Source organism: Streptococcus hillyeri, from assembly GCF_003686955.1.
In the GTDB taxonomy this organism is placed as follows: Bacteria; Bacillota; Bacilli; order Lactobacillales; family Streptococcaceae; genus Streptococcus; species Streptococcus hillyeri.
On the sequence record NZ_RCVM01000017.1, the window covers coordinates 1 to 41,190 of the forward strand.

58 protein-coding genes, 13 tRNA genes and 2 pseudogenes are annotated in these 41,190 nt (G+C 39.9%); 62 read left to right on the top strand and 11 right to left on the bottom strand.

Annotated elements, in window-relative coordinates; genetic code table 11:
- Positions 1 to 2 precede the first annotated feature (2 nt).
- The 12 genes from EAF07_RS07915 to EAF07_RS07970 all read left to right on the top strand — a co-directional run bounded on the left by EAF07_RS07915 (position 3) and on the right by EAF07_RS07970 (position 1,060).
- Positions 3 to 74 (top strand) — tRNA-Gly (locus tag EAF07_RS07915).
- A 6-nt stretch (positions 75 to 80) separates the two neighbouring features.
- Positions 81 to 166, top strand: a tRNA-Leu gene (locus tag EAF07_RS07920).
- A gap of 15 nt (positions 167 to 181) precedes the next feature.
- A tRNA-Arg gene (locus EAF07_RS07925) sits at positions 182 to 255 on the top strand.
- Between the two features lie 3 nt (positions 256 to 258).
- Positions 259 to 332, top strand: a tRNA-Pro gene (locus tag EAF07_RS07930).
- A 9-nt stretch (positions 333 to 341) separates the two neighbouring features.
- A tRNA-Met gene (locus tag EAF07_RS07935) sits at positions 342 to 415 on the top strand.
- Positions 416 to 441: 26 nt separating this feature from the next.
- A tRNA-Ile gene (locus tag EAF07_RS07940) sits at positions 442 to 515 on the top strand.
- A 15-nt stretch (positions 516 to 530) separates the two neighbouring features.
- A tRNA-Ser gene (locus tag EAF07_RS07945) sits at positions 531 to 620 on the top strand.
- Between the two features lie 12 nt (positions 621 to 632).
- Positions 633 to 706 (top strand) — tRNA-Met (locus EAF07_RS07950).
- A gap of 13 nt (positions 707 to 719) precedes the next feature.
- A tRNA-Phe gene (locus EAF07_RS07955) sits at positions 720 to 792 on the top strand.
- A gap of 4 nt (positions 793 to 796) precedes the next feature.
- A tRNA-Gly gene (locus EAF07_RS07960) sits at positions 797 to 867 on the top strand.
- A gap of 33 nt (positions 868 to 900) precedes the next feature.
- Positions 901 to 974 (top strand) — tRNA-Ile (locus tag EAF07_RS07965).
- A gap of 14 nt (positions 975 to 988) precedes the next feature.
- Positions 989 to 1,060, top strand: a tRNA-Glu gene (locus EAF07_RS07970).
- An 833-nt stretch (positions 1,061 to 1,893) separates the two neighbouring features.
- Here the strand turns inward: EAF07_RS07970 and EAF07_RS07975 are convergent.
- On the bottom strand, positions 1,894 to 2,193 hold the full coding sequence (locus EAF07_RS07975; protein WP_121836041.1) for a hypothetical protein: 300 nt from the start codon (positions 2,191 to 2,193) through the stop codon (positions 1,894 to 1,896).
- On the bottom strand, positions 2,190 to 2,609 hold the full coding sequence (locus EAF07_RS07980; protein ID WP_121836042.1) for an HIT family protein: 420 nt from the start codon (positions 2,607 to 2,609) through the stop codon (positions 2,190 to 2,192). Before EAF07_RS07980 ends, EAF07_RS07975 begins: the two co-directional genes overlap by 4 nt.
- Before the next feature lie 65 nt (positions 2,610 to 2,674).
- Between EAF07_RS07980 and EAF07_RS07985 the strand changes: the two genes are divergently transcribed.
- From EAF07_RS07985 to EAF07_RS08005, 5 genes are all read left to right on the top strand, one after another.
- Positions 2,675 to 3,400 (top strand): ABC transporter ATP-binding protein, encoded by a 726-nt coding sequence (locus EAF07_RS07985; protein WP_121836043.1) that lies wholly within the window; start codon positions 2,675 to 2,677, stop codon positions 3,398 to 3,400.
- 1 nt (position 3,401) lies between these two features.
- Positions 3,402 to 4,439 (top strand): ABC transporter permease, encoded by a 1,038-nt coding sequence (locus EAF07_RS07990; protein ID WP_121836044.1) that lies wholly within the window; start codon positions 3,402 to 3,404, stop codon positions 4,437 to 4,439.
- Between the two features lie 54 nt (positions 4,440 to 4,493).
- Positions 4,494 to 5,276 carry a cell cycle regulator CcrZ gene (gene ccrZ / locus EAF07_RS07995; RefSeq protein WP_121836045.1) on the top strand — a complete coding sequence of 261 codons (783 nt, stop codon included), beginning with the start codon at positions 4,494 to 4,496 and terminating at the stop codon, positions 5,274 to 5,276.
- 9 nt (positions 5,277 to 5,285) lie between these two features.
- Positions 5,286 to 5,924: a tRNA (guanosine(46)-N7)-methyltransferase TrmB gene (gene trmB, locus EAF07_RS08000; protein WP_121836046.1), complete on the top strand. Its 639-nt coding sequence runs from the start codon at positions 5,286 to 5,288 to the stop codon at positions 5,922 to 5,924.
- 86 nt (positions 5,925 to 6,010) lie between these two features.
- A tRNA-Ser gene (locus EAF07_RS08005) sits at positions 6,011 to 6,097 on the top strand.
- 46 nt (positions 6,098 to 6,143) lie between these two features.
- Here EAF07_RS08005 and EAF07_RS08010 read toward each other — a convergent pair.
- The 4 genes from EAF07_RS08010 to EAF07_RS08025 all read right to left on the bottom strand — a co-directional run bounded on the left by EAF07_RS08010 (position 6,144) and on the right by EAF07_RS08025 (position 8,914).
- Positions 6,144 to 7,223: a tyrosine-type recombinase/integrase gene (locus EAF07_RS08010; RefSeq protein ID WP_121836047.1), complete on the bottom strand. Its 1,080-nt coding sequence runs from the start codon at positions 7,221 to 7,223 to the stop codon at positions 6,144 to 6,146.
- Positions 7,224 to 7,598: 375 nt separating this feature from the next.
- Positions 7,599 to 8,132 carry a hypothetical protein gene (locus tag EAF07_RS08015; RefSeq protein ID WP_121836048.1) on the bottom strand — a complete coding sequence of 178 codons (534 nt, stop codon included), beginning with the start codon at positions 8,130 to 8,132 and terminating at the stop codon, positions 7,599 to 7,601.
- A gap of 10 nt (positions 8,133 to 8,142) precedes the next feature.
- Positions 8,143 to 8,532, bottom strand: coding sequence for an ImmA/IrrE family metallo-endopeptidase (locus tag EAF07_RS08020; RefSeq protein WP_121836049.1), 390 nt, complete (start codon positions 8,530 to 8,532; stop codon positions 8,143 to 8,145).
- Between the two features lie 22 nt (positions 8,533 to 8,554).
- Positions 8,555 to 8,914, bottom strand: a complete 360-nt coding sequence (locus EAF07_RS08025; protein WP_121836093.1) for a helix-turn-helix domain-containing protein — start codon at positions 8,912 to 8,914, stop codon at positions 8,555 to 8,557.
- 285 nt (positions 8,915 to 9,199) lie between these two features.
- Here EAF07_RS08025 and EAF07_RS08030 point away from each other — a divergent pair, with 285 nt between their 5' ends.
- Positions 9,200 to 9,382, top strand: a complete 183-nt coding sequence (locus tag EAF07_RS08030; protein WP_121836050.1) for a hypothetical protein — start codon at positions 9,200 to 9,202, stop codon at positions 9,380 to 9,382.
- Here EAF07_RS08030 and EAF07_RS08035 read toward each other — a convergent pair.
- Positions 9,357 to 9,545: a hypothetical protein gene (locus tag EAF07_RS08035; RefSeq protein ID WP_121836051.1), complete on the bottom strand. Its 189-nt coding sequence runs from the start codon at positions 9,543 to 9,545 to the stop codon at positions 9,357 to 9,359. The two genes, EAF07_RS08030 and EAF07_RS08035, sit on opposite strands and share 26 nt — an antisense overlap.
- Positions 9,546 to 9,627: 82 nt before the next feature.
- On the opposite strand from EAF07_RS08035, the gene EAF07_RS08040 reads away from it, so the two are divergent.
- A complete protein-coding gene (locus tag EAF07_RS08040) occupies positions 9,628 to 9,837 on the top strand; it encodes a helix-turn-helix domain-containing protein (protein WP_121836052.1) in 210 nt (69 codons plus the stop codon).
- A 2-nt stretch (positions 9,838 to 9,839) separates the two neighbouring features.
- On the top strand, positions 9,840 to 9,977 hold the full coding sequence (locus EAF07_RS10640) for a hypothetical protein (protein WP_183121678.1): 138 nt from the start codon (positions 9,840 to 9,842) through the stop codon (positions 9,975 to 9,977).
- A gap of 110 nt (positions 9,978 to 10,087) precedes the next feature.
- On the opposite strand, the gene EAF07_RS08045 is transcribed toward EAF07_RS10640, so the two are convergent.
- From EAF07_RS08045 to EAF07_RS08055, 3 genes are all read right to left on the bottom strand, one after another.
- Complete coding sequence (locus EAF07_RS08045; protein WP_121836053.1) at positions 10,088 to 10,399, bottom strand: hypothetical protein; 312 nt, start codon at positions 10,397 to 10,399, stop codon at positions 10,088 to 10,090.
- On the bottom strand, positions 10,396 to 10,836 hold the full coding sequence (locus EAF07_RS08050; protein WP_121836054.1) for a hypothetical protein: 441 nt from the start codon (positions 10,834 to 10,836) through the stop codon (positions 10,396 to 10,398). Before EAF07_RS08050 ends, EAF07_RS08045 begins: the two co-directional genes overlap by 4 nt.
- A 92-nt stretch (positions 10,837 to 10,928) precedes the next feature.
- On the bottom strand, positions 10,929 to 11,456 hold the full coding sequence (locus tag EAF07_RS08055) for a hypothetical protein (protein WP_121836055.1): 528 nt from the start codon (positions 11,454 to 11,456) through the stop codon (positions 10,929 to 10,931).
- Positions 11,457 to 11,506: 50 nt separating this feature from the next.
- Here EAF07_RS08055 and EAF07_RS08060 point away from each other — a divergent pair, with 50 nt between their 5' ends.
- Positions 11,507 to 12,226 (top strand): phage antirepressor KilAC domain-containing protein, encoded by a 720-nt coding sequence (locus tag EAF07_RS08060; protein WP_121836056.1) that lies wholly within the window; start codon positions 11,507 to 11,509, stop codon positions 12,224 to 12,226.
- Between the two features lie 183 nt (positions 12,227 to 12,409).
- Here EAF07_RS08060 and EAF07_RS08065 read toward each other — a convergent pair whose 3' ends face one another.
- A complete protein-coding gene (locus EAF07_RS08065) occupies positions 12,410 to 12,607 on the bottom strand; it encodes a hypothetical protein (protein WP_238386323.1) in 198 nt (65 codons plus the stop codon).
- A gap of 100 nt (positions 12,608 to 12,707) precedes the next feature.
- Between EAF07_RS08065 and EAF07_RS08070 the strand changes: the two genes are divergently transcribed.
- The 41 genes and pseudogenes from EAF07_RS08070 to EAF07_RS08280 all read left to right on the top strand — a co-directional run.
- Positions 12,708 to 12,986 (top strand): DNA-binding protein, encoded by a 279-nt coding sequence (locus EAF07_RS08070; protein WP_121836057.1) that lies wholly within the window; start codon positions 12,708 to 12,710, stop codon positions 12,984 to 12,986.
- Positions 12,987 to 13,002: 16 nt separating this feature from the next.
- Complete coding sequence (locus EAF07_RS08075) at positions 13,003 to 13,218, top strand: hypothetical protein (RefSeq protein WP_121836058.1); 216 nt, start codon at positions 13,003 to 13,005, stop codon at positions 13,216 to 13,218.
- A gap of 223 nt (positions 13,219 to 13,441) precedes the next feature.
- Positions 13,442 to 13,663: a hypothetical protein gene (locus EAF07_RS08080; protein ID WP_121836059.1), complete on the top strand. Its 222-nt coding sequence runs from the start codon at positions 13,442 to 13,444 to the stop codon at positions 13,661 to 13,663.
- Positions 13,641 to 14,570, top strand: a complete 930-nt coding sequence (locus tag EAF07_RS08085) for a phage replisome organizer N-terminal domain-containing protein (RefSeq protein WP_121836060.1) — start codon at positions 13,641 to 13,643, stop codon at positions 14,568 to 14,570. The genes EAF07_RS08080 and EAF07_RS08085 overlap by 23 nt, the downstream gene beginning before the upstream one ends.
- Positions 14,571 to 14,773: 203 nt before the next feature.
- Positions 14,774 to 15,448 carry a DNA methyltransferase gene (locus EAF07_RS08095; protein WP_121836062.1) on the top strand — a complete coding sequence of 225 codons (675 nt, stop codon included), beginning with the start codon at positions 14,774 to 14,776 and terminating at the stop codon, positions 15,446 to 15,448.
- Positions 15,449 to 15,457: 9 nt separating this feature from the next.
- On the top strand, positions 15,458 to 15,607 hold the full coding sequence (locus tag EAF07_RS10645) for a hypothetical protein (RefSeq protein WP_183121679.1): 150 nt from the start codon (positions 15,458 to 15,460) through the stop codon (positions 15,605 to 15,607).
- 212 nt (positions 15,608 to 15,819) lie between these two features.
- Entirely contained in the window at positions 15,820 to 16,065 is a 246-nt protein-coding gene (locus tag EAF07_RS08105) for a hypothetical protein (protein ID WP_121836063.1), read from the top strand.
- A complete protein-coding gene (locus EAF07_RS10650; RefSeq protein ID WP_183121680.1) occupies positions 16,031 to 16,183 on the top strand; it encodes a hypothetical protein in 153 nt (50 codons plus the stop codon). The genes EAF07_RS08105 and EAF07_RS10650 overlap by 35 nt, the downstream gene beginning before the upstream one ends.
- A gap of 1 nt (position 16,184) precedes the next feature.
- Complete coding sequence (locus tag EAF07_RS08110) at positions 16,185 to 16,544, top strand: DUF1372 family protein (RefSeq protein ID WP_281272444.1); 360 nt, start codon at positions 16,185 to 16,187, stop codon at positions 16,542 to 16,544.
- Positions 16,537 to 17,073 (top strand): DUF1642 domain-containing protein, encoded by a 537-nt coding sequence (locus tag EAF07_RS08115; RefSeq protein ID WP_245962714.1) that lies wholly within the window; start codon positions 16,537 to 16,539, stop codon positions 17,071 to 17,073. Before EAF07_RS08110 ends, EAF07_RS08115 begins: the two co-directional genes overlap by 8 nt.
- 192 nt (positions 17,074 to 17,265) lie before the next feature.
- The gene (locus EAF07_RS08125; protein ID WP_121836066.1) at positions 17,266 to 17,682 is read left to right on the top strand and encodes a YopX family protein; all 417 of its coding nucleotides are present in this window, start codon (positions 17,266 to 17,268) and stop codon (positions 17,680 to 17,682) included.
- Positions 17,675 to 18,025, top strand: a complete 351-nt coding sequence (locus tag EAF07_RS08130) for a YopX family protein (RefSeq protein ID WP_121836067.1) — start codon at positions 17,675 to 17,677, stop codon at positions 18,023 to 18,025. Before EAF07_RS08125 ends, EAF07_RS08130 begins: the two co-directional genes overlap by 8 nt.
- A 192-nt stretch (positions 18,026 to 18,217) precedes the next feature.
- Positions 18,218 to 18,583, top strand: a pseudogene (gene ssb / locus EAF07_RS08140) (single-stranded DNA-binding protein); the annotation flags it as partial.
- A gap of 74 nt (positions 18,584 to 18,657) precedes the next feature.
- A complete protein-coding gene (locus EAF07_RS08145; RefSeq protein WP_121836069.1) occupies positions 18,658 to 19,044 on the top strand; it encodes a hypothetical protein in 387 nt (128 codons plus the stop codon).
- Positions 19,037 to 19,504: a hypothetical protein gene (locus EAF07_RS08150; protein ID WP_121836070.1), complete on the top strand. Its 468-nt coding sequence runs from the start codon at positions 19,037 to 19,039 to the stop codon at positions 19,502 to 19,504. The genes EAF07_RS08145 and EAF07_RS08150 overlap by 8 nt, the downstream gene beginning before the upstream one ends.
- Positions 19,501 to 19,653, top strand: a complete 153-nt coding sequence (locus tag EAF07_RS10655) for a hypothetical protein (RefSeq protein ID WP_183121682.1) — start codon at positions 19,501 to 19,503, stop codon at positions 19,651 to 19,653. Before EAF07_RS08150 ends, EAF07_RS10655 begins: the two co-directional genes overlap by 4 nt.
- Before the next feature lie 173 nt (positions 19,654 to 19,826).
- On the top strand, positions 19,827 to 20,228 hold the full coding sequence (locus tag EAF07_RS08155) for a transcriptional regulator (protein WP_121836071.1): 402 nt from the start codon (positions 19,827 to 19,829) through the stop codon (positions 20,226 to 20,228).
- Between the two features lie 193 nt (positions 20,229 to 20,421).
- Positions 20,422 to 20,964 (top strand): tyrosine-type recombinase/integrase, encoded by a 543-nt coding sequence (locus tag EAF07_RS08160; protein WP_121836072.1) that lies wholly within the window; start codon positions 20,422 to 20,424, stop codon positions 20,962 to 20,964.
- Positions 20,965 to 21,138: 174 nt separating this feature from the next.
- A complete protein-coding gene (locus EAF07_RS08165; protein WP_121836073.1) occupies positions 21,139 to 21,318 on the top strand; it encodes a hypothetical protein in 180 nt (59 codons plus the stop codon).
- A gap of 126 nt (positions 21,319 to 21,444) precedes the next feature.
- Positions 21,445 to 21,777, top strand: coding sequence for an HNH endonuclease (locus EAF07_RS08170; RefSeq protein WP_121836074.1), 333 nt, complete (start codon positions 21,445 to 21,447; stop codon positions 21,775 to 21,777).
- A gap of 110 nt (positions 21,778 to 21,887) precedes the next feature.
- Entirely contained in the window at positions 21,888 to 22,277 is a 390-nt protein-coding gene (locus tag EAF07_RS08175; RefSeq protein ID WP_121836075.1) for a P27 family phage terminase small subunit, read from the top strand.
- Positions 22,278 to 22,314: 37 nt separating this feature from the next.
- Positions 22,315 to 24,045: a terminase large subunit gene (locus EAF07_RS08180; RefSeq protein WP_121836096.1), complete on the top strand. Its 1,731-nt coding sequence runs from the start codon at positions 22,315 to 22,317 to the stop codon at positions 24,043 to 24,045.
- 21 nt (positions 24,046 to 24,066) lie between these two features.
- Positions 24,067 to 25,269 carry a phage portal protein gene (locus tag EAF07_RS08185; RefSeq protein WP_121836076.1) on the top strand — a complete coding sequence of 401 codons (1,203 nt, stop codon included), beginning with the start codon at positions 24,067 to 24,069 and terminating at the stop codon, positions 25,267 to 25,269.
- Positions 25,256 to 25,834: an HK97 family phage prohead protease gene (locus tag EAF07_RS08190; protein ID WP_121836077.1), complete on the top strand. Its 579-nt coding sequence runs from the start codon at positions 25,256 to 25,258 to the stop codon at positions 25,832 to 25,834. The genes EAF07_RS08185 and EAF07_RS08190 overlap by 14 nt, the downstream gene beginning before the upstream one ends.
- Entirely contained in the window at positions 25,831 to 26,988 is a 1,158-nt protein-coding gene (locus EAF07_RS08195) for a phage major capsid protein (RefSeq protein ID WP_121836078.1), read from the top strand. Before EAF07_RS08190 ends, EAF07_RS08195 begins: the two co-directional genes overlap by 4 nt.
- Positions 26,989 to 26,999: 11 nt before the next feature.
- Entirely contained in the window at positions 27,000 to 27,308 is a 309-nt protein-coding gene (locus EAF07_RS08200; protein ID WP_121836079.1) for a hypothetical protein, read from the top strand.
- Positions 27,309 to 27,310: 2 nt separating this feature from the next.
- On the top strand, positions 27,311 to 27,592 hold the full coding sequence (locus EAF07_RS08205; RefSeq protein WP_121836080.1) for a phage head-tail connector protein: 282 nt from the start codon (positions 27,311 to 27,313) through the stop codon (positions 27,590 to 27,592).
- Complete coding sequence (locus EAF07_RS08210; protein ID WP_121836081.1) at positions 27,579 to 27,878, top strand: phage head closure protein; 300 nt, start codon at positions 27,579 to 27,581, stop codon at positions 27,876 to 27,878. The genes EAF07_RS08205 and EAF07_RS08210 overlap by 14 nt, the downstream gene beginning before the upstream one ends.
- Positions 27,875 to 28,222, top strand: coding sequence for an HK97 gp10 family phage protein (locus EAF07_RS08215; RefSeq protein WP_121836082.1), 348 nt, complete (start codon positions 27,875 to 27,877; stop codon positions 28,220 to 28,222). The genes EAF07_RS08210 and EAF07_RS08215 overlap by 4 nt, the downstream gene beginning before the upstream one ends.
- The gene (locus EAF07_RS08220) at positions 28,219 to 28,542 is read left to right on the top strand and encodes a hypothetical protein (protein ID WP_121836083.1); all 324 of its coding nucleotides are present in this window, start codon (positions 28,219 to 28,221) and stop codon (positions 28,540 to 28,542) included. Before EAF07_RS08215 ends, EAF07_RS08220 begins: the two co-directional genes overlap by 4 nt.
- Positions 28,543 to 28,553: 11 nt before the next feature.
- A complete protein-coding gene (locus EAF07_RS08225; RefSeq protein ID WP_121836084.1) occupies positions 28,554 to 29,138 on the top strand; it encodes a major tail protein in 585 nt (194 codons plus the stop codon).
- An 11-nt stretch (positions 29,139 to 29,149) separates the two neighbouring features.
- The gene (locus tag EAF07_RS08230) at positions 29,150 to 29,569 is read left to right on the top strand and encodes a hypothetical protein (RefSeq protein WP_121836085.1); all 420 of its coding nucleotides are present in this window, start codon (positions 29,150 to 29,152) and stop codon (positions 29,567 to 29,569) included.
- Positions 29,570 to 29,874: 305 nt separating this feature from the next.
- Positions 29,875 to 32,895 (top strand): phage tail tape measure protein, encoded by a 3,021-nt coding sequence (locus tag EAF07_RS08235; protein ID WP_121836086.1) that lies wholly within the window; start codon positions 29,875 to 29,877, stop codon positions 32,893 to 32,895.
- On the top strand, positions 32,892 to 33,614 hold the full coding sequence (locus tag EAF07_RS08240; protein WP_121836087.1) for a phage tail protein: 723 nt from the start codon (positions 32,892 to 32,894) through the stop codon (positions 33,612 to 33,614). Before EAF07_RS08235 ends, EAF07_RS08240 begins: the two co-directional genes overlap by 4 nt.
- Positions 33,615 to 37,739: a phage tail spike protein gene (locus EAF07_RS10805; protein WP_245962715.1), complete on the top strand. Its 4,125-nt coding sequence runs from the start codon at positions 33,615 to 33,617 to the stop codon at positions 37,737 to 37,739.
- Between the two features lie 9 nt (positions 37,740 to 37,748).
- Positions 37,749 to 37,961: a hypothetical protein gene (locus EAF07_RS08255; protein WP_121836088.1), complete on the top strand. Its 213-nt coding sequence runs from the start codon at positions 37,749 to 37,751 to the stop codon at positions 37,959 to 37,961.
- Between the two features lie 2 nt (positions 37,962 to 37,963).
- Positions 37,964 to 38,308, top strand: coding sequence for a hypothetical protein (locus tag EAF07_RS08260; protein ID WP_121836089.1), 345 nt, complete (start codon positions 37,964 to 37,966; stop codon positions 38,306 to 38,308).
- A gap of 13 nt (positions 38,309 to 38,321) precedes the next feature.
- On the top strand, positions 38,322 to 38,744 hold the full coding sequence (locus EAF07_RS08265; protein WP_121836090.1) for a hypothetical protein: 423 nt from the start codon (positions 38,322 to 38,324) through the stop codon (positions 38,742 to 38,744).
- 1 nt (position 38,745) lies between these two features.
- A complete protein-coding gene (locus EAF07_RS08270) occupies positions 38,746 to 39,078 on the top strand; it encodes a phage holin (RefSeq protein ID WP_121836091.1) in 333 nt (110 codons plus the stop codon).
- Positions 39,079 to 39,080: 2 nt separating this feature from the next.
- Positions 39,081 to 39,971 (top strand): GBS Bsp-like repeat-containing protein, encoded by an 891-nt coding sequence (locus EAF07_RS10660; RefSeq protein WP_183121683.1) that lies wholly within the window; start codon positions 39,081 to 39,083, stop codon positions 39,969 to 39,971.
- A 12-nt stretch (positions 39,972 to 39,983) separates the two neighbouring features.
- Positions 39,984 to 40,343, top strand: a pseudogene (locus tag EAF07_RS08280) (GBS Bsp-like repeat-containing protein); the annotation flags it as partial.
- Positions 40,344 to 41,190 lie beyond the last annotated feature (847 nt).

The following is a 41,190-nucleotide window of genomic DNA, read 5'->3' on the forward strand; positions in this document are numbered from 1 at the left end:
ATGCGAATGTAGTTCAGTGGTAGAACACCACCTTGCCAAGGTGGGGGTCGCGGGTTCGAATCCCGTCATTCGCTTGAGGCGCCGGGGTGGCGGAACTGGCAGACGCACAGGACTTAAAATCCTGCGAAGGGTAACCTTCGTACCGGTTCGATTCCGGTCCTCGGCATCAAAATTTAATAGAGCACCCTTAGCTCAATTGGATAGAGTACCTGACTACGAATCAGGCGGTTAGAGGTTCGACTCCTCTAGGGTGCATTTCGGGAAGTAGCTCAGCTTGGTAGAGTACTTGGTTTGGGACCAAGGGGTCGCAGGTTCGAATCCTGTCTTCCCGATGAAAATATGGCGGTGTAGCTCAGCTGGCTAGAGCGTCCGGTTCATACCCGGGAGGTCGGGGGTTCGATCCCCTTCGCCGCTATTTTTAATTTTAATATGGATGACTTTGGACCTTTAGCTCAACTGGTTAGAGCACTCGGCTCATAACCGAGCGGTCGTAGGTTCGAGTCCTACAAGGTCCATATATATGTTATTTTGGAGGATTACCCAAGTCCGGCTGAAGGGAACGGTCTTGAAAACCGTCAGGCGTGTAAAAGCGTGCGTGGGTTCGAATCCCACATCCTCCTTTTTATTGTTAACGCGGGATGGAGCAGCTAGGTAGCTCGTCGGGCTCATAACCCGAAGGTCGTAGGTTCAAATCCTGCTCCCGCAATATAGATTAATTAGGCTCGGTAGCTCAGTTGGTAGAGCAATGGATTGAAGCTCCATGTGTCGGCGGTTCGATTCCGTCTCGCGCCATTTAGCGGGTGTAGTTTAGTGGTAAAACTACAGCCTTCCAAGCTGTTGTCGCGAGTTCGATTCTCGTCACCCGCTTTATTTAGAAATAAATAAACCAAGCATTAGCTTGGGCGCGTAGCTCAGGTGGTTAGAGCGCACGCCTGATAAGCGTGAGGTCGGTGGTTCGAGTCCACTCGTGCCCATTGTCTTTAAATATGGTCCGTTGGTCAAGGGGTTAAGACACCGCCTTTTCACGGCGGTAACACGGGTTCGAATCCCGTACGGACTATCTTAATAAAAAGCTAAGGTTATTTATAACTTTAGTTTTTTTTTTTATTTTTAAAGGGGAAGGTTCTTTGTGGCTCTTTGTCAACTGTAGAGGGTGACCGTGATTATAATACCCTAAAGGAGACGAAATTCTTTGTAGGGGAAGTTTGGAGCTGCATGAAAAACGATAACCGAATGGTGTTGTGAAGAGAAAATTGTTACCTTATAAATTAGCTTATTTTCAAGTTATTTTTGGCAAGGTTTTCTGTTTGCATTTCAGTATGAGCGAGGAAATATTCTTAGCTTTTTGACTTATACTTAACAAAAATCAAAAGTTACTTTTTTTGCTTCTTTCTAAAAAGGTGCGGACGCTCCAAAGGTCTGGGAGACCTTTGGAGGTGGGAAATAGAGTTGACAAAGTCAACATCAAAACCTCCTACGGAGTTTCATTGCTACTTTTTGAGCCTCTTTTTCGCAGTAGATGATTGGCTGTACTTGTCGACTACTAGACAGCGTCCAACCTAATCATCCTTGCGGGGGAACTACTACGAAATTGACTTTCAATTTCTGTAGTTCTCCCAAAAATCCGTTCTTATCAAGCCAATTCCCCTCGCTCTTTTATTTCTGAGCTTGGGCTAAAACTGTCCACTGGACAGTTTCACTAATAAGAATACCACCATGGCGAGAGGAGCTCTGGTAAATCAAGCCATTTATTGCTTCTTTATTTTACTTAAACTGCTAATTTTGATTTTGGATGAGTATTAAAAATGTTTTGTGCAATAAAAAAAGCAAGCCCTTTAATCATTCTTTAAAAGGAGTGATCAAAGGGCTTTTTATGGTTGAACGGATTAAAAGTTATTCGCTATCTGTTTTTTGATATTTGTTTGCGATAGTTTGTATTTCATTGAGGTGGGCTTGCAGGTCATTGTTAAAGACTTGGAATTTATAATTTAGGTCTTTTGTGATATCTTTGAGGACAAGCTTTTGGTCTTGAATGGTGGACAGACTTTGTTTGATTTTTGTCAGGCTATCTTTTGATTGGTTTAGGTTTTCGTTAGTGTTGTTTAATTCGGTGAGAATTTGTTCTTTTTTTGAGAAGAGTAGAACAGTGCCTGCTGCTAATAGGCTTGAGATAATAAAAGGTTTTGCTTTCATGCTCGGACCTCTTGGGCTATTTGCTCTGCCATTTTTCCTAAAATATTAAAATCTGGTTCATGAACGCTGTATGTGATGTTAATGCCATCGTTTTCGCTGTAGCGTGGGACAAGGTGAACATGGGCATGGAAAACGGTTTGTCCTGCAATAGGTTCATTGTTATTGATAATGTTCATGGCTGGCGCATCCATAGCTTTTTGGACGGCACGGGCAATTTTTGGAACACGTGAAAATAGGACACTTGCAGTAGATTCTGACATATCAAGGATATTTCTAACATGTTCTTTAGGAATGACGAGAGTGTGGCCTGGAGTTGTTTGAGAAATATCTAGAAATGCTAGAACTTCTTGGTCTTCGTATACTTTACATGAAGGAATTTCTCCAGCAATAATGTTACAAAAAATGCAATCTGTCATTTGTTTTCCCCTTATGTCTCTATTTTTGGTATAATCAATTATATCAAAAAAGATGAGAGAAATGAATGTTAAAACTTGAAAACGTGACAGGGGGCTACGTTAATCTTCCTGTATTGAAAAAATTAAACTTTGAAGTTAAAGATGGTGAATTGGTTGGACTTATTGGTCTTAATGGTGCTGGTAAGTCAACGACAATTAATGAGATTATTGGTCTGTTAACGCCATATGAGGGGCGTATTTCGATTGATGGTGTGACCTTGGCAGATAATTTGGTTGAGTATCGAAAAAAACTTGGTTTTATTCCCGAGACGCCAAGTCTTTATGAGGAGTTGACACTGCGTGAGCATATTGAAACGATTGCTATGGCTTATGATATTGCTGTAGATGTTGCTTTAAAACGAGCAGAGCCTCTGCTTGAAACGTTTCGTTTAACGGATAAACTGGATTGGTTTCCAACGCAGTTTTCTAAGGGGATGAAACAAAAGGTTATGATTATCTGTGCTCTTATTGTAGAGCCCGCTTTATTGATTGTTGATGAGCCATTCTTGGGACTTGATCCACTGGCAATCAATGATTTGATAGCCCTTTTGGATGAGGAAAAGAAAAAGGGAACGTCAATTTTGATGTCAACTCATGTTTTGGATTCGGCTGAAAAGATGTGTGACCGTTTTGTGATTTTGCACAAGGGCGAGGTTAGGGCTCAAGGAGCTTTATCTGATTTGCGAGAGACTTTTGGCGATGATAGTGCTTCGCTCAATGATATTTATATGGCGCTGACTAAAGAGGTTTGAGATGAAAGAAATGTTTGTGAAACGTAGACAGGCTTTTCATAGTCGATGTCTCAAATACCTTAAATATGTTCTCAATGATCATTTTGTTATTGTTTTACTTTTTTTAGTTGGCTTTCTGCTATTTCAATATAGCCAGTTGTTGAAACATTTTCCAACTCAACCTCTAGGACTTATTTTGGTTCTGTCCGTCTTGATTGTAGGTGGGTTACCATTAGGAACTATCGCTACTTTTTTAGAGCCGGCTGACCAAGTGTTTGTATTGGCAAAAGAGGGTGAAATCGTTGACTGGATTAAAGAAGCAGCTCAACGCTCTTTTATCCTATGGGGGGCTTTGCAAGTTGTTTTCTTGCTAGTTTTGTATCCTATTTTTGTGGCCTTGCATTTTCCACTTTGGGGATTTGTTGTTCTGGTAGCTGTTTTAGTTACACTTAAGTTTTTCATCTTTCAGTATAAGCTAAATCACTTTGTTAGCGGGACTGGTAGGCTTAATTGGAAACTTACTATTGTAGCTGAGCAGAAGCGGCAACAGTCTATTTTGAAATTTTTTGCTCTGTTTACGACGGTTAAAGGTATTTCAAGTGCAGTGAAGCGAAGAGCTTATTTGGATAAATTAACTGTCGTTGTGGCTAAACAGTCAGCGCAGACATGGCATAATCTTTACTTGAGGGCTTTTTTGCGGTCAGGTGATTATCTGGGTTTGACAATTAGACTCGTCGTTTTAGCTGTTTTAAGTTTGCTTTTTGTGAAGGTGAATTGGTTAGCGGTAGGTCTAGCTTTTCTTTTCACGTATCTCTTAGCCTTTCAGCTTTTAGCTTTATATAAGCATTATGATTATCAGTATATGACAGCATTTTTCCCACTTGCAGGGAACCTTAAAAAGCGAAACTTATTGTTGTTTTTAAGACGCCTCATCTATGGGATAACTGTAGTGGAAATGGCTTGTGCTGGTAATCCAAAGTATGCTGCCCTGCTATTATGTTTAAATATTACCCTTGTCGAGGGATATTTGCGCTATAAAGTGAAGAAGATGATTGACTAGAGGCTTGAAAACAAGTAAAATAATAAGGAATGACTAGTAAAAAGGAGGGTTAAGGTGATTACTACAGATAAAGACTTAACCTTAAAACCATTGATGGGGAAAAGTGGGCAGGCTTTCATGGGAGAGTATCCTAATGGGGAGCGTGTTTTTGTCAAATTAAATACGACACCAATTTTGGCTGCTTTGGCTAAGGAACAAATCACACCACAATTGCTATGGGCAAAACGTACGGCGGGTGGTGACATGATGAGTGCTCAGGAATGGTTAAATGGGCGTCTTTTAAATAAAGCAGATATGAATAGTAAGCAGATTGCCCAAATTCTTTTACAGTTGCATCGTTCAAAAGCCCTAGTTAATCAATTGTTACAGTTGAATTATAGTATTGAAAATCCATTTGAGCTGTTACAAGATTGGGATAGGAATGCTCCAATGCAGTTGCGTCAAAATACGTATTTGCAGTCAATCGTAACGGAGTTAAAGAAGAATCTTCCTGATTTTAATCCTGAATTGGCGACAATTGTTCATGGTGATGTTCGTCATAGCAACTGGGTTATTACGACAAGTGGGCTTGTTTATTTGGTCGACTGGGATTCGGTACGGTTGACAGATCGTATGTATGATGTCGCTCATATTTTAAGTCATTATATTCCTTATAGTCGTTGGGCAGAATGGCTGAGCTACTATGGTTATAAAAATAATGACCTGGTTAAAAAGAAGATTTATTGGTACGGGCAGCTGTCTTACTTATCACAGATTTTAAAATTCTACGAAGGTTATGATATGGAGCATGTCAACCGCGAAATCTATGAATTACGTCAGTTTAGGAATTTATTTTAGAAAGAGATTATGAGAGTTAGAAAACGTAAGGGTGCAGAAGAGCATTTACAAAATCATTCTCAGTATGTGATTTTAACGCCAGAGGCTTCTAAGGGACGCTGGCATGAAGTTTTTGGAAATGATAATCCGATTCATATCGAAGTTGGTTCTGGTAAGGGTGGGTTTATCACAGGAATGGCGCTTCAAAATCCAGATATTAACTATATTGGTATTGATATTCAGCTATCCGTATTGAGCTATGCTTTGGATAAGGTGCTGGAAAGCGGTGCTCAAAACGTTAAGTTGCTTCGCGTTGATGGTTCGAGTTTGACGAATTATTTTGAAGATGGTGAAGTGAGTTTGATGTATTTAAACTTTTCTGATCCATGGCCTAAGACCAAGCATGAAAAACGTCGTTTGACTTACAAAACATTCTTGGACACTTATAAGCAGATTCTTCCTGAAAATGGAGAAATTCATTTCAAAACGGATAATAGAGGGTTGTTTGAATACAGTTTAGCAAGTTTCTCTCAGTATGGTATGGTTTTGAATAAGGTCTGGTTGGACTTGCATGCTGATGAGTCTTTTGAGGGAAATGTTATGACAGAATATGAGAAAAAATTCTCGGATAAAGGTCAGGTTATTTACCGCGTGGAGGCTAGATTTTAAGCATCAAATGCAGTGTTTGGGAAATAAATCATTCAGATCATACTGTTGAATATGTTATAATAAGGGAGAGCTTAGCTCTCCAAGGTGGAGAGGTCGCATAGTGGCCGAGTGCGCACGCTTGGAAAGCGTGTAGTCCTTAACGGGGCTCGGGGGTTCGAATCCCCTCCTCTCCTTTTATCCCCTTGGTTTTATGGGCTTTAACGGGGTTTCACCCGCTTTTCACCCGTCAAAATTCAAGTTTTGAAAAATTTCTTTTACCCTATCATCGTTTTTATTCTTCAGTGTTTCAATCTGGTGAGCATAAACTTTGAGGGTGATGTTAAGATTTTCATGACCTAGCAATTTAGACACCGAGATTAAATCCACGCCCTGGGCGATTAAATAAGAGGCGTAGGAGTGCCTTAGAGAGTGATTGGTTAGATTTCTACCAGTCACTCTTTTTATGACCTTATTAGTGGCATTATTGGACGCTCCGTAGCAGACACGATTAAGGTCATTAGGTTGATAATGGTTATTCAAATAGTAGCGGACTATATCCATTGTTTTTTGAGAGACTGGAAGTTGTCTTTTTGATTGTTCATTCTTCGTTGGTCCGAAGTCTTGAGAGATAGAATAGTCAAAAGTTTTATTGACATCAATGTAGTTGTCCTGGAAATCGAAGTCATCGGGTGTCAGTCCCTCAGCTTCAGCGTAACGCATACCAGTAACGGCAATGAGATAAGTTGTAAAATAGGATACGTACTTAATTTTGTTCGAAGATACTTTGATATAGTTAAGGTATTCATCTTCTTCCATAAACTTATCAGATTCTTGCTTACCAGTCTTTTGTGCTTTTATTATTGCACCTTCAGCAAAGTTATCACGTATAATCCCATCACGTATCGCCATCTTGCAAGCACCTTTAATCTGGTAATGGAATTTCTCTAAAGTCGATTGGGCAACTTTTTCCCCGAAGCTGTTGATAATCTGTTGATAAAAGGTATGGGTGATACTTTTTAGCTTGCGATCACCAAACAATTTTTCTATGTGTTTAAAATTCTTTTTGTAAGTTTGCCATGTTTTGGGCGTCACATGAGGGCGTTTGTAGATATCAGCCCAGCGTTTATTGTAATCTAAGACTGTAATATCCAGTAAATCAGCAGTAAGTGTATTCAATTCTAACTCTGCTTGCTGAGCTGCAGCTTTAGCTAGATTCTTAGTTTTAAAACCACGTTTGGACTTCTCACGTTTCTTTCCGTGGATATCTCGGTAAGTAATACGATATTCCCAACCAGAGTCTAGTTTTCGATAAAATGCCATTGTAAAATACCTCATTTCTTGGTAAAATGGGTATAGTAAAGAGACCTACTGAAATGGCAGGTTTATTACTATATCCGAATTAGTCCTACACTCAAACTTTGGTCGGGGAGAGTGTGGGGCTTTTATTTTGTAGTTAGACACAAAAAACGGCAACTAAGTGAATAGTTACCGTTCTTACGTGGCAGCTTGTGCCAACGAGTTATTTGCACTAGGAATGTTCTTCCTAGGTTAGTAACTATATATTATTAAAATTAGACTACTTTGTCAAATAAGATAGTGCTACTTGATTTCGTTACTTAAATTTTTCATCAGCTTTGATACTAATGTTTCTCAGGCTTAAACTTTGTTCGGTTCGAAGTGTGAGGCTTTTTTGTTTTACTCCATCACAATATCAGTGACTGAAATGATATCTTTAATTTTTGATGATTTTGCGATAATTCTATTTTGGTCTGCTGATATTTCATATCCTAAATCAATAGTTGTGGTATCGTCTGGTAATTCTTTTGCCATTTGAGAGACAACCATTTGGAGCATCGCAATGGTATTTTTTTGCTCAGCGTTTGCAGTATTCGAATCAATAGCGTTGACAACTTCTTCCATTGATTTTTTAGCTTCGCCTTTTAGTAAAATCTGGATAACATTGTGACCCTCTGGAAAATCACTATCCACAACGTTGTTGACAATTTTAGCTTCAAAATCTGAAGAACCGTCAGGGTTCAATTCGGTATTGAGCTTATTTACGATAGCGTCATACTTGCTGTTGTCAACCTGAGGTTTTGCTGTTGTAGTTGTTTCAGTTTGAGCAGATTGAGTTCCACTAGACTTGTTTGTCTCGTTTTTTGATGATGAGCATGCTGCAAGTGTGATAACGGATAAGAGGGTGATAGTAGTTAAAAGTGATTTTTTCATAAAGACTCCTTTAAATTATTTCAGCTAAACTATAAAACTCTTCTTTGACCATCGTTTCATCTGCGATGGTTTTGAGTTTGTATTTTTCCATAAATGCGATGTAGTTAAAGCACTCGCTTCCGTACTCATCTAGCTCTGCTTTGAGTAGGTGGTGGATCATGTTGCGGTTTGCTTGTAACTCGTGTTTTTCTCTGAAGATTTGATAGAGATGTGGTAGGTGTCCTTCATGTCCTAGCTCGTGCAGGATGACTTTTACTCTGTCTTGCTCCGCTATTTTGCTACTGACGAACATTGTCCGTAATTCGGAAATGTAGAAGGCTTCATCCTCATCTTCAAATTCGTGTTCTTCAAAGATATGTATGTTAATCTCGAACTTTTGAGAAAGTTCTTTTATTGTCATCGACAATCATTCCTTTACTTTATTATAAGCTACGCAAATAGCCTTCAATAATGCCTTGGATGGCTTTCTTATCTTTGTCAGTTAATGGCTTACCGTTGAATCGCATGGCAGTACCAGCTAATCGCTCAACATCCACTTCTTTACCTTCAAAGTAGAATTTTTCTTTATCATCGGCAATTCTAGGATTTTCAGTCCTACCGAGTAGGTAGTCCGTGCTGACATTGAAATAGTCTGCGATTTCTGCAATCCTTTCAGCGTTAGGTTTTTGATTTTTCAACTTATAAAGTGTATTTCGACTGTATCCTAGTTTTTCCTCTAGTTGAACAAGTGTAATTCCTTGCTTTTTTGCAAGTTCTTTGATTTTTTCAAATGTCGGAAACATTGATTTATCAACCTTTCTAAGGCATGACAAAAATATTTCAACTTTTTGGGTGAAAATCATTGACATTCTATCCAATAAGGTGTATTATATTTTTGTAAGCTAAAGAGTTAGCGAACAAGACAAGTAAAAAATAAAGCCTAAACAACTGATTGGCGTCGGTTTTAAGGATTAAGCCTTAGCTTTTTAGCAGGTCTTTTCTCTATGCTTTGATTTTAACTTATTGGGTGTTAATTGTCAAGAAGTTCGCTAACTTTTTAGTTAATAATTTTAAAAAGGAGAAAAAAGATGGATGAAATTACCGAATTCCATTGCAATCTTAACAAGATGTTTCTGGACATAGAGCAAGCCTACGAGAATGAAAAAGACCCTCTAGCAAGGTGTGAACTTGCCAAAGGGTACTTGGAAATAGGAAAGTATTTGGTCAATATTGATTTCCTTATTTCTAATAAGAGTTTAGAAAAGCCTTAACAGAGTCTGCTTTCTTCTTATTCTTAGCATCAACAATGGGTTGATTTCGAGTTACAGCTGCTTGATAAGCTTCTTCAAATAAACCGAGCTTATCAGCAACTGTCAAAGATGAGTCTGAAGATTGAACAACTGCTAATGCAAATTTTTCTGGATCTACGATCATTGATTCTACTCCTTTCTGCATTGATAGACATATTTTATCACAGAAAGGCAATTAAAACATTACTTGAAATAGAAAGGAAACTATGAGTCAACAAAATCAAAAATGGATTCAGCTCGTAAAGGATAAGCTGAACGAAGAACAGATGACACAAACGCATCTAGCTCGTGCTTGTGGCGTTGCCAAGGCAACCATCTCAGAGTTGCTAAAGTACGGTAAAGGTAGCGATAAGCTCAAAAATAAAATCTGCGATGTTCTGCATATTGATGAGAGCTGGACGAGTTTGGAGGACTAATAATGGCAGCTAAACTAATAGCTAACTGGCAAAAGAAAAACCACCAGCTGAGTCAACTGATGATTGATAGTCTTGAGGGGCTGGATGTGTGGGAGACAGTGCTGGCGTTAGGAAAATTGAGGAGGATGGAAAATGATTAATTTTATTTTAAGCATTATTGTAATTGTATTGAATTTGCCTATTTTATTTGAACTTTTGCAAAAAAATAATTGTCTTAATCATGAGATTAGACGATGGAAAAAACCTTATTCTAGGTAATCGTAATTATTGTATGGAGTTTGATGACTTCAGATTCAGGAGCTTTAAGGCGTTGGATCTCATCACCCACTAATTCTTGAAAGAAATAGCGCCTAACTGTTTCTGAACGAATAAAATCTCTAACTTCTCCATATAGCACAATAAGTGTGCGCCCATCATAGTTTGTAAAGAATGATTTATCTGGGAGTATATGCTGGAATTGTTGCGAATAGGGCTCGCCGTGGACATTGAGATGATGTATGGTTTCCCATGTTATCTGTTTTTTAACAGTTAATTGACAGAGATTATCTATAAATTCTTTCATTTTGGAAATTCCTTTCTTGTCCAGAAGAGTGCAACAAGTTCATTGTAGGGGTCTAAAAACTCTATGAGAGTAACAGTCTGTTTTTTCTGAAGTTTCTTTATTTTTTTGAGCGGCCCTCTGATTTCACGTCTCCAGAATGATAATGTCGGGTAACGTTTCTTTGCTTCGGACGCTATTCTAGAAACTTCTAAAATAACTTTTTCAGGAACCATCTGATACCTATCTTCCATGCTACTGATAACGACATTAACTCCTTCAAGTCTTGCTAGATATTCTTCGATATCATTGTTAAACAAAGTGATTTCTTTAGTTTCTTCGATTTTTCGTCTTGTATTAAACGCTAATACAAACGTAAATATAGTGAGAAATAAGGCAATTGGACTTGTCCAAGTGTTGAACTTCTCAACTAAAGGATAGATTTTTTCAAAGAAATCCATAAATTCTCCAATCGTTTTATTTTTATTATACCAAATTAGAAAGGAATTTTATGAACGAAATTGTTGATCTTATCTACTCTTGGTTTATTTCTCTACCTAAGCCTGTGGTAAGTGCGATTATAGTGTTTTTGATTCTTAGAGGGCTTTACATCTCTCGCATCCTCATCATGAGGGAGAGCGGAAGAGACTTTTGGTGTAAAAGACAGAAAGATACGTTTGAATAATAGTGGCAATATTGTGATGAGTGGAAAACCGAGTAATGTAACAATGAGTTCAAATTGAGTGTTATTCAGCATCACCATGAGATTCCTCATAAAAAGAATAACAAAAAATAGGATAGCTGTAATTGTGCTGAACCTAAAATCTCCTTTTTTCTCGACAGCAAATAATTTATAAAACTCATGAATCAAGAACATGAAAGTGTAGCTAATAAAGAATACAAGAAGGGACATCATTCCAATTTGTTTCCATTCTACCGTTAGCAACGGTAAAATCGCAGATTCTTCTCTTTCAACAATTATACCAAAATTTAATGAAAGTAGTGCTAGAGCTATAAAAGCGACAAGTAATTTCTGATAGAAATCATTGTAAAAATCTTTGATTCTTTCGTAAAGAGACATACGTACCTCTGTGTTTTTTATCCATTATACCAAAATTAGAAAGGAATTTTATGAACGAAATTATTACAGTAAATTTAAACGACAACCAAGAGCCTGTGGTATCAGGAAGACAACTACATGAGGCGCTTGGAGTAAAAACAGAATACAAGAAGTGGTTTAGTCGTATGACTGAGTATGGTTTTACCGAAAATGAAGACTACCAAAGGGTGACCCAAAAATGTCGCACCCTTGGAGGGTTACAAGATATGACAGACCACATTCTTAAGCTAGATATGGCAAAAGAGATTGCAATGATCCAACGAACGGATAGAGGCAAAGAAGTCCGTCAGTATTTTATCCAAGTTGAAAAGGACTATAACAGTCCAGAAAAAATCATGGCTAGAGCTCTGCTTATTGCCGATAAGAAAATTGTCAGTCTTGAAGCGAAGATTGAGGAGCAAAAGCCTAAGGTCATTTTTGCTGATGCGGTGTCAGCTAGCCACACATCCATTTTAGTTGGTGACTTTGCTAAGCTCATGCGTCAAAACGGCTTGGACTTTGGACAAAATCGAATGTTTGCCTGGTTGCGTGCAAATGGCTATCTGATTGGTCGTAAAGGTAACAGCTGGAACATGCCGACACAGAAAGCGATGGATTTGGGGTTGTTTGAGATTAAAGAGACAACAATCAATCACGCTGATGGACATATCAGTATAAGTAAAACTCCTAAAATCACTGGAAAAGGTCAATTATACTTTGCTGAGAAGCTATTGGGAGAGGAGACAGCATAGAAAGGAGAAATATGAGACCTAAACGATATCCGTATAAAAAAACACCTTCATTGGATATAACGAAGGTATTACATGTGATTCACTTATTGAAACTGGTGTTGCTGGATTTGGGAGATTTTAGAGGATTATCTGAAAGAGTGAGAAGTTCAGCAAAAGAAGTTACTAAACAGCATGTAAGCGAACTTAAAAATGTTCGTTTTGAGAATGTTCCAACTTCGCTAAAACTTCAGCTTCGTGATGTCTTAGAATGTTGTGAATATGTTCTTGAACTTCACGAACACGGACAGGTTCAAATTTATGACGGTCACGAACCAATTCTATAATGCAATCAATCTGGTCGTCGATATACCTACCGTAATCAGGTTTGCGTATGTTTGACACAAAACCACCTCCTTTCCGCTTATATTATAGCACAGGAAAGGATACAAAAAAGCACATGCGGGAACATGCGCTTAACAAATATACCTAAGGAGATTTTACCATGGATGAACTTATGAATCAACTATTAGATCAATTTCAGGCTGGATTGATGGATAGAATGCTTTTAGTTGTCCAACATGTTAGCGACGAAAAAGCAAGGTATTCATTAGAGCTTAATAAAAAGGAATGTGCCGAAATGTTTGGGATTGCTCCTGAGACATTAGAGAACAGATTTCTAGTACATAAAGATTTTCCACGAATTGCAAATGCTCGCGAGAAATACCCTCGTGACGCTGTAATTGAATGGTATCACCAAAATTGGCAAAGAACAGCTATTTAGGAGGAACAAAGATATTATGAACAATTTACAAATTATTATACTTGCAACGATTGTATCAGTAACGCTGATTGAGTCGCTACTGATGAATGTCAGATTGACAAAGGCTTTGAAAGATAAGCAGTCAGAGCCAGCAAAAAAGCAACCTAAAGCTAAAACTGGATTTATTGATTTTGAAACAGGTAGACGTGTTGATATTGACCCTGTGACTGGTAAAGAAAGATTTATTGATTGAGGGAGAACATGGAACACAACACAGAATTGAATTACATGATCAACTTGCTCTTTCGCATCGAAAAGTGGCATCTGAATCATTTTAGAGAGCATAATCCTGAAAAAATTTGAGCAGTTGGTTAGGTATCATCTGCGCAAAAATCATTTTGAGGAAAGTGAAGAAAATATTGAGTATGTGCGTAAGAAATTAGGGTCTAAAAGTAATTATGGAATGAGGAAGAAAAATGGCTAATATTGCAGAGAAAGTGGTTCGAGTTGAACCGGATGTTTATGAATTTGTTGTTGATTTTGCTAATGAGAATGATTTAAAGATTAGCGAGGCTGCTAGTATCTTGCTTAGATTTTGTAAGGAAAAGGATTTTGAAGTGGTACAGCGTGAATGCACAATCATCGAGAAGCGTCCTTTTGCTGAAGAGGTGAATCATGGCAGAAATCAAATGGATTAAGATTACAACGGATATTTTTGATGATGACAAGATTATGCTGATTGAGTCTATGCCAGAAGGCGAGTCATTACTTGTTATTTGGTTGAAAATTTTAACGCTTGCTGGCAAGACGAACTCTAACGGATTTTTGATGATGAGCGATAGAATCGCTTATACTGATGAGATGTTAGCTACAATTTTTAGACGAGATTTAAAAATCGTAAGGCTAGCGCTTAATGTTTTTGAACAATTTGAAATGATTGAAATCATTGACAATAAGATTTTGATAACGAATTGGGAGAAGCATCAAAACGCTGACGCTCTTGAAAAAATCAGAGAGCAGACACGGAAACGAGTGGCAAAACATCGTCAAAAATTGATAGAAACTAACGCTACTGTAACGGAAACTAACGTTACATGTAACGTTACAGCTAACGCAGATGTAACGCATGGTAACGCAACAGATATAGATATAGATACAGAAGAAGATAAAGATAATAATATAGTAGTAGAAGAAGAAAGTCAAAAATCTGAAAGATTTATTGATGTCGTTGAAGCAAATCTTGGACGTGGTCTTGTTTATTTTGAATTTGAAATGATGAAAGACTATCTTGATAACAAATCTGTATCCAATGATCTTTTTTTAGAAGCTGTCAAGATTGCAGTTGCTAACAACGTGCGCAAGTTTAATTATATTGCACGTATTTTAGACAATTGGATTGACCAAGGCATCAAGACTCCTGAACAAGCCATACAGGCACAGAGGGATTTTAAAGCTAAAAAAGCAAATCAATCCTTGACGAAATCACCGCAAAGCACACCAGAATGGTCAAACCCAGATTACAAAAACGAGACGACCGAGGAAGAGAAACAAAGACTCGAGAAAATGAAGCAAGACATGTTGTCTCGTTTGGGAGGCGATGACTGATGTTTGTGCTTAAGCATGGCTCAAGAGAGCAACTGGTTTTTGTTAGATCTATAAAAATTGATGTTACAGGTTTAGATGTCTCGTTTTCTAACGACGTCAGCAAAGCGATGCAGTTCGTTTCTCGTGCGGCTGCGATACAGGTCGCTAAGGCGCTGAGGCATTCGTATGGGAATTATTATCTGGTTGAGGTATAGGAGGTATTTATGAGGGAATTTATCAATGCAGATTGTCTTGATGTAATGAGTCAATATCCAGATGATTATTTCGACCTTGCAATTGTAGACCCACCGTATTTTTCAGGCCCTGAGAAAAGAAAATACTATGGTCGGAAAGTTAGCCCAATCGGTGTCAAAAGATTGTACGGTGAAACATCTGAGTGGGAAGTACCAAACAAAGAATACTTTGATGAACTTTTTAGAGTTTCAAAAAATCAAATTATTTGGGGCGTTAATTACTTTGATTACTCATTTGGTTCTGGCCGCATCGTTTGGGATAAAGTCAATGGCCAGTCAAGCTTTTCGGATTGTGAGATTGCATACTGCAGTTTTCATGATAGCGTGAGAATGTTTCGTTATATGTGGAATGGCATGATGCAAGGTAGGTCAATTTCCGAAGGTCATATTCAACAAGGAAACAAATCTCTGAATGAAGTTAGAATACACCCAACACAAAAACCTGTGAATCTGTATTTGTGGTTATTACAGACTTATGCTCAACAAGGAGATAAAATTTTAGATACTCATGTGGGTTCAGCTAGTAGTTTGATCGCTTGTGAGGAATTAGGATTTGACTATGTCGGTTGTGAGTGGGATAAAGATATTTTCAATCTAGCTCAGCAGAGATTGGAACAGTATCAAAGACAAATAAAATTGTTTTAGGAGGTAATCATGATTATCGGAGTCGCAAGCGCACAAATCAAGCTAGCTAAAGAGTATCTAGCTAGTAAAAATGATAATGCTGATTATCAACAAGAGCTAGATGATTTATCTGGGATTTTACTCGCTCAGATAGAGGAGAACATGGAGAACTTACTATGATTGAGCTTTACTTTGTTTACAACGGCTACCGCAAAATAATCTAGGTAGTTTTGAGCAGGTGCAGAGTGCTGTTACAGCACTAAAGACACATCAAGCAAGTAGCTCTGCTATCACAAATCCGACTTTTGTCAAAAGCATGAGCGGAGAGAACATCAGGATTGATTATGGTGCTAGGGATTGTTATTACTTGATGACGAAAGGAGGACAGCAAAATGAAAGAACATGATATACCAGATAACATTCTTTCAACAGTTCAATGTAATAGCTGTAACTTTAAATTTGATGTATATGGATTAGAGTTTGGAAAAACAGAATGTCCAAGTTGTTTTAGTAAAAAACTGACATTACTTGACCAAAAGAAACCGAGTGATTATTTTACAGCTGCAATCAGAGTTTTATTAGGAGAAAATATGGAGGAGAATAATGTCTTGGACAGTGACAGCGTACAGTCAGATTGACGGTAGCGTCAGGGAGACGCACTATTTTGACTACGAGGTGGAAGCTAAAGTTGCTAAGGTTAAGCTAGATGACAAGTATCGTGATGATCTTTGTGACGTGAAGATTGAGGAGGTGTAGGGTGGAAAGGAAGTTAAAGAAATATTCCCGTTTAAAAAGTTGGGAAATATACTTAGACATGCTGTTTTTTATTTCTATCTTGACTATTCCCCTGATTGTATTATGGAAAATGGACCAGATAGAAGCTAAGATTACCCAGCCTATCGTTTACCAAGCGGACAACGCAGGCGGTGCGATGTTTGGCAAAATTACTGATAAAGAAATCATTGAGGGAAGGTACACGGTCGAAGCTGGGGCTTACGGCAAGTTCTTGGTTACGAAGGAGCAGTACGAGAGTTTACATGTCGGCGACCCAATCCCTGATTATCTCAAAAAGAGAGGGATGGAGAGTAATGAAATTCCAGGAGGAGAAAATGAATAACAAAAATTTCAAAACAGGACAATATGTTATTGTTGAAGGCAAGTGTGAAGGTGTCAAACATGATGGAAGATTGCTAATTAACTTTTTTGGAGAAAATCCAGAATTGACTGCTGTATATCCAAAAAATGTTTTGCCAAAACCGCAAAAAGTCGTAATTCCAAAAATTGTGGCGGAGTGGATTAAGGATAATAAAAGCGATATTGATACATTATATACTGCATATTTCTTGCTCGGCCAAAGAAAAAACGATGTGTCTTTGTGGGTAGACAGCAATCAAAATACCTTTGCTAGAGCTTGGCTTGACGGCTACGAGGTCGAGGAAGAGAAGTTGTATACAGTGGAGGTACCAAATCCTAATATTGTGTATCCTATGGTTTTGTACAAAACCGATGATGGTGGAGTCATTCTTGGAACTTGCTATAGTCCAGATAATTGGAAAAAGTTAGAAAGGAACCAACTCACAGAATCAGAAATCAAGAAAGATTTTGACTGGGCTTGGCGGTGGGCTAAGCCTGTGGAGGAAGAGTGATGGTAAAAATAACGTTATGGACTGATACGCACAGAGTTGAGATTGTAGTTAATACTGACAGCGAAGCACTCGAATTACAAAGAAAAATTAGGTCACAGATGAGCAATGGGCATACAGTCCTCTTTGGAGACAATTTGGTAAATCCAAAGTACATCCGTTTAGTTGGATTTGAGAGAGTTCAGGAGGTAAACAATGACTCCAAGATATAGAGCGTGGGATAAAGAGCAACACAGATGGGGAGAAATTTTCTTTATTTGTTCAGAAGGAGGGCTATATACACCAGAATCACCTTTTAAAGAAGATAGGGAGAAAACTTGGGGATACCCAATCGCTAGACAAGAACGTTTCGTCATTATGCAATCAACAGGTCTAAAGGATAAAAATGGCGTGGAGATTTTTGAGGGGGATGTGGTTTTATGGAATGGTTGGAAAAAGATTGAGGTTTCTTTTGGTTCTCAGACTGTCGAAGAAAATTTTGGAGATATCCGAATTTTCCAAGGATTCAACTTGTACTTAGATGGTGTCTATCCCGAACCTGTTATGAGCACCTTTGAAGTCATCGGCAACATCTACGAGAATCCGGAGCTTTTGGAGGGGGAAAATGACTAAACTAAGAGCATTCCATAACGGAGAAATCACTGATATTTATAAGATTAATTACTCAACAGATGAAATTGTATATACCAACGAGTTAGGCATATACTACCCCGTTGAGAGAAAAAAGCTTATGCATTTTAGCGGTGTAAAAGACAAGCGAGGCCAAGAAATCTTTGAAGGTGATATTGTCAAGATGTATTCTGGCGAGCTTTTACCTGTCGTACTTAACCACGGCATGTTTGAGCCTGTCTGTTTTTACCTCAGCAAAGTTTTTGAAAAAGTTGGGAATATCTTTGAAAATCCAGAATTGTTAGAGCACCCAGATTTTAGAGGTCATAAATGCGAAGAAGAATAGCACAATATATTTTAAGGCAGTATCAAGACACTAAAACCATCAAGTTACTTAACATGGCAGCAACCCCTTTTGAATGGATTAGCTTTGTCTTATTAACAATCTTAGGATGGATTGAGAGATGTTTTAAGTATGGCTTGATTTATTTGCTATTACCAGTAGCAATATTGGAAAAGAGATTGAAAGGAGAAAATAATGATCAATAATGTTGTACTTGTGGGGCGCATGGTCCGAGATGCAGAACTGCGTTACACACCCAGCAATGTTGCCGTTGCGACTTTTACGCTTGCTGTTAATCGTAATCGTAAAAACCAAAACGGTGAGCGAGAAGCAGATTTTATCAATTGTGTGATTTGGAATCAGCCAGCTGAGAACTTAGCAAACTGGGCAAAGAAAGGTGCTTTGATTGGCATTACTGGACGAATCCAGACAAGGAACTATGAGAACCAGCAAGGTCAGCGTGTTTATGTGACTGAGGTAGTTGCTGACAGCTTCCAAATGTTGGAAAGCAAAGGTAGTCGCGAAGCGAATGATAATAGCTTGTATGGACAAAATCCATACCCAGAACACGACTTGCCAGATGAGCCGGAGTTGCCGTTTTAGGAGGAAATGCTATAAGAATCGAGGTGGAGTAAATGAATGAAGAAGTAATTGAAGAGCTAAAAAAGCTCATGAGTATTTTCTATGATTCCTATATTAACAGGAACATGGAAGTGATTATAATCCCAAAAACGAATACTTATTTTAGCTTGGAGGGAGTACAGTCACGAAGAGACCTCATTGCCAAAATCTTGATGTGGTGCAGTCGTGATATTTCCAAGGGTATGCCATACAAAAGCCAAAAGCGTAATCTATCATTTCTAATCAGGAATCAAGAAAAATTGAATAAATATCTTGGGACTAAGCTTTCTCACGGGATATATGATTTGATTTATCAAAAGTTAGGTAACGGCATCAATCCTGAGCTAACATATCGGTATATTGATAGTGGATTTGATTGGGAGGTTTTATATAATGGCTAAACCAACCCAAATCATCATTCAGGAGGCGATGGCTGAGCGTATCAGATTTTTGGAAGATGAGCTATACAATCGAGCTTACAAAGATATTGAAAAGCTAGAAGTTGAAGTTGACCGCCTGAAAGTCAGATGTCTTGACTTACAGTTGGAAAATGCTGACTATTCTGGCGAGGGTGATATCGTAAAATTAAAATCCGAAATCGTTGACACAAAAGCGATTGAGGGTAAGCATATCAAGTTTGATGAGTCATTTTTCAAATTTCTTATCAACGCATCAGCTAACGATATCTTAATTGAGGCTGAAAAAATTAGGTTGAAAGGAAAGAGTTTAGTTGATACGATTGAAGGCTTTTTTGCTAAATTTGACAAGATCGTAGTCTGGGATGACATGTGTCGCACTGCTATTGCTCGTGCAAAATCAGAAAATCGCAGACCACATAGAAAATGGAGGGCAAAACAATGAACGGTTATGAATTTATGGCACAGAATCCAGTATTGACAATCATTCTATTCTTGATTGTAGCGGTAACAATTACAGAAGTATCAAAACACATGTTCGGATACCTTAATGGAGACAGATATGAACAAGCGAATCAGAAAGAAGAAAGCTAAACAGGCTTTACAGCGTGAGCAAGAAAGACTAGCTCAAGAATTGGCTCAGCTAACTCCTGAACAGCTTGAAGAGGTCTGGAATACTGTCACTATAGCATTTAGGAAAATAGGAAAATCCATTGCTTATATTTTTGATGGATTAGTGGAATTTTTCAAAAATTTGGAGGTAACAATTGAAGAGACTGAGCGACAACGAACTCAAATGGCTGGACGAAGAACTTTTAGATTTCCAAACCATCCAGCGTACAATAGATTTACGAAGACAAGAGTTAACAACCAGAAATCCAGACAGTCAGCCAGGCCCTTCAACTGGCGTCAGCAAACCAACCGAAAATATGGCCATCAAACTCGTAGATGATCCAATGTTGAAATATTTAGAAGGATTTAAAGGAATTGTAGAAAAATTATTGAACAACCTTATAGATTCTGATAGGGAAATTTTCAATCTAAGGTGGCAATATCCTCGGTTAAAATGGGAAGAAATAGCTGACCAGAAATTTATGAGTAGAGCTTCAATTTATAGACGCCGCAGAATTATTTTAGAACAGTATGCAATACTGAAAGGAAAGCTATAACAAAGAATGAGAAAAAAAGTATCTTGTTTTCTCATAAAATAAGGTTTATTATTGTAGCATGAACTTCTGAAAACAAAACGCAGTCAATTTGTGGGAATCATCCTTAATCTTTAACAGAAGAGTTGTTTCAACAGAAGTCACAAAAGTCAGCCTTGTTGCTGGCTTTTTGCTTTGTGGGAAAGAGGTAAGTTATATGAATAAGATGGATCCAATCACAGATAGAGATGTTGTACATGAGATTGAAGATTACTTGAGAGAGTGGAATGAAATGTACTTCTTACTTTTTGAAGTCGCTCTGTACACAGGATTCAGAATCACAGACATTTTGAACATTCGTGTTAGAGATGTTCAGGGATGGGATATAAAACTTAGAGAGAAAAAAACAACGAAAATCCGTGAAGTTAGAATGACTCCTGATCTCAAGAAAAATATGCGGTCTTTCGTAAAAGGCAAACCACTTAATCAGTTTGTTTTTAAAAGCCGTCAAGGCAAAAACAATCCGATTAGTAGGCAAAGATTTGACCAGATATTGAAACAAGCAGTTGAAGATTTGGGAATAGACAACATTGCTGCTCACTCAATCAGGAAGACATTCGGATACTTCTACTACCAGAAATTCAATGGTGTCAATGATTTGATGGGTATATTCAATCACTCATCAGAAAGAACAACATTGATATACATTGGAGATAAACAAGTCACATTTAAAAAGAATATGACTAAGTTTAAAATCTAAGCCTTTTTATTTTTTTTGCTATTAAGTTTGTCATATTGAAAAGTTGTCAAACTTAAAATCAAGACTTGAAATAAAAGCTATTATATCAAAGCTCAAAGGCTTTTGCTGAGTTTAACAGAATATACAGTATGACAAACTCAATGGGCAAATTGGTATAGTTTTTGGAGGTACAGAATGATAAAAGAATATCGTGACAGACAACATGGATTGAACGCTATCGACCAGCTAAACAATGACATCAAAAATAATCCAGGAATTGGTTTTGAAATAGTCGGATATCAAAACATAGTGATAAAGACAGATTATAATTTATTGGTGACATCAATTCTTGTTAGGTGGGAAACTTTTTTCTAAGATTCAAAATGAGAAAAAAGGGTACTTGTTTTCTCACGAAAAAGAGTTTATTATGGTACCATAGATTTCTTGTATGAGAGGGACAGGTCGTTGACTTGTCCTTTTTGCATTGACAAGGAGGAACGTATGGCACATTATTACAAGCCAGTCAGACAATCCTTGAAGACTAAGAAGTGGGAAAAGTTCCGAGACAAGATGATGAGGAAGTCTGACTACCTATGTCAAGAAAGTTTGAGGTACGGTTTGTCGGTACCAGCTGAAATGATTCATCACATCTTTCCTGTGTCTGAATATCCTGAGCTCGAGTTCGTAGAATGGAATTGTTTAGCGTTAACTAATCGCAAACATAATACATTTCATGATAGAGTCAATGACAAGGTTGTCGGTCAGGGAATTTATTGGCAAAGAAAGCGAAAAAAAGAATTTGAGGAATTTTATGGATCCCCCCCACCTCTTTGAAATTTTATTGGGTGCTTTGGGTACCGGTGAAGGGAACTTTTTCCAAGTCGGAGGTGCTCAGATAAAAAGGGGGTAAAAACTCAGCGATTTTTGAGAAAGGGGGTTAGTTTTTGGCTAAACCAATCACAGTGAAGTCAATCAAGACAAAAGTGGTCAAGCAGATGAAAGACTTGGGCACTTATCGAAAAGAATTTGAAATGATCATTGATATCTTTGCTGGAATGCTGTTTCAGTACCAGAAACTAGCTCAAGACTATGCTGATATGGGTTATCCTGTCACAGATGTATATGTCAATAAGGCTGGTGCTGAGAATGAGAGGAAAGTTCCAATCCTGACAGCCATGGAAATCTTGAGAAAAGACATCTTGAGCTATTCCAACCAGCTGATGTTGAACCCAAAATCACTTGGTGAGATTGTGGAACAAGAAAAAGACTCACCGCTTAAAGATGTTATGAAGTTCAAGAATGAACTCAAGAAAAAGAGGGTAAGAGATGGATAAGGAATTTGAGGAAAGATTTTCAGCCTTCTGCCATGCTCTGACTAATCTTGGTAAAGCCAAGGCCTACGTTGACTATGTGATTAACTATCGAGAAGAGCACAATGAAGAACGTATTTTGGCCGCTGAACGCTTTCTGAGGGATTTGGAAAATCCAGCCTATGAACTTGATGAAGATATAGTTGATTTTGCTGTTCACTTCATCGAGAACTCTATAGTCCATCAGCAAGGAGACGACATGTTTGCCATGTCTATCCGTAACAAGCCTTTGATTTTGCAACCGTGGCAACATTTCACGGTTGTCAATCTCTTTGGGTTCTATCATGCTGGGACTAATGAGCGTAGGTTTAAAGAAGCCTTGATTATGTTGGCTCGTAAAAATGGGAAGACCAGCTTTACGGCTGCGATTGCTCTGCTTTATCAGATACTAGATTCTGACAGTGGTTCAAAATGCTACATTGTGGCAAATTCAGTCAAACAGGCACTTGAAGCTTTCAACTTCATCAAGTTCAATGTGGAACGTTGGAACGATAAGTCTATCCGTATCAAGGACAACAACCAGGAACACTCTATCACAGCTAATTTTGGAGATGATGGTTCGTTTTATATACAGGCCTTGGCCAATGATGAGAGCCGTCTGGACTCACTGAATGGTAATGTTACTGTTATTGACGAAGCTCACACCATGCGAAATTCCAAGAAGTATGGTCTCATGAAGAAAACAATGTCGGCATGCCGTAACAGTATGCTTTTTGTTATCTCTACAGCTGGGGATATTCCAACAGGATTCCTTGCTAACAGGCTGAAATACTGTCAGAAGGTCCTCAAGCAGTTAATCAGTGATGAATCGTTGTTCATTTTCATCTGCAAAGCTAATCAGACTACTGATGGCGATGTTGGAGACTATCTGGATGACAATGTTTTAAAAATGGCCAATCCGTCTTGGGGTGTCACGGTGTCCATGCCAGCCTTGAGGGCAGAAGCTGAGCAAGCTATGAACGATCCTCAGACAAGGAATGAGTTCTTCAACAAGACTTTGAATGTCTTTACTAACTCTATGAATGCCTATTTCAATCCTGATGAGTTTATCGCTAGTGATGATTGTTATGATTGGAGTTTGGAAGAGCTGGCACGTTTACCTATTAAGTGGTACTGTGGGGCGGACTTGTCCCGCTTGCATGACTTGACCGCTGCTGCACTCTACGGCATCTACAATGACGGTAAGAAAGACATTGATATCTGTATCACTCACGCTTTCTTCCCTCGTGTCAATGCTCAGAAGAAAGCCAATGATGACGGCATCCCACTTTTCGGGTGGCAGTCGGACGGTTGGTTGACAATGAGCAACACTCCAACGGTACTCTATGATGATATCGTGAAGTGGTTCATTGAGATGAGGCAGAAAGGCTTCAAGATTGCTGCTGTTGGTATGGATAGAAAGTTTGGCCGTGAGTTTTTGACCAAGATGAAAAAGGCTAAGTTCAAAATGATTGACCAGCCTCAGCTTTTCTATCTGAAATCAGAGGGATTCAGGCGGATTGAGTTCAAGGTTAAGAATAAAGAGTTCTATTACTTACATTCTGAGGCTTATGAATACTGTGTCAGCAATGTCAGAGCAATTGAAAAGGTGGATGACGCTGTGCAATATGAAAAATTAGATGGTGACGGTGGGACAGCAAGGATTGACTTGTTCGATGCCAGCGTTTTTGCTTGTATCCAGGCTCTTGCTCATCTTGGCAAGAACCAGAATGTGATGCAATTCTTTGATTAGTTTAGAAAGGAGGTGTGAAACATGGGATTTTTAGATAGACTACTAAGACGGAACAAGTCAAAGTCAACGGTCAACATGATAAGTCATGCTAATTTTGGTGTAATCTATGAGGGTGATAACTACATTCCATTGGCTCGGAATCCTGATGTGATTATGGCAGTCAATAAGATTGCTGACATGGTTTCCAATATGACCATTCACTTGATGGAAAACACTGAGGATGGTGATATTCGTGTCAAAGATGGTCTAGCTCGTAAGATTGATGTCAATCCTTGTCAGTACATGACAAGGAAGACATGGATTTTCAAGATTGTTCGTGACTTGTTGCTATATGGTGACGGTAATTCTGTTCTCCATGTGGAGTATGACCCTGTAACTGATTATATCCTGAACTTGAGACCTTTTCCGATGGGGGAGGTGTCGTTCAAATCCAACGATAAGACATACTTAATCAGTTACAAAGGCATTGACTATGAACCAGATGAGGTTGTTCACTTTGCTATCAATCCTGATCCTGATGCTCCATTCATTGGGACTGGGTTCAGGTTGGCCTTACAGGACATTGTCCGAAACTTAAACATGGCCACTCAGACCAAGAAAGGGTTCATGAGTGGTAAGAATATTCCTAGCTTGATTGTCAAGGTTGATTCATCAGATGCTGAGCTTGCAACTATGGAAGGCCGTGACAAGATTGCTAAGAAATACTTAGAGACCAGTCAGGCTGGTGCTCCTTGGATTGTTCCTGATGCCTTGATTGATGTGCAACAGGTCAAACCACTGAGCCTGAATGATATTGCTTTGAATGAGTCTGTGGAAATTGACAAAAAGACAGTAGCTGGACTTTTAGGAGTACCAGCTTTTGTTTTGGGGGTTGGAGACTTCAACAAGGTTGAATACAACAACTTTGTCAATACTACAATCATGAGCATAGCTATCACTATTACTCAGACTCTGACAAGGGATTTGCTTGTTTCAAGTAATCGTTACTTCAAATTCAATCCACGTTCTCTTTATTCATACGACATCACAGAACTGTCTTCAGTTGCTAAGCAGATGACTGACAGCGCTGCTATGCGTAGGAATGAGTGGCGTGATTGGATGGGAATGGCTCCTGATCCTGAAATGGATGCAATCATTGTTCTTGAAAACTATCTGCCACAAGGTGAGTTAGGCAATCAGAGCAAACTAATCAAGGAAGGAGGTAAAACTGATGAAGAAACGTAAGGCTTATATGACCACTCAATTTCAAACCAGAGAAGAACAAGAATCTGGTGATTTGATATTGAGTGGCTACTTCATTAAGTTTGATGAGGAAACTGAGCTTTGGCCTGGTTATTTTGAGGTTATCAAGCGTGAGGGTGTTGAAAAAGCTATCCAGAGCGCTGATATTCGTGCCTTGTTTAATCATGACCACAGCTTGGTTCTTGGACGAACTGGAAATGAAACTGTGACATTGGGGGTTGATGATGTTGGTCTCTTTGGGGATATCGTCATCAATAAGAATGACCCTCAAGCTGTCGGTGTTTATGCTCGTGTTCAACGTGGTGATGTGATTGGTTGTAGCTTTGGATTCATGCCTATCAAAATCAATACAGAAGAGCGTGATGACGGTTCTTACTTGGACACTATTCTTGAATTAGAAATCTTTGAAGTGAGTCCATGTACTTTCCCAGCATATCCACAGACTGAAATTGCTGCACGTCAAAAAGACTTTGAAAGTCAACAGCGTGCTAATCGTGAAGCGCTTGATAAGCGTAAAAAAGAGATTAAGGAGAAATTTAAGCTATGAATAAGGCTCTAATTTTTGGCGCTCGTATGCGAGCTAAGGCTACTAAAGTAGTTGAACTTGAAGAGTCCATTGAGGACTTGAACAAACGCTCTGCTACTGAAGCAGAGAAACTTGAACGTGCTGAAACTGAGGAAGAAGTGTCAGCAGTTGAAAAATCTCTGGAAGAAATCCAGAAGGAACTTGAAGAAAAAGAAGCTGAAAAAGCTGAGCTAGAAAAAGAAATTGAAGACCTTCAGAAACAGATTGATGAGCAAAACAGCAAATCGCCTGGGACTGGAGAGCGTGGGGGAAAGCAAAAAATGGAAAAACGTGAAGCCGTTGTCGCTTATATCCGTTCTATGGGACAGAAGCGCGAAGGGGTTAAGACTACTGATGTAGGAGCTATTATTCCTGAAGAAGTATTAAACCCACAAAAAGAACCTGAACGTCAGAATCCATTACTTAACCTTATTCGTGTGGTTAAAGTAAAAACTGGTTCAGGCTCATATCCTGTTATCAAGAAATCTAAGCGTAAAATGATTGAAGTTGGAGAACTTGAAGAAAATCCAGAACTTGGAAAATCTAAAATTGAGGAAGTTGATTTTAAAATCAAGACTTACCGTGGCGAACTTCCAATTTCTCGTGAATCTATTGATGATGCACAGTATGATCTAATCGGTATCATGCAAGATGATGTTCAAGACCAAGACGAACAAACCCAACTGGCACTTGTTGCAGATATCTTGAAGACAGCTACAGTTGTCAACGCTTCTGGATATGATGGACTCAAAGACATCCTGAATGTAAAAATTCCATCAATCTATAAAAAATCTCTTGTTGTAACAGACTCAATGTTCAATGCTTTGGATAAAGTCAAAGATAAAGAAGGCCGCTACATGTTGCAACCTGACATCACTTCACCTACTGGATATTCATTCTCTGGTAATACTATCTATAAAGTCGATGATGAGTTGCTTGGATCAGATGGTGAGATGAAATACTTCATCGGTGATGTTGAATACTTCTTGGTGTTGTTTAACCGTATGGAACTCTCTGTTCAGTGGGAAGACAACCATCGTTATGGTAAGAATCTTGCTTCATACTTACGTTTTGACGTTAAGAAAACTGATGGCGATGCTGGTGTGTTTGGTACATACACTGATGCAGTTTTGTAAGGAGGTAGTCAATGGGTTACAAAGTTATTCGTCCATTCAAGGACTTAAACGATCCAGAAAAACACGACTATGTGGCAGGCGATGTCTTTCCTCGTGAGGGACATGAGCCGTCTGAGAATTTTACTAAGGGCTTGCTGACTGGAAATAATTCAGCTGGGTCAATCTTCTTGATTGTTGGTGATGATACAAAGGAGACTGAAACTCTCGTTGAAGAGGAAACTGGCACTGAGGAGGTGCCAGAGAGTGCTGATGAGGAAACTCCAGTTGAAGAAGCTGAAAAACCAAAACGCAAACGTACCACTAAGAAAGCTGAGGCCTAAACATGGATGAGGGTCAGCTTTTAGAATTGCTTAAACTCAAGTTAGGGATTTCCACTGACTTGAGGGACAAGCCACTAAAGAAAATTATTTCAAGTGTCATCACTGAACTGACTGAGAATCTTGGTGTGGACTTGGTTTCTGATCGTGCTGACCATGAAATGTTTGTGGTTGATTTTGCTGCTTATCGCTATGAAGGTGGTGTGGATATGCCACGTCATCTTCAGTGGCGCTTGCATAATTTACAAGTTTCATCGAAAGGAAAAGTCAGCGATGTGGAACAATGAGATCACACTGATAGCTAAGAAAATCACTGGTCAAGATAAGCTGAAACAGAACATCACAGAGGACGTTAAGACTAAGCTGTTATGTCGTAAGCGGTCAATTACCAGGTCAGAGTTTTATCAGGCTAATCAGGCTGGTATTCGTCCAAGTCTAGTTGTTGATATCCATAGCTTTGAATATGAGAATCAGGAACTAGCAGAGTTTGACGGTAAAAGATACCGCATCCTCAAGACCTATCCTGTTGACATTGAAACTATTGAATTGACCTTGACGGAGAAATTATCATGAGTAATGATTTAGCCAGTCTGATTGCTAAAGAGTTGGCCAATTACTCAAAGGAAATTGAAGAGGAAGTTGATAAGATAGCTGAGGATGTTGCTGAAGAGACCGTCCAAGAATTAAAAGAAAATAGTCCTAAGAGGTATGGTAAGTATCGTAGGAGCTGGCGCAAGAAGAAACTGGGAACAGGGTCTTATGTGGTTTACAACGTTGTTGCCAGCCTTACTCACTTGCTGGAAAAAGGGCATTTGTCAAGGAACGGTGGACGTGTTGCTGGTATCGTGCATATCAAGCCAGCTGAAGAAAATGCTATTGAGACTTTCCAAAAAAGAATCAAGGAGCTTGGCCGATGAAACTATCAGAGTTTGCAGAAATTTTGGAACAGGCTGGATTGCCTGTTACTTACCACGCTTATCAGGAGGGAAATGTTCCTGATTTGCCTTATCTAGTTTATTTTGAATCCAATCCTATTGTCAGTGCTGCTGACAACACTGTAAATCATCAGATTAAGTCAGTTGTTGTTGAATTGGCCTTTGAGAAAAAGGATGAAGATTCAGAGGAGCGCTTAGAAGAGCTATGGTCAAGCCATGAGCTCTTTTTTGAAGCTCAAGAAGAAACGTTTATCGAGACTGAAAGGCTATATGTCAAGCCTTACACAGTCTATCTTTACTAAGGAGGAATGACATGCAGAAAACCGAAAACAAAGTGACCTTTGGTTTGAAAAATGTGCACGTTGCACCAGTAAAATCACTTGCACTTGATACAGGTGTTATCACTTATGATGAAATCTTTCGATTTCCTGGTGCTATGGAATTGACTCTTGACCCTAAAGGGGAATCAGGTTCAATTGATGCGGATGATATTGCTTATCACTTCATGAACTCAAATGAAGGGTATGACGGAAAATTGAAGATCCCTCATATCATTGAAACATTTGCTACTAAAATCCTTGGAGAACTCAAAGATCCTGAGACTGGGGTCATGACTGAAAAGGGCGATGCTGAACCAACTGCCTTTGCTATCATGTTTGAATTCTCTGGGGATAAGAACAAGACACGTCATGTTCTTTACTACTGTTCAGTAAGCCGTCCATCAAATGGTTCAGCAACTAAGAAGGGTATCACAGTCAATAAGCGTGAGCTTGCCTTCAGCGCTAGCCCACGTCCGCTTGATTCAGTTGTTAAACGTTCCATTACTTCAGCTGACAGTAAGGAAGTTTATGACAACTGGTTCAAGAAAGTTTATGAGCCAACTGCTGTTGGTATTTAAAGGGGGATTACATGCGTAAAATCATTCCAATTGGTGATCAGGAATATGAGTTGGCCACAAATGGCTATACTCCTATTGCTTACAAAGAAGAGTTTGGCAAGGACTATTTTCAAGACTTATTCGCTATGTTGAACAGTCAGTCACTTATGGCTGAACTGGACAAGCTAGAGCCTGGTCAAGAATTGCAAGCCAGCAATATTGACATGTCTGTTCTTGCTGACTTTGACATGACTTTCTTCAATCGTCTTTTCTGGACGTTTGCTAAGTCTGCCAATCCTCGTATCAAGCCTTATGCTCAATTCTTCATGGAAATGGAAGAGTTCCCTGTTCAGGAAATTAGTCAGGACTTGATGGAAATGTTGAATGCGAGTATGCAGACAAAAAAGAACCAGACACGACAGAATCTGCAAGCGATGAAATCTTTACAGTAGAATCCTACCTCTCTTGTTGTAAGGAAACAGGGCTATCCATCGATGATTTGAAACACATTTCAATCGGAATGGCTCTGGATTATCAGACCGATTATGTGAATTTACGCAGTGAGGACAAGGGTGGTGAACGGAAAGCCACTCAAGCAGATTTTGACAGTTTTTAAAGAAAAAGCAGTGCTGAGAGATGGATTCTAAGCTCAAGTTTCTTGATATTACTGGGTCTTGGTCAAAGAGACCATCAGAAAGGCATTGCTTTTTTAGTTGTGGTGGGAGGGTAGGCGATTGTCGAAGAAAGGAGGAAATGAATGGCGAGTAATATCAAAGGAATTAAGATTGAGATTGATGGCGACACCAAACCCTTACAGAAGGCGCTGAAAGATGTCAATAAGAATGCCACTGAAGCAACTAAAGAGCTGAGACAGATTGACAAGGCCTTGAAATTTGATTCAGGGAATGTCACATTACTGACTCAGAAGCAACAGGTCTTACAACAGCAAGTGTCCAATACCAGGGAAAAACTTGAGACATTGGTTAAGGCTCAGGAACAGGTTGAACAGCAGTTTAAAAATGGCGACATTGGAGCTGATCAGTACCGTGCTTTTCAACGTGAAGTGGAAACTACTCAGAATGTTCTTAAAGGTTATGAAAATAAACTTGAGAATGTTAACAAGGCTCTGGCAAATAATGGCAATGCTACTGATAACAATGTCATTAAGCTTGACAAACTACAGTCTGAACAGAATCAGCTAGGTTCTGAAATGGATAAAGTAACCAGTGCTTTTAAATTGCAAGAAAGCGAACTTGGGCAAAATGCAACTGCTTCTGAAAAACTAGCACTAGCTCAGAAAAAGGTTGCTGCACAGTCAGAAATTGTTGAAAAACAAGTGTCTAACCTTGAACAGCAATTAGAATTGGCTAAAAAAGAATATGGTGAGAACTCTACTGAAGCTAACAAACTAGAGAAATCCTTGAACGAAACCAAGGCAGCATTCAATGGGTTGCAGTCGGAAATGAATGGGATGACTGGTGCTAGCTCTAGCGTTAAGTCAGACTTATCAGAAACCAATCAATTACTCAAAGCCGACTTGCTCATGGACTTTAGTGATAAGCTCAGTCAAGTTAGTGACAAGTTGATAGAGCTTGGGCAGAATGCACTGGAAGCCTTCCGAGAAGTCGATGCTGGGATGGACACTATCATCACAAAGACAGGATCTACAGGTCAAGCTCTTGATGAGATGATAGGAATAGCCGAGAACGTAGCAACGTCCATTCCTACGGACTTTGAAACTGCAGGCAGTGCTGTTGGTGAGGTCAATACCCAGTTTGGTTTGATGGGGGATGCTCTTCAGTTGACCGCTGAAGATATGATAAAGTTCGCAGAAATCAATGGCTCCGACGTTACGAATAGCACTATCAATTCCAAAAGAGCTTTGGAGGCATACGGTCTATCTGTAGATTGGCTGAGCGATGTCCTGGATTCTACAACGTATGTTGCTCAGCTGACAGGAGTATCAGTTGATGACTTGATGAAGAAAGCGACTGATGGGGCGCCTCAAATCAAAGCTCTTGGGCTGGAATTTGATGAAGGTGTGGCTCTTATCGGACAATTTGAGCAAGCTGGTGTGGACTCATCTGCTGCATTGGGTACTTTATCAAAGGCCGCAGTTAACTATGCCAAAGACGGCAAGACCATGAAAGAGGGACTTGCTGAAACCATCGATAAAATCAAATCCAGTACATCCGAAACAGATGCTCTTACAATAGCAGCCGAAGTGTTTGGTACGAAAGCGGCACCTAGAATGGTTGATGCCATTAAGCGTGGAGCTTTTTCTTTTGAAAACTTGGCAGGAACTGCTGAGAATGCAGCTGGAGTTGTCAGTACGACGTATGAAGCAACGTTAGATCCGATAGATAGATTCACCACAGCTCAGAATGAAGCGAAACTGGCCATGGCTGATATTGGGAACGCTATATCAGAAGTGTTAGCTCCAATCATGGAAGTGTTAGTTGATGTATTGAAGAGCGTGGTTGAATGGTTTAATGGGTTAGATAGCCCTGTGAGAAACTTCATTGTTATCATTGGTCTAGTTTTAGCAGCTGCTGGAACGTTACTCCCAATCATTATTGGGCTAGCCGTCGGGTTCTCTACGTTATTACCATCAATTATGGGAGTTGTCACAGCTATGGCTCCAATTGTCGGGACAGTCCTAGGAGTTATAGCTGTAATAGGTCTTTTAGTTGCAGCAATAGTTTATCTATGGCAAAACAATGAAGGTTTCAGAACTGCTGTTACAGAGATATGGAATGCCATTATGTCTGTCATCAATACGATTGTTCAGCAAATATCTGATTTTGTGATGTCTATTTGGGGGACTTTGTCTACCTGGTGGGCAGAGAATCAGGAATTGATTCGAGCAACCGCTGAGACAATTTGGAATGCCATTCAATCCGTTATTCAGACTGTCATGAGCATACTTGGTCCGCTTATTGAAGCTAGTTGGAACAACATTCAATTGGTCATCTCAACAGTTTGGGAAGTTATCAAGACGGTTGTTGAAACGGCCATTAACGTTGTCCTGGGCATTATCACAGCAGTCATGCAGATCATCAACGGAAACTGGTCTGGTGCTTGGGAAACGATAAAGGGAGTATTCTCAACTGTCTGGAATGGTATTCAGAGCATTGTTCAAACAATCCTATCCGCTATTCAATCTTATATCGGAAATGTGATGAGTGGTATATCTGGAACGATTTCAAACATTTGGAATTCTATCTCAGGAACCGTCAGCAACATCCTCAATGGGATATCAAACACGGTTTCAAACATCTGGAATGGCATAAAGAATAGTATTTCTAATGCTATCAATGGCGCCAAAGATGCAGTCTCGAATGCTATCAATGCCATCAAGGGTCTGTTCAACTTTCAAATTCGTTGGCCACACATTCCACTGCCACACTTTTCTATCTCTGGGTCAGCCAACCCACTTGACTGGCTGAAAGGTGGAGTGCCTAAAATTGGCATCGAATGGTATGCCAAGGGTGGTATTTTGACTAAGCCGACAGCATTTGGTATGAACGGTAACAATCTTATGGTTGGTGGTGAGGCAGGTAATGAAGCTATCTTACCACTTAATGATAAGACACTCGGAGCAATTGGCCGTGGTATTGCTCAGACAATGGGAGGCAGTACACCAACCATTAACATCACCATCACAGGCAATGTTGTCCGTGAGGAAGCTGATATCACCAAGATTGCTAATCAAGTTGCTCAGCGTATCGCTGATGAGCTACAACGTAAAACACAACTGAAAGGAGGGCTAGCATGATTAAACATAATGAGTTAGTTATTGACGGTGTGAAAACATCGTCTTTTCCATTTAAGGTAATTGTTCATGACTCTCCTTCTGTGACGTTGGGGGATAGTAAGACAAATCTTTTGGAACATGATGGCATTAGTGGGGCGATTGTTCAAACCAACAAGCACCGTGAATTTGTCAAGAAGGCCTACACCATCTATCTAGTCAAGCCTACTGAAGAACAGCTCAATCAATTCATGAGCCTTTTCATTCGTGAGAAGTTTTGGTTGGAGAATGAGCGTGTGAAGACTACAAGGCTCTGGTGCTACAAGGCAAGCGCCACTGATGCGGAACAAGAGAAACCTGGTCTTTACGTGACCAAGGTAACCTTTACTTGCCACCCCACCAAGTTTTTCAAAACCACTGATACCCAGACATTGACTGGGAATGGGGTCTTGAGGGTGCAAGGGTCAGCTCTTGCTTTTCCAAAAATTACAGTGGTGGGTCAGAGTGCCTCTGAGACATCGTTTACGATAGATAACCAAGTGATACGACTTGAAAAGCTTTCGGAATCGCTGGTAATGGTCAATGATCCTAATAATCCTAGCTTTAAAACAGCTAGTGGTAAGCTCATTAAGTGGAGCGGTGATTTTATCACAGTTGATGCAAGCAAGGGTCAGCCAATTGGGGTTGTACTTGGTCCAGGTATTACATCGTTAAAATTTGAAATTGTTTGGGGGTGGGCATAATTGCTTTTTTTACTTGATAAAGACGTTAAGACGGTCAAATGGAATGGCATACCGTTACATGAGGCTAGCTCTGCCATTGTCAAAGAAGAAACCAATGGAGACTTTATGCTCACGGTTCGCTATCCGATTACCGACTCAGGCATTTATCAACTTATCCAAGAAGATATGCTGATTAAGGCTCCAACACCTGTCTTAGGTGCTCAGCTTTTTCGCATTAAAAAACCTGTCGAAAACGACGACAGTATGGACATCACAGCCTATCATATTACTGATGATGTCATGCAGCGGTCAATTAAGCCTGTCTCTGTGGTTGGACAAGGCTGTGCTATGGCCTTATCTCAGATGGTGCAAAATGCAAAGACTGGTTTGGGAGATTTTTCCTTTACTAGCGATATCACGGACAACAGGACCTTTAACACTGACGAAGCAAAAACGCTCTACTCTGTCCTTATGGATGGAAAGCACAGCATTGTTGGAACGTGGGAGGGTGAGCTTGTCCGTGATAACTTTGCTCTATCTATCAAGCGTAGTCGTGGTGCTGACCGTGGAGTTGTCATCACGACACACAAAAACCTCAAGTCCTATCAGCGTACCAAAAACTCTCAAGGTGTTGTGACTAGGATTCATGCACGGTCAACTTTTAAAGCTGAGGGAGCTGAAGAAGATACAGTTTTGACTGTAACGGTAGATAGTCCACTTATCGGAAATTATCCTTACATCAATGAAAAAGAGTATCAGAACAATGACCTAAAGACCGTTGAGGAATTAAAGAAATGGGCTGAAGCTAAATTCAAACATGAAGATGTTGACAAGGTTTCGGACGCTATCGAGATTGAAGCCTATGAGCTTGACGGGCAAGTAGTCCATCTGGGCGATACAGTCAACCTCAAAAGCAGAAAACATAATGCTGACCTCTACAAGAAGGCTATTGCTTATGAGTTCAACGCTCTGACAGAAGAGTACATTTTTATTACCTTTGACGACAAACCAGGGGTTGGAGGCTCTGGGGTGTCCAGTGGCTTGTCTAATGCTGCTGATGCAATACTTGGAGCGAGTGCCTCAGTTCAGGATGTTGCTGTCGAGCGTGCCGTAAAAAATGCTAACGCTGCTTTTGACGCTGAGTTTAACAAGCGCGTCGAAGCAATTAATGATGATATCGAAAAAGCTAAGGCTGACGCTGAGGTTTATGCGGATACTATCCGTCAGGACATCTCGCAAGAATTTGACACTTTTGAACGCGAGTATCAAGCTAACAAAGCAGCACAAGAGCAACAAGTCTCTGACATCCGTGCACAAGCGACTGACGCTAAAACGATAGCCCAGCAAGCGCAACAAATTGGCACGCAAGCAAAAGTGGACGCTATCGCAGAGGCAATTAGACTGATTGCATCAGCTAGACAGTCTTTAGATGGACAACTCGCTCAACAGGCGCAACAATTGCTTACACAAGCTAGCGCACAAGAGCAATTGACACGCAGGACATCTGCGGTAGAACAGCTAGCCAATAGCACAAAAACGACGCTCACAGAGCTATCTAAGACAGTCAATGATCAGACTGGGCAGATTGTTAATGTGAGCGAGCGGACTAAGGTCGTAGAGGATGGTATAGCTGGACTGACGACGAGGTATGAAAATTTTTCAATTGGAACAAACAATCTTATTCCGAGCTCGCGGACGATGTCTGGCAATGGTTGGTATACGGATGGTGCAACACTCGAAGATGTCACTGTTAGTGGTTATCCGTTTACCTTTAAACGTTGGACATCAGGAAATAAAAACAGCCCCATCATCGAAATTGATGTCAAGGCTAATATGACGTATACATTTACAGCTTATATTGCAAGAGAAAACGTTGGTCGATTGTACTTTTATTTGTACGATTTGCGGCATCATCACATCACAAGCACTACACCTCGCGAGACAATCATCGAAAACGTTGGACCGGAAATCCAGCGTTTTAAAATAACTTTTATACCAACGCGAAACGGTAAAATCAGACCACGGTTTGCCATGTTAGCAAGTGATGCAGGCTGGATGATGACTGGCGGATTTATGCTTGTACAAGGCGCAGTATCTGGAGATTACAGGGAGTCCGACTTAGATATCATTGCAGAGCAAGCTTTATACAAGCAAACAGTAGAGCAAAACCTTGCAGAGATATCACGTCAAACTCAGACAACTGCTGGAGATGTAAGTCAGTTAAAAACGTTTAGAGAGCAGACAGTAAGTCAGTTGAGAGACGTTGTAAGCGCTAGTCAATTTGACAGCCTAACTGGTCGTATGACACAACTTGAGACAGATATCACAACTCAAGCGGGTGAGCTTGCTAAACGACTGACTAGGACGCAGGTTGAGCAAGCTATAACAGACAGAGGCTATCAAACAAAATCACAGGTTGATAGCAACATTGCTGGTCGTGGCTATATCACAGCCTCTGCGTTGCAACCTTATGCAACAACAACGACTGTACAAAACCTTGTGACGGAAACTGCAGGCAGTTTTGAGCGTAAGATTACTGAGACAAAAGCACTGATACCAACGTCAACAAGCGTCAATCTCGTAGACGGGACAAAGGATTTTAGCGGGTCTCACTTTTTGATTGATGGCAATTGGGGACTAGACGGTCGTACTGTCGCAGGAGCGGATGTGTTGACTTGGCAAAGTGGTAACAAGGCATCGCCGACGCTAACCTGGCAAGTAGAATCTGGTAAAGAGTACATTTTTAGCGCATATGTCGCCAAACAAACAACGGGCACTGTCTACTTTTACTTATATAACGATGGTAGTGACAATATCACAAGTACAACCCGACGTAACCATCATATTGACGGTATTGGTACTGATTTTAAACGGTTTACATTGCACTTTGTCCCAACGCGCTCAGGCAAAATCAGAGCGAGATTTGCTATTATGGCTAGTGACGTCGGAGGTTTTAGCGTTGCAGGCTATCAATTACTTGAGGGTCGTCTTGAGCAACCGTGGGGTCCATCTGCAAAAGAGCTATCAGCAGTTACCGGATTTAACACGGTCAAAGACACCGTAGATGCTCACAAGCGCCTTATCGGTGACGGCTCAAGTATTTCCCAAGCTATTCAGTCCGCTAGTAAGTTTGAGCGGTCGATTGTGGCTGGTGGTGACATTTATCAAGCAATTGAGACGGCTAAGGGCTTAGTGCAGGAAGTCACTGGAGCGGATGGTCTTAAATCCCAAATGAGTCAACTCGCTGGCTCTTGGGCAGTTAAAAATCTGACTAGCGCTGGTACGGTGCTTAATCAAATCAACCTTTTAGCAAACGGTACTAATCGTATTGATGGAGGTCTGACACACATCACAGGACAAACGCTCATTGATAATGCCGTAATCAAGTCTGCGATGATTGATAAGCTAAAAACGGCTAATTTTGAGTCAGGGTCAGTTACTGCAGCAATTTTAGCCGCTAACTCGGTCACTGCTGACAAGCTCGTCGTTGATCAGGCTTTGTTTAACAAACTGATGGCCAACGAGGCTTACCTCAAACAGCTCTTTGCAAAAAATGCTTTTATCACGCAAGTGCAATCTGTTACTATGTCAGCTAATCAGATTTCAGGCGGTATACTCAAAGCTATTAACAATGCTATGCAAATCCAGTTAAACAATGGTCAAATCCTTTACTATACTGACCAGGCTGCACTTAAGCGGATTTTGAGTGGGTATCCTACCCAATTTGTAAAATTCGCTACTGGAACATCAAGTAGTAGGAGAGTAGGAGTTACTGTAATTGGGTCAAACAGAAATGGAACAGAGTCATCAAACGACGGCGGCTTTGTAGGAATTAGGGCTTGGAATGGCGCTCAGGATGATTCGATTGATGTTGTAGGTGATACGGTCAGACTGGCTAGCTCTGCTTATGAAGATTCGGATGGATGGGATATCAATACCTTGCCAGGGAAACTAGACATAGATGCTCACCGTACAAGTGACAGACCTAGTTCAAAACTGAACATCGGTGATGTTTATTTGTTCAGAACAGCCACAAACTATATTAGCTTGAAGGAGGTCCTACAGCAATTCAACACAAACTTTAAACACTTAGTCAACATCACCGGTCGTGGTGATGTTATCGAAACATGGAATACCATCAAATAGGAAGACAAAATGAACCAAGACCAACAGCTTAATCAAGCGTTACGCTTGACTGTAAATGATTTGACAGCGAAACTTGTCGAAGAATCAACGACTAAAAATTTGTTAGCTATCCAGCTGACAGAAGCACAAAAAAATATTAATTTGTTAAACCAACAAAAGGCAGAGTTAGAAGCTCTGCTTGATACACAAACACAACCAGACGAAACAGAAAAAGGAGAATAATCATGACACAAACAACAGAAAACACATTACTTGACATTAACGCTATCACTGAACCTTTTGACTTGGCGACTGCTTTGCATTACATGAAAGAAAACGGCGAGTTTATCCGCTGCAAAAACGCCAACAATGACTTTTACATGTATCGTGATGTGCAGAAACGTCCAGCAGTTGTTAAAGGTAAACGTCAACTGGTGGAAGTTGAGACAGTTTGGGCGTTTAATCCTTGGGGTGGAACAACGACTACTATCAACGTAGCAGACCTCTTTAACGAAGAATTTTATATCATGAAATTTGATGAAAATGGAAATCCTGACTGGACTGACCCAACCGAAAAAGTACAAGAGTAATGCGAGGTAGATAATGCCACAACAAGTTTTGGACATGGTAGGGGCGCTTGCTCCTACCATTGGTGTTATCGCCACAGGTGCCTTTGGTTATATGGCTTCTCGCTCAAATAACCTCAGCAAGAGTCAGTTTAACGAGATTAAAACTGGATTAGACGAGCAACGTGAGAGTATCAATCAGCTTAATGCAACAGCAGATAGCAACAATGAAGTACTAAAAAATGTGCAATCTAAGCTAGATTTGCACGACGAAGCTCATCTATCAACGATGTATCTCAGACTTGAGCGAGACATCAAACATGCTTTAGAGCGAGGCAATACGACATCGGAAGAGTACAAGCTCATTGGCCGAATGCACAAAAATTACAAAGCTCTTGGCGGTAACGGATATATTGATAAGCTTATAGAACAATACGAACAACTAAAAATGGAGGAGTAACATGACACAAATTACAGATATCATCATCAGCTCATTTTTGGGGATTTTGGCTATGTGGGTTGTAATTGCAGTGCAAGCTATCAAGGGCTATCTGATTAAAAAAGGCGGTGAAAAAGCTGTCAAGATTGCTGAAATTTTAGCGTGGAACGCAGTCAACGCTGTGGAGCAAGTTGCAGCAGAAACAGGCTACAAGGGAGCTGATAAGTTAGCGCATGCCAAAACTCAGATTTCATCAGAGCTACAAAAATACAATATTCACATGTCAGACGATGACCTAAATCTATTTATCGAGTCAGCTGTCAAACAAGCTAACGAGGCGTGGAAAGGAAACTAATCATGGTCAAAAAAATCAACGTATCACTACTAAACGCAGGTCGTATGTCAAAAATCGCTGGCGTTGTTATCCACAACGACGCTGGTAGCATGACTGCTGAGCAGTATGTTAACTGGCTTGGTCCTCGTGATAAAGCACTAGGCATCGCACACTACTATATTGATCGTAACTGTATCGCTCGTGTCGTTGACACCTTTAACGTGGCTTGGCATACTGGTCATGCGACTGGTAACGGTAGCTATATCGGCTATGAGGTATGTCAATCAATGTCTGCAAATGACGCCGAATTTTTAGCAAACGAGGACATGACCCTTATGCAAGCTGCGGAGGACCTCCTTTTTTACGGATTGCCAATTGACAGCAATACCGTCAAGCTACATCATGAGTTTGTTCCTACGAGCTGTCCGCACCGATCAATGGCTTTGCACGGCAACTCAACGGCAAGCGTTAAAGCGTACTTTATCCAGCGCATCAAGTACTTTGCCAGCTTTGGTAAAACTGTTGAGGCTATGATTGCAGCGCAGTCTAAGCCAAAGGCAGAGCTTAAACCAACCGCTCAAATTGCTATCAGCAGCATCAATCAAAAAACGCTCAGCTACGACGTTGTCATCAGTCAAATCAAAGCACCATCCGGTCTTAAAGAGGTGCTAGTGCCAACATGGACCTCTGATAAGGGTCAAGACGATTTGATTTGGCACAAGGCCACCAAGCAAGCAGATGGCTCTTATAAGTACACAGTTAAGGCAAGTGAGCACAAAAACGAAAAAGGTAAGTACATCTCACATGTTTACTTGGTATCATCAAGCGGTCAAAAATACTTTATCGGAGATAAGTATGTTGTCCTAGACCAGTCAACTAGCAAAGGGGCTATCTCAGTCGCAAAAGACTGGTAAAAAGGTGCCTTTACTGTCACGGTCACAAGCCTCTCCAACAGCAACGGCATTAAAGCTGTCAAATTGCCGACTTGGACCGAGGAAAACGGTCAAGATGACCTCAAGTGGTATGATGCTGCTAAGCAAACCGATGGCTCTTATAAACTCACTGTGCGAGCTAGTGACCACAAAGGCTCTTACAGCAAGTATCATGTGCATGGCTATATCGTCATGGACAACGGGCAACTTGACTTTTTTGTAGGCGTAGAAGTGGATTTTGCGAAGCACACTGAAGATGGGAAAGCGGAAGAGGTGCTTGTCGTAACAACATCAAAAGCTAACATCAAGAATGTTGTCGTCTCAGAAGAGGAATTTGCTAAATTAGCTAAATAAAAAAAGAAAGGACATCCTTTCAATAAGACAACTGCCCTCAGCAATTGCTGGGGGTTTTTTTATTTTGAGCGCAATAAAAAAAGACCATGTCCATAGTCGTTGAATTGTCTGGGGGATGTGTCCAAACCCTTGATTTTGTTGGTTCTTGATAATTTTGATATGGAAGGTTTATAAGTAATGTAAGCACCCGCCAAACACCCGTCAACTTGTTTTAGGTTTATGTGTTTTATTGTTGTTTTTATATCAAAAACTTGTTAATATCAATATATCAGAAATACAAAAGGAGAGAAAAAAGGGTGTTTTATCCCCTCCTCTCCTTATATCCCCTTGATTTATCAAGGTTTTGAGGGTGTTTGCCCACCATTTGCCAACGGATTTCAAATTTTATTGAAAATATCTTTGACCTTTAGGTCATTTTTTTGTTTTAATTTTTCAATTTAATGAGCTTATTCCTTGAATCTAGTGATAAGGTTGGGAGCTACTTTTTATACGTCAAAATTGAAGGTTGAAGTAGTTGGTTTATTGCTACACTTAGGATATGTTTTTATGAGACAAGCTCATTTTTCTAGTTGCTATTGATAGATGGCTGCTAATTAAGGTCCAATGGGATGAACAGTCCTTACTGGACGGTTTTGAATCATCTGTTGCATTAAATAGAGAAAATAAAATTGTGTGAGGTTTCGGAAGTCTCCCTGGCCTTATTTTTTTACTCTCATTCGCCACGACAAACGCATGAAATCTTCTATTTCCATTTTGCAAGTGTTGAAAGTTTTTTGCCCTAAAGCAATTGTTTTAAATACTTGTCAAAGGACAGACTTAGGGCATATTTCTTACGACGCAGACTCAT

Bases quoted from the DNA above. Each gene is read 5' to 3' on its own strand.
- EAF07_RS07990 (WP_121836044.1), top strand. From the start codon at position 3,402: ATGAAAGAAATGTTTGTGAAACGTAGACAGGCTTTTCATAGTCGATGT.
- EAF07_RS08190 (WP_121836077.1), top strand. From the start codon at position 25,256: ATGAAGAAACGTAAGGCTTATATGACCACTCAATTTCAAACCAGAGAA.
- EAF07_RS08270 (WP_121836091.1), top strand. From the start codon at position 38,746: ATGACACAAATTACAGATATCATCATCAGCTCATTTTTGGGGATTTTG.
- EAF07_RS08075 (WP_121836058.1), top strand. From the start codon at position 13,003: ATGAACAATTTACAAATTATTATACTTGCAACGATTGTATCAGTAACG.
- EAF07_RS10655 (WP_183121682.1), top strand. From the start codon at position 19,501: ATGAACGGTTATGAATTTATGGCACAGAATCCAGTATTGACAATCATT.
- EAF07_RS08205 (WP_121836080.1), top strand. From the start codon at position 27,311: ATGGATGAGGGTCAGCTTTTAGAATTGCTTAAACTCAAGTTAGGGATT.
- EAF07_RS10640 (WP_183121678.1), top strand. From the start codon at position 9,840: ATGGCAGCTAAACTAATAGCTAACTGGCAAAAGAAAAACCACCAGCTG.
- EAF07_RS08165 (WP_121836073.1), top strand. From the start codon at position 21,139: ATGATAAAAGAATATCGTGACAGACAACATGGATTGAACGCTATCGAC.
- EAF07_RS08265 (WP_121836090.1), top strand. From the start codon at position 38,322: ATGCCACAACAAGTTTTGGACATGGTAGGGGCGCTTGCTCCTACCATT.
- EAF07_RS08215 (WP_121836082.1), top strand. From the start codon at position 27,875: ATGAGTAATGATTTAGCCAGTCTGATTGCTAAAGAGTTGGCCAATTAC.
- EAF07_RS08255 (WP_121836088.1), top strand. From the start codon at position 37,749: ATGAACCAAGACCAACAGCTTAATCAAGCGTTACGCTTGACTGTAAAT.
- EAF07_RS10660 (WP_183121683.1), top strand. From the start codon at position 39,081: ATGGTCAAAAAAATCAACGTATCACTACTAAACGCAGGTCGTATGTCA.
- EAF07_RS08080 (WP_121836059.1), top strand. From the start codon at position 13,442: ATGGCTAATATTGCAGAGAAAGTGGTTCGAGTTGAACCGGATGTTTAT.
- EAF07_RS08105 (WP_121836063.1), top strand. From the start codon at position 15,820: ATGAAAGAACATGATATACCAGATAACATTCTTTCAACAGTTCAATGT.
- trmB (WP_121836046.1), top strand. From the start codon at position 5,286: ATGAGAGTTAGAAAACGTAAGGGTGCAGAAGAGCATTTACAAAATCAT.
- EAF07_RS08185 (WP_121836076.1), top strand. From the start codon at position 24,067: ATGGGATTTTTAGATAGACTACTAAGACGGAACAAGTCAAAGTCAACG.
- EAF07_RS08060 (WP_121836056.1), top strand. From the start codon at position 11,507: ATGAACGAAATTATTACAGTAAATTTAAACGACAACCAAGAGCCTGTG.
- EAF07_RS08035 (WP_121836051.1), bottom strand. From the start codon at position 9,545: ATGATCGTAGATCCAGAAAAATTTGCATTAGCAGTTGTTCAATCTTCA.
- EAF07_RS08195 (WP_121836078.1), top strand. From the start codon at position 25,831: ATGAATAAGGCTCTAATTTTTGGCGCTCGTATGCGAGCTAAGGCTACT.
- EAF07_RS08050 (WP_121836054.1), bottom strand. From the start codon at position 10,836: ATGGATTTCTTTGAAAAAATCTATCCTTTAGTTGAGAAGTTCAACACT.
- EAF07_RS08010 (WP_121836047.1), bottom strand. From the start codon at position 7,223: ATGGCATTTTATCGAAAACTAGACTCTGGTTGGGAATATCGTATTACT.
- EAF07_RS10650 (WP_183121680.1), top strand. From the start codon at position 16,031: ATGTCTTGGACAGTGACAGCGTACAGTCAGATTGACGGTAGCGTCAGG.
- EAF07_RS10645 (WP_183121679.1), top strand. From the start codon at position 15,458: ATGATTATCGGAGTCGCAAGCGCACAAATCAAGCTAGCTAAAGAGTAT.
- EAF07_RS08210 (WP_121836081.1), top strand. From the start codon at position 27,579: ATGTGGAACAATGAGATCACACTGATAGCTAAGAAAATCACTGGTCAA.
- EAF07_RS08040 (WP_121836052.1), top strand. From the start codon at position 9,628: ATGAGTCAACAAAATCAAAAATGGATTCAGCTCGTAAAGGATAAGCTG.
- EAF07_RS08130 (WP_121836067.1), top strand. From the start codon at position 17,675: ATGACTAAACTAAGAGCATTCCATAACGGAGAAATCACTGATATTTAT.
- EAF07_RS08030 (WP_121836050.1), top strand. From the start codon at position 9,200: ATGGATGAAATTACCGAATTCCATTGCAATCTTAACAAGATGTTTCTG.
- EAF07_RS08260 (WP_121836089.1), top strand. From the start codon at position 37,964: ATGACACAAACAACAGAAAACACATTACTTGACATTAACGCTATCACT.
- EAF07_RS08220 (WP_121836083.1), top strand. From the start codon at position 28,219: ATGAAACTATCAGAGTTTGCAGAAATTTTGGAACAGGCTGGATTGCCT.
- EAF07_RS08200 (WP_121836079.1), top strand. From the start codon at position 27,000: ATGGGTTACAAAGTTATTCGTCCATTCAAGGACTTAAACGATCCAGAA.
- EAF07_RS08170 (WP_121836074.1), top strand. From the start codon at position 21,445: ATGGCACATTATTACAAGCCAGTCAGACAATCCTTGAAGACTAAGAAG.
- EAF07_RS08160 (WP_121836072.1), top strand. From the start codon at position 20,422: ATGAATAAGATGGATCCAATCACAGATAGAGATGTTGTACATGAGATT.
- EAF07_RS08020 (WP_121836049.1), bottom strand. From the start codon at position 8,532: ATGACAATAAAAGAACTTTCTCAAAAGTTCGAGATTAACATACATATC.
- EAF07_RS08025 (WP_121836093.1), bottom strand. From the start codon at position 8,914: ATGTTTCCGACATTTGAAAAAATCAAAGAACTTGCAAAAAAGCAAGGA.
- EAF07_RS08240 (WP_121836087.1), top strand. From the start codon at position 32,892: ATGATTAAACATAATGAGTTAGTTATTGACGGTGTGAAAACATCGTCT.
- EAF07_RS08145 (WP_121836069.1), top strand. From the start codon at position 18,658: ATGAATGAAGAAGTAATTGAAGAGCTAAAAAAGCTCATGAGTATTTTC.
- EAF07_RS08150 (WP_121836070.1), top strand. From the start codon at position 19,037: ATGGCTAAACCAACCCAAATCATCATTCAGGAGGCGATGGCTGAGCGT.
- EAF07_RS07985 (WP_121836043.1), top strand. From the start codon at position 2,675: ATGTTAAAACTTGAAAACGTGACAGGGGGCTACGTTAATCTTCCTGTA.
- EAF07_RS08230 (WP_121836085.1), top strand. From the start codon at position 29,150: ATGCGTAAAATCATTCCAATTGGTGATCAGGAATATGAGTTGGCCACA.
- EAF07_RS08225 (WP_121836084.1), top strand. From the start codon at position 28,554: ATGCAGAAAACCGAAAACAAAGTGACCTTTGGTTTGAAAAATGTGCAC.
- EAF07_RS08085 (WP_121836060.1), top strand. From the start codon at position 13,641: ATGGCAGAAATCAAATGGATTAAGATTACAACGGATATTTTTGATGAT.
- EAF07_RS07975 (WP_121836041.1), bottom strand. From the start codon at position 2,193: ATGAAAGCAAAACCTTTTATTATCTCAAGCCTATTAGCAGCAGGCACT.
- EAF07_RS08235 (WP_121836086.1), top strand. From the start codon at position 29,875: ATGGCGAGTAATATCAAAGGAATTAAGATTGAGATTGATGGCGACACC.
- EAF07_RS08015 (WP_121836048.1), bottom strand. From the start codon at position 8,132: ATGAAAAAATCACTTTTAACTACTATCACCCTCTTATCCGTTATCACA.
- EAF07_RS08055 (WP_121836055.1), bottom strand. From the start codon at position 11,456: ATGTCTCTTTACGAAAGAATCAAAGATTTTTACAATGATTTCTATCAG.
- EAF07_RS08095 (WP_121836062.1), top strand. From the start codon at position 14,774: ATGAGGGAATTTATCAATGCAGATTGTCTTGATGTAATGAGTCAATAT.
- EAF07_RS08070 (WP_121836057.1), top strand. From the start codon at position 12,708: ATGGATGAACTTATGAATCAACTATTAGATCAATTTCAGGCTGGATTG.
- EAF07_RS07980 (WP_121836042.1), bottom strand. From the start codon at position 2,609: ATGACAGATTGCATTTTTTGTAACATTATTGCTGGAGAAATTCCTTCA.
- EAF07_RS08045 (WP_121836053.1), bottom strand. From the start codon at position 10,399: ATGAAAGAATTTATAGATAATCTCTGTCAATTAACTGTTAAAAAACAG.
- EAF07_RS08125 (WP_121836066.1), top strand. From the start codon at position 17,266: ATGACTCCAAGATATAGAGCGTGGGATAAAGAGCAACACAGATGGGGA.
- EAF07_RS08115 (WP_245962714.1), top strand. From the start codon at position 16,537: ATGAATAACAAAAATTTCAAAACAGGACAATATGTTATTGTTGAAGGC.